This window comes from Ensifer oleiphilus (genome assembly GCF_013371465.1).
GTDB lineage: Bacteria > Pseudomonadota > Alphaproteobacteria > Rhizobiales > Rhizobiaceae > Ensifer > Ensifer oleiphilus.
Genome location: NZ_JABWDU010000002.1, coordinates 530,979 through 586,929, shown reverse-complemented (window position 1 = coordinate 586,929; position 55,951 = coordinate 530,979). Strand labels below are relative to the sequence as shown.

The window sequence follows — 55,951 nt, the reverse complement described above, 5'->3', positions numbered from 1 at the left end:
GCGACATCGGCGCAATCGGTCTCGACGCTCAGCCGTCCGGCAAAATGGGCAATGGCGATCTGGGGCGCTGCGGCTGGGGTTTCGGTGACGTAGCTCATCTGGCTCTCCTGTGGCTCTTGGCTTCAGCGGTTGACGAGGATGGTTGTAGCAACGTCGGAGAGGGGCTGGCAGATGGCGGGTTTGCCATATATGCTCAACATCATGCCAAAACCATCTGTCTCATCGCAAACACCCGCTAACCCGCTTGTGGTCGCTCTTGCCTATGATGGTCTCTGCACCTTCGAGTTCGGCGTGGCCGTCGAAATGTTCGGCCTGCCGCGGCCGGAGATGGGCGAGGGCTGGTATCGCTTCGCGGTCGCCGCGATCGAGCCGGGGGAACTGAGGGCGACCGGCGGCATCCGGATGATGGCCGATGGCGGGCTCGATCTCCTGGGGCAGGCGGGCACCATCATCGTGCCCGGCTGGCGCGGCGCCGATACGCCGGTGCCCGAAGCCCTGTGCCGGGCGCTGCGCGCCGCGCATGCCGGCGGCGCGCGGGTGCTTTCCATCTGCTCGGGCGTCTTCGTGCTGGCGGCCGCCGGCCTGCTCTCCGGCCTCAGGGCAACGACCCATTGGCGCTATACGGACAAGCTGAAGGCGGCCTATCCCGACGTCGAGGTGGTGCCCGATGTGCTCTATGTCGACAGCGGCACGGTGCTGACGTCGGCCGGCAGTGCTGCCGGCATCGATCTCTGCCTGCATCTCATTCGCCGCGATTTCGGCAGCGAGGCGGCAAACCGGGTGGCTCGCCGTCTCGTCGTGCCGCCGCACCGCGATGGCGGGCAGGCGCAATATATCGAAAGGGCGGTGCCGGAGGTGCACGAGAGCGCTCGCCTCGGGCCGTTGATCGACCGGATGCGCGCGCAGCTCGGCGAGGATTTTTCGATCGCCGCGCTCGCCAGTTCCGTCGGCATGAGCGAGCGCACCTTCCTTCGCCGCTTCGAGGCGGCAACCGGCACCACGCCGGCACGCTGGCTGCTCGGCGAACGGCTGGCGCGAGCCCGGCAACTGCTGGAGGAAAGCACGCTCGGCATGGAGCAGGTGGCCGAAGTCTCCGGTTTCGGCTCGACCCAGACGCTGCGCCACCATTTTCGCCAGCAGCTTTCGACGACGCCTGCCGCCTATCGCGCCATGTTCGGGCGGATGGGGACGCCTGCAAGCGCGCCTGCGGAAGCCAGCGCGGAGTGATCCGTCAGCTACCGCGTTTCTGGAGCGCTTCCCCTGCAAACGGAACCGTCGAAACCCTCTATCTGTCTGTTTCTACGTAATGCCTGACGAGGAATCGCTGCACGCTTCGGCCGGAATGGCGCGAGGAATACATAGCCTTGATGGTGGCTCGGACATCGAAGGTGTTGCCGCCTTGGGCGGGCGGGATGATTTTCTGCTCCTTCGCAGGCCCCGTAGGACCATCATATGTTGGACTCCGGGTTCAATCTCCCGGAGCCCCCAACAGCGCCGCGCGTCTCATCAGACGCGCAAAGGTCGCTGTAGCACTTTGAACTGCTGCATGTTTCCTTGAAGCGAATACGTTCAAGGAAACATGCAGCAGTTGGAGTTACGGCTGCAGATTGACGGTCAGCTTTGCGATTTCACCGTTGAAGGCGAAGGGGACCTGATAGTCCGTTTCTTCGACGCCTGTCCGCGTATCTACGCCTACGTCGAAGGTCTCGTCCCAAGGCATGAGTGCGGGGATCGTGTGCGGTATTTTCGCGTTCGCAACGTCCTTGCCGTCCACCTTCAGAACGCCAGTTCCGCCCTTGCCCATGCCGGGTCCGTCAGATTTGAAATCGAAGACCAGTGTGTGCTTGCCGGCAGAAAGGGTCTCCTGACCTTGCCAACGGAAGCGCTCCATATTGACGAAATTATACAGAAACACGGGTTTGCCCTTGAGCAGATAGAACCCGTACCCACCGAAACGCCCGCCTGTGGTGACGAGCATACCTTCGCCGCCGTTTTCAGGAACGGTTATCTCGGCGGTGATCGTATAGGACTTGTTGATGACGTTCGGCGCATTGCTCGTCGGGATACCTGACATCACGCCGCCGTAGCTGAACTCGTTCCGTCCGGCCGTAGCGCTGGGGCGTGGCGTCGTCAGTCGCTCCAGGATCGAGTTGTCCAATGGGAAGACGTCGTATTTTGCCGCTTCCATCAGAAACAATTCCTGCATCTGATGCAACTTTTCCGGCATTTTTGCTGCAAGGTCGTTGTTCTGCGAATAGTCCTCCGTGAGGTTGTACAGCTCCCATTTATAGCCATCGATGACGTCCGGCATCGCTGTCGTCCCCATCAACCACGGCGCTGCCGGAGGTGTCGTGCAGGCATACCAGCCATCGCTGTAGATGCCGCGATTGCCGAACATTTCAAAGTATTGCGTTTTGCGGGCGGATGGAGCCTGGGCGTTGTCCCAGCTATAGGCCATGCTGACGCCTTCGATCGGCTTTTGCGCAACGCCATCGACCATCACTGGCGCAGGAATGCCCGTCGCATCAAGGATGGTCGGAACGATATCGATCATGTGGTGGAACTGGGTCCGAACGCCACCGGCCTGCTTGATCCGTGCCGGCCATGACATCGCCATGCCCTGACGCGTGCCGCCGAAGTGCGAAGCAACCTGCTTTGTCCACTTGAACGGCGTGTCGAAGGCCCATGACCACGCAACGGACATGTGCGGATAGGTCTGGTTCGAGCCCCAGCTATCAAAGAACTTCATCTGAGCCGCAACCGGCATCTGCATGCCTTCGATCGTGATAAGCTCGTTTGGCGTTCCGAGCACGCTTCCTTCGGCGCTGGTGCCGTTGTCACCCTCGATGTAGATGACGAGGGTATTGTCGAGTTTTCCCAGGTCATCGACCGCCTGGATCACCCGCCCGATCTCGTGGTCCGAATAGGCCACGTAGGCAGCAAACACCTCAGCCTGGTGGGCAAACAGCTTCTTGCTTTCGGCGTCCAGGGCGTCCCATTTCGGCAGGCTGTCCGGCCATTCGGTCAGCTGGGTATTGGCGGGAATGACGCCGAGCTTTTTCTGGTTGGCGAAGATCTGCTCGCGCAACTCATTCCAGCCCATGTCAAACTTGCCCTTGAACTTGTCGATCCACTCCTTGGTTGGATGGTGGGGCGCATGCGTGGCACCGGGCACGTAGTAGACGAAGAACGGCTTGTCGGGTGCCGCCGCATTTAGCTGCTTTATGTGATCAATGGCGTTGTCGGCCGTGTCCGTTACGAGATTGTAGCCGGGCTTACCGGTCCACGGGAAAATCTGGGTCGTGTTCTGGAACAGGTACGGCTCCCACTGATTGGTATCGCCGCCCATGAAGCCATAGAAGTAATCGAAGCCCATACCCGTCGGCCATTGATCGAACGGACCAGCGGTGCTGTATTGAAAAGCGGGTGTGTTGTGGTTCTTTCCGAACCAGGACGTGGCGTAGCCGTTCTGCTTCAGGATCGTGCCGATCGTAGCGTTCTCTATGCCGATGATCGAGTCATATCCGGGATAACCGGTCGCCTGCTCGGAGATGACGCCGAAGCCCGCCGAGTGATGATTGCGGCCGGTGATAAGTGCTGCGCGCGATGGGGAACAGAGCGCAGTGGAATGGAACTGCGTAAAGCGCAAGCCGGCGTTTGCAACACGGTCCAACGCTGGCGTCGGTATGACGCCTCCGAAGGTGCCTGCAACACCGTAGCCGGCGTCGTCGGTCATGATCAGCAGGATGTTTGGAGCGCCTTTCGGGGGCACGATCTGTGCTGGCCAATAGGGTTTCGAGGTTTTCGCGTCGAGACCGATTTCTCCACCGAAGGCCGCTGGCGGGTTCGGCAAGTATCGGCCGTCGATCGTCGTTGTTGCGCTGGGCGAGCCAGGTTCGCCAGTGGTTTCCTGCGCATTGGCGTTGAAATTCGGAGTTGCCGTCAAACTCAAGGTAGCAAGAAACAGCGTTCCAAGTCTTAACATTATCGCTTCTCCTCCGCTGAAACGGAGAGAATTACAGAATGCTAAAATTAGGCAAGGATGTAACAGTTACGATGCGTCTGCACAGCTCCGCCGGTTCGTCGGATGAGATGAGGCTTCATGGCGGCGCGAACCGCGCCGCCGAGCCGTGAGCCAAGAGCCAAGTGTCAAGCTTCCGATGGTGCCAGCGTCACACGCTCCTTTCGGAAGCACCGTGTGAAGAACACCCTGTCGGGTGCCGATCCGATGGCTTTGGCGATCAGGGCCGTCGCGACGATCGCAAAGATCAGCCGGCCGAAGAACACGCTGGCAAAATCGGCGCCGAGTGCGACAACGAGCAAAGTGTCCTCTATCAGGCTGTGGGTAAACCCCATGAAGACGCAGGCGAGGAAGACCTGTCGCGGCGCGACGCTCGCCGTGCGTGCCTCGCGGATCAAAAGCGCGCCACCATAGGAAATGCCGAGGAGCACGCCGACGGCGGCGAAGGGCACCGTCTGCTGCTGGATGCCGGCCAGCCGAAACAGCGGCGCCATGCCCCGGTTGAGCCAGCCGAGGATGCCGACCATCTTGAGGATCTCGATCAGCCAGCTGAGCGCCAGCAGCACGACGAGCATGGTGCCGAGCGTCTTCAGCGTGCTCACGACGAAACCGATCCAGTCGGCATTCTGGTTTGCCGGTATCCATGTCGGCTGCAGCGGGGTGGAGAGCCAGCCGGTGGCGGCGAAGATCTGATTGAGCAATGCCGCGAAGATCAGTCCGCCGCCAACGCGAAGCGCTGCCGTCACCATGAAGCTCGGGCCGGCCTTCTGGATGATCCGCTGCTCGATCGGAATGGCATGCGCCACCAGCAGCAGCGCCGAAAGCACGGTCATATCGGCGGTCGTCAGCTCCGACACCGGCACGAGGGTGAACACGACCACCACGGCGCCCCAGATCCCGACCAAAAGCCCCGTCAGCCAGGCAAAGGCAAGCTCGGGCGGCAGGCCGACCAGGGTCATCAGCGGCTCGAAGGCCGGTGCGACGGCGCGGATCACGCCAAGCTCCTGCAGGATATGCGTGGCGACGGTGACGGGCACGATGATGCGCACGAGGTCCCAATAGACTTCAAGCGTATCCAGCGTCTTTCGATAAAGGATGATGTGAAAGGTCATGGCGGTGTCTCCCTGGTTGTCCTCCAAGGACTAACGCGAGGTCGTTCGCAGTTGTGGTCAAAATATGCGAATTTGTGCAATAAAATTGCATGCCACCACGAAGGGAAGTGAAATGGACCGGATTGACAAAAGGCTGCTCACGTTGCTGCAGCAGGACGCGTCGCGAACCAATGCCGATCTTGCGGCTGAAGTCGGGCTGTCACCATCGAGCTGCCTGCGTCGCATCAGGCGGTTGAACGCGGCGGGTGTCATCGAACGCGTCGTCGCGGTCCTCAATCCGGCCAAGGCCGGCAGGTCGGTGAAGGCGATCATCACCGTCGAGCTCGAGCGCCACGGCGAACAATATGTGCGCCGGTTCCTCGACATGGCCGCCAAGGAACCGGCCGTCACCCAGGCTTACAGCGTCAGCGGCGCGACCGACGCACTGCTGATGCTGCGGCTGAAGGACATGGAAGAGCTCGATGCCCTGACGGAACGGCTTTTTCGCGAGGAGAGCAACGTCGCCCGCTACTACACGACATTCGTCATTCGTACCGGCAAGGACACGACGGAGATACCGCTCTGATGAGTGACGGCCAGGCCGCCTTGCTGAGCGTGATCCCAACCCAAGGAAGGCGCGCACGGGGCGCCGGGGCGATCTGCCCCGACGCATAAGGACGACGCTACTTGACCGCGGCGTTCCCTCCATCGGCATAGAGCGCGGAGCCGGCGACGAAGCTTGCCATCGGGCTTGCCAGGAACAACGCCGCGCGGGCGATTTCTTCCGGCTGGGCGATGCGCTTCATGGCGTGCAGGCCTGCGGCCCATTCCTTTTGCTCCTTGCTGCCACCGGTCGGCGTGTCGACACCGCCGGGCAGCAGGGCGTTGGCGCGAATGCCGCTTGCGCCATAATCGGCGGTGATGCCCTTGACCAACCCCATCAGCCCCGCCTTGGAAGCGCCGTAGGCGGCCATGCCGGGGATGCCGGCGCTGGTGCCGACGAAGGTCGAGGTGAAGACTAGCGATCCGCCGCCGCGCTTCAGCATCGCCGGGATCTGGTGGCGGGCGCCGAGGAAAGCGGAGGTCAGATTGATTTCAAGCGTTTCGCGCCATTCGGACCCGGTGATCTCGGCGAGCGGCCGCATCGCGCCGACCGCGCCGGCATTGTTGATGGCGACGTCGAGACCGCCGAACCGGGTGACAGCGGCGTCGACCAGCCGGACATGGGTGGCTTCATCGGCAACGTCGCCGCTGACGGCGATCGCCTCGCCGCCGTCGGCATGGATCGCCTCGACCACGGCTGCGAGCGGCGCTTCGGTGCGGGCATTCAGGACCAGCTTCGCGCCTTCGGCGGCGAAAAGTTCAGCGACCGCGCGGCCGATACCCGACGACGCGCCGGTGACGATAACGATCTTGTTCTGCAACATGGACATGGACTTGCTCCTCTTGGTTGAGGGCCCCTGAGTATCGACGGCCAGAAGCAGCGCCCACCCGATTTCCGATGGGGTGCAGTTGAACGGGGCGGGGATCGAGGAATTGAACGCCAGGCGGCACAGAAAGCCGGAGCGAAACATAGCCTCTGCCCCGATCTCGTGCTTGCGGCGCACTCCGGAACGCTCGGCGTGGCCAAGAAGGCGGCTCAACCACCTGAGCGCCAGGGCCGATTATCCTTCACCGTCATCGGAAGAAGAGGAACCAGACGGCAAAGGCCAGTATCCAAATCAGGACATAATAGAACGTTTGTCCCTCGACCATGGCGACGATCCTCATTCCCCCGATCGCCGACATATTGGGATTGCCGCAAGCAAAGGATAAGCCGACACGCCGCGTCAGCGTCCCCCCAATAGGGCGCTGAAGGTTTTGAGATCGATATTTCCGCCGCTGAGCAGAATACCCACCCGCTTTCCGCCGCAGGCGATGGCGCCATGCAGGACGGCCGCCGCCGCCAGGCAACCGGTCGGCTCCACGATCATCTTCATGCGCTCGGCAAAGAACCGCATCGTCTCGACCAGTTGCGCATCGGTGACCGTTACGATGTCATCGACCGCGTTTTTCAGGATGGCGAAGTTGTGGTCGCCGACATGAGTGACGAGCGCGCCATCGGCGATGGACTTCGGCACCGGGATCTTGACCACTTCGCCCTTTCGCAAGGATTGCTGGCCGTCATTGCCTGTCTCGGGCTCGACACCGACAATGGTGCAAGTGGGCGAAAGCGCCCGGGCGCTGAGCGCGCTGCCGGCCAGAAGACCGCCGCCGCCCAGCGGAACGACGAGCAGATCGATCTCGCCGACGTCCTCGATCAGTTCCAGCGCTGCGGTACCCTGTCCCGCGATGACATCCGGATGGTCATAGGGAGGTATGAGCACGGCGCCCCGTTCGGCGGCAAGCCGCAGGCTGATTTCCGTCCGATCCTCCGTGTATCGATCATAAAAGACGATCTCCGCTCCATAGCCCCTGGTCGCCGCCACCTTTATCTCCGGCGCGTCGCGCGGCATGACCACTGTTGCCGAAACACCCTGGAGCCTGGCGGCATAGGCGAGTGCCTGGGCGTGATTGCCCGAGGAAAAGGCGACGACGCCATTTTGCCGGGAGTGTGCGTCCAGCGCCGCGATGGCGTTGTAAGCGCCCCGGAATTTGAAAGCGCCTGCACGCTGCAGGTTCTCCGCCTTGAAGAAAATGGTCGCTTCGGTTCCGGCGTCTGCCGTTCGCGATGTCAAGACAGGCGTGCGGTGCGCCGCGCCAGAAATGCGTGCCCGAGCGGTTCGAACATCGTCGAAGGTCGGGATGCGCGATGAAGCTGGTGCCGGTGCAGTATTGACCACGAGAAACCTCCATTGCGCGCGGTGGCCTCGGATCGTGAGAGGATTTTCCAAGGCGCGGCAATGTAGCATCGCGCCAGCGTTCGCACGAGCCTGGCCGAACAACCGTTGGCGCCATCCTGCTCATGACATCGCTGTCACGGACCAAGCCGTATAGTGCCGGCCTGGTGGCATTTGCTGCATAGTGCCGGCCTGGTGGCATTTGCTGCACAGTTCCGCGATATTCAAGCGCTGCGGCCGGTGGCATAGTTGCGTGGCTTGGCGGCGTCGCGTCAGACAGGACGCACACACGCTGCAGGACCTTAAACTCTGGTTCGTTTCGGGCGACGGGAGGGACGAAGTGCTGAAGACCTATACTGGCAGTTGCCACTGCGGCGCGGTTCGCATCGAGGCAGATATCGACATCAGCGCCGGCACGGGCAAGTGCAACTGCACGCTCTGCACCAAGATGCGGCTCTGGTCGGTGGAGGTGAGGCCGGAGGCCTTTCGCCTTGTTGCCGGCAAGGATGCGCTGACGGATTATCAAGGGCACAACTCGGTCGCCCACCACTTCTTTTGCCACCATTGCGGCGTGCGCCCGTTCGAGCGCATCGACACGCCGAACATGACGGGTCACATCTACTACAACATCAACGTGGCGTGCCTCGATGGCGTCGATATCGACGAACTGGTCGCGGCACCCGTCACCTATTTCGACGGGCTGAACGACGATTGGGGCTCGACGCCGTCAGAGGTGCGGCATTTGTAGGTTCGCGTCTGAAAATTCTAACACTTTGGTGTTTACATCGTTCTTGATGCAGCCGCCTTCAAGCCTCTGCGCGGATATTGTCTCGCAGAGCGCGTTGCGGCCGCATGCCCCCCCGGCGCAAGCGCCGCAACCTCATGGCTGCGATATCGACAGGTCGGCCAGCTCGATGTCGTCTGGCGTGCGCACGGTGCCCCCGCAGATCCACAGCGGGTTTCCCACGCACTCAACCTTTCCATTTGCCACGACAACACCGTCGCCATCGTTGCAGGCAACGATCGGAGTTGACGTGCCGGTGCTGTAGTGCAGCAGGTCGGGCAGATACGTGGCCTCGTCATTCAGATGAGGGAAGAACTCGAACGGCACGAGATCGAGCGCATCGCCGTGCATTATCTCTTCCGGTTTGCGGCCGATGAAGAGAGCGTCTGTTGCGATCGTCATGCCCATGAGAATGGCGCCGGCGCTGACGCCGATCAGGATGCTGCCGGACAGCGCCCAATCCCGCATCGGCTGGACCATGCCGCTTCGTCTCAGCCGTTCGAGAAAGCTGCCGGTATGTCCACCCGCAAGGTGAATGGCGTCGCAGGCGAAGAGTGCGGCGATGTCTTCGGCAGAATGTGGTTCGTCGAGATCGAAGAACAGCGCGAGATCGAGATCGTACCTGCCGTAGTAAGACTGCGCGTCCAGGAAGAAATTGCGATCCGGCTCCGGGCCGGACGCCACATAGGCAATGCGATTTCCGGTTCCTCGCGCCTTCAGCAATTCGACAAGCCTGCGGTCGATTGCCGAACAGTCGGGGAAGATCTGATCGCTGTAGAGAATGAGGTTGAGCATTTTTCCCTGCGGAGACGGGCGAAACGGTGCCAGGCCTTAATTCGCGATGATCGACACACGGCGGCCATAGCGCCAGACGCCGAGCCAGCTGAAGTAATTGATGGCAAGGGCAAGGGACAGCCAGAGAACATTGGTAATGAGATCGTTGCCGGACGAACCCGCGGCCATGGACAGGAACTTCGTGAAGCTGGTGTAGGACGCAAAGAGCGCCCAAACCACGGCAAGCCAGCTGAACGGCCGCCAGAGTGCGAGTGGAGGGACGTTCAGATTGAAGGCGTAGGCAACGAGGCCAATTGTCGTGCCGAGCGCCATGACCATGCTCGCGGAAATCACGATCCAGCCGAGGGACGTCAGGCCGACCAAAGCGTCGATCGCGACCAGATAGCCGACGAAGACCAGGCCGAAGGCGAAGGCCAGGCTATAGAGAACTGCAAAAATCTTCCACATCGCGAATCACACCCACAGGCTGCAAAATGCCATCGTCGGTGGTGCGGTGCGTCTTGTCCATTGGCTGGTGCGCGCAAGTGCCTCAATCGGCACTCAGCGCCACCGCCGGCTGCAGGCGCGAGGCGTTGCGGGCGGGCAGGAAGCCGAAGACGAGGCCCGTCAGGAAGGCGCAGGCGAAGGCAAGCGCCACGGGGCCGAGCGTGAAGGCGACGGGCATGCCGAACTGGCCGGCGAGTGCGCCGACACCAAGCCCGAGGACGACGCCGAGCGTGCCGCCGATCGCCGAGACGACCAGTGCCTCGATGATGAACTGCAGCAGGATATCGCGCTGGCGCGCGCCGGTTGCCATGCGCACGCCGATCTCGCGGGTGCGCTCGCTGACCGAGACGAGCATGATGTTCATCACGCCGATGCCGCCGACCAAGAGCGAGATGGCTGCGACCGAGCCGAGGAACAGCTTCATCGTGTTGGAGGTTTCGGTGAAGGCCTCGCGCACCGACGACATGTTGGTGATCTGGGTGTCCTGACGTTTGTGGCGCTGGTCGAGCAGGGCCTGGATGGTCTGCTGCGTGATGTCGATGGCGGCGGCGTCCTTCACCTGCACGGTGATGGTGCGCACGTTGCGCTGGCCGAAGAGGCGCATGCTGCCTGTCGTCAGCGGCACGAGCACCACGTCGTCCTGGTCGTTGCCGAAGGAGGTGGCGCCCATCTCGGCCATCACGCCGATGACCTGGAAGGGGATCTTGTTGACCAGCACATATTGGCCGAGCGGGCTGTCGCCATCGGGAAACAGCGTCTTGACCACCGTCTGGCCAAGCACTGCTACCGGTGCATAGGTGTCCATGTCGTCCTGGGTGAGAAACTCGCCCTGCTGCATCTTCCAGGATTTGGCGGTGGTGAACTGCGGCACGGTGCCGTTTGCGCTGGTCTGGTAGTCGACATTGCCGCGCCGGACCGTGACGTTGCTGGTCAACTCGGGCACGGCGAAGGCGACGTTCGGCACTTCGAGGATGGCGTCGGCGTCGGCCGGCACAAGGGTGACGTTGCTTCCCCCCGCGCTGCCGCGGAAGTTCGCCATGCTTGGCCGGACCACCAAAAGGTCGGAGCCCATGGAGGAAATGCGGTTGAGCACGGAATCCTGCGCGCCGGTGCCGATCGCCAGCATGGCGACGACAGAGCCGACGCCGATGACGATGCCGAGCAAAGTGAGGACGGTGCGGAAGAGATTGGCGCGCAGCGCCCGAAACGCCATCTTGACGGCTTCGGTGACGTCGGCGATTGCGGCGGAACCTTCGCTTACCGTCTGGCTGAGCGCCTGGGCGGCTTCCGGGTTGGCGCGGCTCTTCTTGGTGCGGTCGGCGACGATGCGGCCGTCATGGATCTCGATCAGCCGGTCGGCCTGTTCGGCGACCTCGCGCGAGTGGGTGATGACGATAATTGTGTGGCCCTTGTCGTTCATGTCGCGCAGAAGTGCCATGACGTCGGAGCCGCTCTGGCTGTCGAGCGCGCCGGTCGGCTCGTCGGCCAGCACCACGCGGCCGCCGTTCATCAACGCACGCGCAATCGACACGCGCTGCTGCTGGCCGCCGGACAGCTGGTTCGGGCGATGGTCGAGCCGCTCGCCTAGCTTCAGCTGATGCAGCAGCGCTTCCGCGCGGTCGTGGCGGTCCCGCGCCGACATGCCGGCATAGACGGCCGGCACCTCGACGTTTTCCTGCGCGCTTGCGGTTGGAATGAGATTGTAGCTCTGGAAGACGAAGCCGAAGGTGCGGCGCCGGAGCGCCGCCAGTTCGTCGGTGTCGAAGCCCGACACCCGTTCGCCGTCGATGAGGTAGTCGCCCTCCGTCGGCTGGTCGAGACAGCCCAAGATGTTCATCAGCGTCGACTTGCCCGAACCGGACTGGCCGATGATCGCGACAAATTCGCCGGCCTCGATGTCGAGCGAGACGCCGTGCAGCACCTCGACGGCGAGATCGCCGTTGAAATAGGTCTTGCTGACGTGCCGGAGCGATATGAGCGGGGTCATGGCGAACTCTTGAATTGGCCTTTAGAACATCGGTGGCATGCGCATGCCGCGCTGGCTGCCGCGGTTGCCTGCAGCCGGGGTGTCGGAGCCGGTGGCGACGACGACGGTGTCGCCTTCGTTCAAGCCGCTCTTGATTTCGGCCTTGACGCGGTTGCGGATGCCGACCTCGACGGCACGGGTTTCAAGCGCGCCGGAGGCGGTGACGACAGTCACCTCGGCCTTGCCGCCGGCAGCGCCTGCGTTGCCGCCGCGTTTTCCGCCTGCTTGGCCCGCACCCTTTTCGCCAGTCATGCGCAATGCCGCACTCGGCACCACCAGCACGTCCTTGGCCGCGGACTGGACGAAGAACACCTGGGCGCTCATCGACATCATCAGCTCGCCTTCAGGATTGGTTACGTCGAAGAGGGCGTAATAGAGCACGACGTTGTTTGCCGTGTCCGGCATCGGCTGGATCTGGCGCAGCTTGCCTTCGAAGCGCTTTCCAGGCTGGCCGAGCAGGGTGAAATAGGCGTCCATGCCGACCTCGAGCTTGCCGACATCGGCCTCCGACACCTGGGCCTTGACGGTCATCGTCGAGAGATCGGCGATGGTGACGATGGTCGGCGTCGTCTGGTTGGCGTTGAGCGTCTGGCCTTCCTTGGCCGGGTTGGCGACGATGGTGCCGCCCATGGGGGCAAAGATCTTGGTGTAGCCGAGATCGACCTTGTCGCCGGCAAGCGTCGCCTGCTGCTTGCGGATCTGCGCTTCGATGGCGTTGACGTCGGCTTCGGCCGCGGCAAGGTCGGCGACCGCCTGGTCGAGGGTCGACTGGGCAATGCTTTTAGCAACCACCAGGTTGCGTTGGCGGTCGATATTGGCCTGCTTCAAGACGAGCTGAGCCTTCTTCGAGATCAGCTGCGCCTGCAGATTGGCAAGCTCGGCCTGGTCGATCTCGATCCGGTTTTCGATGGTGGCGGGGTCGATTTCGGCAACCAACTGGTTCTGTTTTACCTTGTCGCCGATATCGACATGCAGGGCCTTCAGCTGGCCGGAGACCTGGGCGCCGGCATCGACCGACTTGATCGCATCGAGCGTACCGACGGCCGTCACGCTGTTTTCGATATCGCCACGCGCGACGACCTCTGTGACCATGGCGGCGGAGGTCGGGTTCGTCGCAGAACGCGTCCAGCCGTAATAGCCGGCACCGACGACCGCGACGATGACGGGGATCCACAGCCAGGTGCGCGAGCGGCGCTTGCGCCTGATAGGGGCTACGCCGGGAATGAAGGTGACGTTGGGCGTCACGTCCTCGCGTGGGGTCGTTTCCGTGCGTGCCGATTTGCCTGTCTTGTTCATTCCCGTACCCGGCTTTTGTCAGCGCCGTCATCACGGGCGCGATTCATCCTAGCAGCAAATAGGCACAAACAGCCGGGCCGGGAAGCATTGAGATCATTATATTATTGTAATGTTTTGGCGGCGGAGGGGCATCAATATGCCTCGCTACCGGATCGCCATGACCTGCCTGCAAGCCCTCAGCCCCGCGATGTCATCCACACGCCCACCAGCGTCACCGCGAGGCCCGCGAACATCGCGCCAGTCAGCGGTTCTGAAAACAGCATCCAGGCCCACAGCATTGTCACGGGCGGGCTGAGATAGATCGCGGCACTCACCTTGGCCACGGGGAACAGTCGCAGACTGGTGTAGTAGACGGCATAGGCGAGGAACGTTGCGATAAAGACGAGCCAGATCATCCCGACCGCGAAATCACGGGTTAGCGGCGGCGAAAGGCTGCCTTGCGTCAACGCGCAGAGGCCGAAAAGAACCGAACCCGTCAGTGTATGGATGCATAGACTCTGATGAACGGGCATGGCTTGCGTCTTGCGTCGCCTGTGCAGCACCGAGGCGACGGCGAAGATCAGCATCGAGCCGACGGTCAGCCCGTAGGCCCAGACCGGGGCCGTGCCGAAACTGAGGCTGTCGAAGGACACGATCAAAACGCCGACGACGGCGATCGCGGTGCCGAGCCATTGCCGCCGGGTCAGCCGTTCGCCGAGCACTGGCTGCGAAAGGGCGGCGATCGCCAATGGCAACAGGTCGGCGATGAGCGCGACCAGGCCCGTCGGCACCTTCTGTTCGATCGCCAGCGCGAAGCCACCGAGATAGAGGAACACCGCCATGATGCCGAACAGGGCCTGATCCTTTATCGTACGCATGGACGGGCGCGGCCCGATGGACAGGGCGAACGGCAGAAGGATCAAGCCCGAAAGCAGTGTGCGCCAGAAGAGGAGCAGCATGACACCAGCCTCCTGATTGGCATAGCGGATGCCGACAAAGCCCGAACTCCATCCGATAATCAGGAGCGTGGCGAGCAGCGGCCATAACAAAGGGTGGCGGTTGGCGGTGGCGGAAAGAAGTGAGATGTCGGTCATCAAGGTCTCTGCAGCGAGGAATACGCTCTACCGATAGGCGGATCGCCCCATCCGCGCACATGACAAATTTCGATGGAAGCATGACGTTGCGCAAATGAATGTCATGGGCGGCGTGGTCTGTGATACGGTCCCGCTCGAGAGAAGGAAACGGACATCGCCATGAACGAACTGAACAGTCGCCGCCTCGAGATCGATGCCTTACGGGCGCTTGCCGCAATCCGCCAACATGGCGGCGTGACTCGCGCGGCAGCCGCCCTGGGCCTCTCTCAGTCGGCTGTGAGCCACAAGATCAAAAGACTGGAAGTCAGCCTCGACTGCGAGCTGCTCGTCCGGAAATCGGGCGCGCCGATGTTTACGGCCGCCGGCGAGGACCTGCTGGACTATGCGGGGCGCATCATCGGGCTGCACGACGAGGCGCTGCTGAGCCTCTCCAAGACGCCGCTTGCTGGAAGACTTGCGCTCGGGCTCACCGAAGATACGGCCTGCACCGATCTTGCGCGCATCCTTGGCCGCTTCAAGCGGCTTCATCCGAATGTGGCCGTCCGCACAAAGGTGCGCATGAGCCTGGTGCTTCGCGCCATGCTGGAGCGCGGCGAGCTCGATGCCGCGATCGTGCAGGTATTTGGTCATGAGGTGCGTCCGACCGACGTGGTTCTCTTCAGGGAGGGGCTCCATTGGGTCAAGCATCCCGAGCTGATGGTCCCTGAGGGCGGGCCGATCCCGTTCCTGTCGTTTCATGACGAGTGCTTCTATCGGCAATGGGCACTCGACATCGGCCAGGACGATGCGGTTCTCGAAACCGTCTTCGAGTGTTCGAGCGCCGCCGGCATCGTGTCGGCCGTGAATGCGGGCATGGGCGTGGCCCTTTTGAGCGACCGTCATATCCGTGGCGAAATGCAGATCATGACCGACCGCCTGCCGCCGCCGCCATCGCTCGCCTATGTCGTCAGACGCTCCCGCAAGTCGAGAAATCCGGCGCTCGACAGCCTTGTTGGCGAGATCGAGAGGGACGTTGGGCGCCAGGGAGGACTGGCGCTTGCCGGCTGAAGGCGGTCATGCCTGCCTGCGGCGAACATCGCTGAAGAACTTGGCTACGCCTCATCGCCCCAGTAAGCCTTGAAAAGGGCATGAGACGCGAAGACAGATGCATATTCAGGGTGAGCCATGCCCAGAACCGTCACATTTATCTCCTGAACTGTTTCCTCGAAGTCCTCGATGTAGACGCCCGCACAGACGAGCATGCCATATTCATCCGAGCGTGCCGAAAGCTCGGCGTACTCTCCTGAAACGTTGTCGTCTCCGTCGATGACAAGCGCATGGATGCTGGGGACATACTCTGGAGCAGGCACGAAGTGTCCTCCAGCGACGCCCATCGGCGGATCGACTGGCTCGAGGTCAGAGTGCCCGATGACATGTCCTTCGCACAGAATATCGACTTTCATGGTTTGATCTCGAAAGGAGTGGGTTGCTCATGGCCTATGCTCGTGAAGGAGTATGACGATTGCTGGCATTTTACGATCGACATTCCATCGTCGTGTCGATTTGGAGCGCTTGCGCGATGATTTGCCGCCGGTCGGCTTCAGCGCGGCCCGCCTGCAATATTCGCCTTGAACATCCCGCCTCAGCCGAATTTTCGCCCATCCGTCAAAATCGCCTTGACGCTTTCGACGCGCTTCACTAGAAGAATGCGAACCGTACCGTACGGTACTGAATTGGGTGGGGCCAGGTGCAAAGCGTTGCTGCGACAAGAGAGGCGAATGCCGGGAACGGCCTGACCGAGCGTCAGGGCGTCGTTCTCGAAGAGGCGTTGCGTCTGCTGGTCGACGGCGGCGAGAAGGCGCTGACGACGGCCGGTGTCGCACGCGCGGCCAACTGTTCGAAGGAAAGCCTCTATAAGTGGTTCGGCGATCGCGACGGGTTGCTTTCGGCGATGATCGGCTTCCAGGCGAGCAAGGTTCGCACGCAGGATGTGGCGGCAAGCGCGCTCGATGCAGAAAGCCTGAGCCGGCACTTGGTGGTCTTTGCCAAGGATCTGCTCGAGGTTCTTTCCGGCGACGTGTCGCTGGCTCTCAACCGTCTGGCGATCGGCCAGGCAAGCCGTGAAGGCTCCAAGCTCGGCCACATGCTGCAGGAGCGCGGGCGCCGGCAGATCGGGCGGCGGGCTGCCGCTCTCTTGGAGGCCGGCCGCAAGGCAGGGCTTCTGGCCTTTGACGATGCCGACGAGGCCTATGGCGCGCTTTACGGGCTGGTCGTTTCCGACTGGCACCTGAAGATGCTGCTGGGTGAAGAGGCCGGCGAGATGAAAAAAGGTTTCGGCCGCAAGGCGGAGCAGGCGGTCAGCGCCTTCCTCACGCTTTATGGCAAGAAGGTTTAACGGCGGGGGAGATCTCTGCCAGCAGCGCCGGCTGTCGAAGAGACGCAAAGGCCGCTGCAGCACTGGAATTGCAGGACTGTGCGCCGGCAAGCGCTGCAGTTTCTGCGGAACACGGAATTGCTGTGTGATGTCTGGATCGATCGGTTCAGATGTTGCGTAGCGGAAACAACAGACAACTAACGGGAAGGACCACCAAAATGCGCGTCTATTACGATCGTGATGCTGACATAAACCTCATCAAGTCCAAGAAGGTCGCTATCGTCGGCTACGGCAGCCAGGGCCGCGCCCACGCGCTGAACCTGAAGGATTCCGGCGCCAAGGAAATCCGCGTCGCGCTGAAGCCGGGTTCGGCAACCGCTGCCAAGGTCGAGGCCGATGGCCTTTCCGTTCTCTCGGTCGCAGAAGCTGCCAAGTGGGCCGACCTGATCATGATGGCAACGCCTGACGAACTGCAGGCAGAAATCTACAAGGCCGACATCGCCGGCAACATCCGCGACGGCGCTGCCATCGCATTTGCCCACGGCCTCAACGTTCACTTCGGCCTGATCGAGCCGAAGGCGACGCTCGACGTCGTCATGATCGCGCCGAAGGGCCCGGGCCATACGGTTCGCGGCGAATACCAGAAGGGAGGCGGCGTTCCCTGCCTCGTTGCCGTTCACCAGGACGCTTCGGGCAACGCCCTTGACCTCGCGCTCTCGTACGCCTGCGGTGTTGGCGGCGGCCGTTCGGGCATCATCGAAACCAACTTCAAGGAAGAGTGCGAAACCGACCTCTTCGGCGAACAGGCGGTTCTGTGCGGCGGTCTCGTCGAGCTCATCCGCGCCGGTTTCGAAACCCTGGTCGAAGGCGGCTACGCGCCTGAAATGGCCTATTTCGAGTGCCTGCACGAAGTGAAGCTGATCGTCGACCTGATCTATGAAGGCGGCATCGCCAACATGAACTACTCGATCTCCAACACCGCAGAGTGGGGCGAATACGTCACCGGCCCGCGCATCATCACGGCTGAAACCAAGGCCGAAATGAAGCGCGTCCTCACCGACATCCAGACCGGCAAGTTCACCTCGGAATGGATGCAGGAATACAAGTCGGGTGCAGCCCGCTTCAAGGGCATCCGCCGCGTCAACGACAACCACCAGATCGAAGAAGTCGGCGCCAAGCTGCGCGGCATGATGCCGTGGATCGGCAAGAACAAGCTGGTCGACAAGGCGAAGAACTAAGCCTTATCTGACAGTTGAATGAAGGAAGCCGGGGCAAAAACCCCGGCTTTTCTTTTTGTCGATCGACCATCGCCCAACACTTGCGGTGGTCATGACGCAGCCGATTGTAGCTCTCAAGTTTAGCTCGTGCTAAATTGTAGGGTGCATCGATACCCCCACGAGGGGCGCGCAGTCTTTCCTACTCTCCATGACTTCCAATCAAGCATGACCGGACCACGGAGGAAGGCAGATGAGTGACGATATCAAACTGACGCGTCGTGGCGTTTTGCTCGGCAGCACCGCGATTGCCGCGACGGCCGGGCTCGGTGCCCGCCCGGCGGAGGCCGAACTGAAGGAGTATCCGCCAGGGCAGGCCTTTACCGGCGTCATCGGGCGGACATTCGATGTTTCGCAGCCGGCATGGCCAGCGCCGACAAGGGCGCGCGAGGGGGCCGCGAACGTGCTGTTCATCGTTCTCGACGATACGGGCTTCGGCCAGCTCGGCTGCTTCGGCAGCCCGATCCACACGCCCAACCTGGACGCCCTTGCCGCCGACGGTCTGCGCTACAGCAACATGCACACGACGGCGCTCTGCTCGCCCTCGCGCTCGTGCTTCCTGACCGGGCGCAACCACCACTCCAACGGCATGGCCTGCATCACCGAGGGTTCGGAAGGGTTCCCCGGGGCGAACGGCCAGATCCCTTTCGAAAACGGTTTCCTGTCGGAAATCCTGCAGGAGAACGGCTACAACTCCTATGCGCTCGGCAAATGGCACCTGACGCCGGCCGAGCAGACGTCGGCCGCCGGACCCTACAACCGCTGGCCGCTGGGGCGAGGGTTCGAGCGCTACTTCGGCTTCCTCGGCGGCGATACCCACCAGTACTACCCGGAGCTGGTGCGCGACAACAGCCAGACGGAGCCCGACAAGACGCCGGAGGAGGGCTATCACCTGACGCCGGATCTGGTCGCCAAGGCCAGGTCGATGATCGCCGACTCAAAGCAAGTCGCGCCCAACAAGCCGTTTTTCATGTATTTCGCACCCGGCGCGATGCACGCGCCGCATCACGTGCCGAAGGAATGGGCCGACAAATACAAGGGCCAGTTCGACGATGGCTGGGATGCCTATCGCGAGAAGGTATTCGCCAAGCAGAAGGAGATCGGCATCATCCCCGAGAATACCGTTTTGTCGCGGCATGATCCCGATGTGCAGGACTGGCAGAAACTGTCGGCGGACGAGCGGCGGCTGTTTGCCCGGATGATGGAGGTCTTTGCCGGATTTCTCGAGCACACCGACCATTACATCGGCGAGCTGATCGCCTTCCTGAAGGACATGGGCGAATATGAGAACACGCTGATCATGGTCGTCTCGGACAATGGGGCGAGTGCCGAAGGCGGGCCGAACGGTTCGGTCAACGAGGGCAAGTTCTTCAACAACGTGCCCGACGATCTCCAGCAGAACCTAGCCGCGATCGACGATCTCGGCGGGCCGAAATATTTCAACCACTATGCTTTCGGCTGGACCCATGCCGGCAACACGCCCTTCCGCCGCTGGAAGCGGGAGACCTATCGCGGCGGGGTGTCGGATCCGTTCATTATTGCCTGGCCCAAGGGCATCAAGGCGAGGGGCGAGATTCGCAGCCAGTACTGCCACGGGATCGACATGGTACCGACGGTGCTGGATGCGCTTGATCTCGAACCGCCGGCACAGATCCGCGGCGTCACGCAATCTCCGATCCAGGGTTTCAGCCTGAAATCCTCCTTCGACGACGCCGATGCGCCGTCGCTGCACATCACCCAGTATTTCGAGATGTTCGGCCATCGCTCGCTCTATCACGATGGCTGGCGCGCGGTGTGTCCGTGGCCGGGAACCTCCTTCACCGAGTCGGGCCTGACGTTCGGCGCGCCGATCTCCTACGACAAGCTGACCGAACTCGATGCTAAGGGCTGGGAACTCTACAACCTCAAGGAGGATTTTTCGGAAACGAAGAACCTGGCCGAGACCGAACGCGAGCGGCTGATCGCGATGATCGGCATGTGGTATGTGGAGGCGGGCAAATACAACGTGCTGCCGATCGACAGCCGCGGCACGGCGCGCTTTGCCGACGAGCGCCCGCAGATTGCCGCCAACCGCAAGAAGTACATCTATTATCCCGGCACGCAGGTCGTGCCGGGCAGTGCTGCGCCCTATCTCGTCAATGTCGCCCATTCGATTTCCGTCGAGGCAAACGTGCCGAACGGCGGTGCGGAGGGGGTGCTGCTCTCCATGGGCGGCGTCGATGGCGGGTTCTCGTTCTATGTGCAGGAGGGCAAGCTGGTGTACGGCTACAACTACGTCGCCGACCAGCGCTTCACGGTGCGGTCGGACGCAGCCATTCCCGAAGGCGATCACATCTTCAGCTTCGAGTTCACGCCGACGGGCAAGGCCGATATCGCCAAGGGCCGGGGCGTGCCGGCCAATATCAAGCTGTTCGTCGACGGCAAGCAGGTGGGTAGCGGCGACCTGCCGGTAACCATCCCGATCTCGCTCGGCCTGGCAGCGGGCGTCTGCGTCGGGGCGGATTCCGGATCGCCGACCATGGATACGGCCTACACGGCGCCCTATCCGTTCACCGGCACGGTGAAGAAGGCGCTGGTCGACGTCACGGGCGAGGCAGTCGAGGATATGGCGGCGAAGATGAAGGTGTATCTGTCGCGGCAGTGAGCGGTGTCCGTGGCGTGGCCATCGCAAAAACGAAGGAAGCCGGGGCGAAACCCCGGCTTTCCCTTTTGAGCCAATGGCCGTGACGACCAGATTTCAGTTCAGATTCTCGGCTTGAAGCAGCGGCATTTCCGCCTTGCTGCAAGAGAATCAAACGTCCAGTCCGCAATCGGGGTGGGCAGTGCGCCCGGTTTGGGCAGGATGCCCGGCACCGCCGCTATCGCATGGCAGTGAAGGTGGTAGGCGGTACTTGCAAGGCAGCGGCGATGCGCTGAAGCTTGACGGGATCGGTATCTGCGCCGAGTTCGACCTTGGAAATTTCGGTTTCCGTCAGGCCTGTGGTGACTGACATTTCATCGACAGTGTAGCCGTGGGATTCACGCGAACGCTTTACGGCGGCTCCGATGCTGACGCGGGATACGGTGGCGTCGGTAGCCTTATTCAGATTTTTCTTAAAGGACATGAAGTGTCTCCTTCGTTCGTCCACCGACAAGGAGTTTTGTCGGGTGAAGGGGGCCCGAAAATATCGTGCGACTCGAACAATGAGTGGCGTTCAGGCTTCGCTAATATAGCCAGGGCGACCGTCAAGGCAAGTTGGCGACCGCATTTTTGAGTGGATAGAACGGCCAGTGCCGCCAGTCGGCCCGTGTCCCCGGGTATGAAAAATCGTTTGGAAACCTTACGATACGGGGCCTCCGACCTGTAGGCCGAGCTCGAAAAAAAAGTCGTGCCAAGAGCTCGCTTTGGATGCGAAATGACGCTGTTTTAGATGCGAATACTGGTCGCCTACGGTTCTTCCATCAAAGATTTTCCGAGGTCACGGTCAGGAAGCGCACGGGCTCGGTGCTGACCTCGACATCCATGAGGCCGAGACTTTTCAAGGTGAGGTCGATCGAGCGCCGGGCCTGGATCTCCGGCGCCTGGTCTAGCACGATCGCCATCAGTCGCTGGCGCAGATAGCGCCGGGTCTGGTCTGTCAGTTCATGGCCGACCCAGAAGATCCTGTCCGTTGCCCGGCCGCTCAACACCTTGGCGACGCCCTTGTTGTCGCCGCCGGCGCTATAGACGCCGATGATCTCCTGATCGCGGGCAAGAGCGTTGCCCAGAAGCTCCATCGCATCGTGTTCGTCATCACGGTCGAACATCACTTCGGTGAAGCGGTGAGCGGAGTTGCCCCGTTCGGCGAGATAGGTGGAAAAGCCGCGAATGCGCTCCTTGTGGTTCTCGTAGGCACTGCTGTGGCAAAGCGCGACGAGGGCGCCGGCGCGTGCCGACAGCATCTGCGACATGTAATGGGCGGCGGTGCGGCCGGCTGCATAGTTGTCGATGCCGACATAGGGCAGTTCCGGGGCGGGACGGGTCATGATCTGGACGACGGGAATGCCGCGGCTTGCGGCCTTCCTCACACTCTCCACCACGTCGGGATGATCCGGCGCCACGACGATCAGCGCCGAGCGCCGCAGCTTGGGGTTGGCGACGATGCGGGCGAAGTCCGCTGGGTCGTTTTCGCGGGCAAAGGTGCGGTGGACTGTGATGCTGTGGTCGAGTGAGGCGGCGATGCGCTCGAAGGCCTCGTTCATGCGCGAATAGAAGCTGGTTTCCGGGCGAACGAGAATGACTTCGATGCGGATGACGCCGCGATGGGGTTCGGGCAGGGTGCGGCCATAGCCGAGTCTCCTGGCCGCGCGCAGGACCTTCTCGACCGTTTCCGGCCGCACGCCGCCGCGGCCGTTCAGCACGCGTTCGACGGTGGCCGTGCCGACGCCGGCTTCGCTGGCCACATCCTTCAACGTCCTCTTCGCCACCGTCACCTCCGGATCGACGATCTCATACCAACCTGCGCTGATAGTGACCTATTGCGCAGGTTGGCAGGAGATCAGCATTGGCGGCTCGTGCGGTCAATGATCAAATTTGATCATGGAAGCGTTGGAACCGTGCCGTGGGGCAGGGCTATCCTGTTGGCAATTCGGGAGGAGACACCGAAGTTCGAAACGATCCCGCGAAGGTCATCCCGCCGCGCTCATGGCCAGGGGATGATGGAGGGGCACCATGAAAATCGCACTCGACCCCCATATGCATCGCCACCTGCCGCTGGATCAGCTTTGCCGCAAGGCGGCGGAACTCGGCTACGACCATATCGAGCTGTCGCCGCGCGACGATTTCCTGCCCTGGTGGGTGCGGCCGCGGGCGCACAAGGAGCGCATCCGCGATTTCAAGAAGGCGCTGCAGGATCATGGCGTCAAGCTCGGCTCATTGCTGCCGATGTATCGCTGGGCAAGCCCGCACGAGGACGAGCGGCAGGCGGCGGTGCGCTACTGGAAGGAAGCAATCCGCATTGCCGTCGAGATGGATTGCGACACGATGAATTCTGAATTCGGCCGTGGACCATCGCCTGATCGCGGCCACCGCTCCAGCTGCTGCGGCGGCATGCACAGCCACGAGCACAGCGAGGCTGCGTGGTGGCGATCGATCGAGGAGCTTGTGCCGGTGTTCGAGAAGGAGGGCGTGACGCTCAACATGGAGCCGCATCCCGAAGACTGGTGCGAGACGCTGCACCCGGCCATCGACATGCTGAAGACCATCGGTTCCGACCATGTCAAATTCCTCTATTGCGCGCCGCATACCTTCTATTTCGGCGACGACATGGCAAAAATGATCCGCGACGCGGGGCCTTTGATCAACCACGTCCACGTTGCCGACACCTATAACCACAAGGCCTCCTCGGGCCTGCGCTACATCGTCAATCCGCCGGGCGCCAAGGTGACGATCCACCAGCACATGGACATGTACCAGGGCGAGATCGACTGGGACGTGTTCTTCTCCTCGCTCGCAGAAGTCGGCTTCGACGGCATCGTCACGGCCTGCGTTTTCGGCTGGGAAGAACGTGCCGACCAGTCCGGCCGCTTCATGCGCGCCGAGATCCAGAAATACGTCGACAAGTACTGGCCGCGCGGCTGAGCCGATGCCTGCCAACACCCCTTCGATTGAGGAATGAAGCCGTGAGCATCACGATCACGACCGCCCCCTGCTGCTGGGGCGTGGACGACGTCAACAATCCCGACCTGCCGGCCTGGCAACGCGTGTTCGACGAGGCGGCTGCAGCCGGCTATGGCGGGCTGGAGCTCGGACCCTACGGCTATGTGCCGCTCGACGACCGGCTGGTTGCCGCAGCCCTTGCCGAACGTAGCCTCTTCATCGTCGCCGGCACGATCTTCGACGATCTGGTTTCGCCCGACAATCGCGACAGTCTGCTGCGCCAGACGGACGAAATCTGCGCCGTCATCACCAGGTTGCCGCAGCCGCCGCAGGTCGCCGGCCAGCGGTTTGCGACGCCCTATCTGACCGTCATGGACTGGGGGCACGACGAGCGGGATTATGCGGCCGGGCATTTCGACCGCGCGCCGCGGCTTTCGGACGAGGCCTGGGCCGGCATGGTCGCCAATATCAAGGCGATCGCCGAGCGCGCCGACGCCCATGGCGTGCGGGCGGTGATTCATCCCCATGCCGGCGGCTATATCGAATTTTCCGACGAGATCGAGCGCATCGCCCGCGACGTGCCGCAGGAGAGCGCCGGCCTCTGCCTCGATACCGGCCACACCTTCTACGCCGGCATGGACCCGGTGGAGACGCTGAGGCGCTATGCGGACCGGCTCGACTACGTCCATTTCAAGGATATCGACCGGGCGGTGTTCGAGCGGGTGATGGGCGAAAGGATCCGTTTCTTCGAGGCCTGCGCTCAAGGCGTCATGTGCCCGATCGGCCGCGGGGTGATCGACTATCCTGCCATCAGGCAAGCGCTTGCCGACATCGGCTACCACGGCTTCATCACGGTCGAGCAGGAGCGCGACCCGAGAAGCGTGGCGGGCAGCCTGGCCGATGTCAGGGAAAGCCGCGACTACCTCAGCTCGGTCGGCTTCTGAGCCGCAATTAGTATGCGCTGCGCCGTTCAACCATTTGATTTCATGCATGTCGGTGCCACCAGGCACCCCATGCGTCATAGACAGGATGCGTAATCATGACCGAAGCGAAGAACAGGCCGATCCGCTGGGCGATGGTGGGTGGCGGGCGCGGCAGCCAGATCGGCTCGATCCACCGGTCGGCGGCGCTCCGGGACAACACCTTCGAACTGGTGGCTGGCGCCTTCGATATCGACGCGGCGCGGGGCCGCGCTTTCGGCGTCGATCTCGGGCTCGATCCGGCGCGTAGCTACGCGGACTACGCGACGATGTTTGCCGCCGAGGCCAAGCGGCCCGATGGCATCGAGGCAGTGTCGATCGCCACACCCAACAACACCCATTTTGCCATCTGCAAGGCGGCGCTGGAGCACGGCCTGCATGTGATTTGCGAAAAGCCGCTCTGCTTTACGGTGGCCGAGGCCGAGGAGCTTAAGGCATTGTCGGAGGCGGGCGGCCGCATCGTCGGCGTCACCTACGGCTATGCCGGCCACCAGATGATCGAGCAGGCCCGCGCCATGGTGAGAAACGGCGATCTCGGCGAGATCCGCATCGTCAACCTGCAGTTTGCCCATGGCTTCCACAGTGCGGCCGTCGAGGAGCAAAACCCGTCGACCCGCTGGCGCGTCGACCCGAAATTCGCGGGGCCGAGCTATGTGCTCGGCGATGTCGGAACGCACCCGCTCTACCTTTCCGAGGTGATCCTGCCGCATCTGAAGATCAAGCGGCTGATGTGCGTGCGCCAGAGCTTCGTCAAGAGCCGGGCGCCGCTCGAAGACAATGCGGTGACCCTGATGGAATACGACAATGGTGCCATCGCCAACATCTGGTCGAGCGCCGTCAATGCCGGCTCGATGCACGGACAGAAGGTGCGCATCGTCGGCTCGAAGGCCAGCATCGAATGGTGGGACGAATGGCCGAACCAGCTCTCCTTTGAGATCCAGGGCGAGCCGGTGCGCATCCTCGAGCGCGGCATGGACTATCTCTACCCGCAGGCCCGGATCGACGACCGCATCGGTGGCGGCCATCCGGAAGGCCTGTTCGAGGCCTGGGCCAATCTCTATCGCCGCTTCGGGCTGGCGATCGGCGGCACGCGAGGCGTTGCGCCCGAGGGCCTGGAAGACCTCGTCTTCCCCGGCGTCGACGCCGGGCTCGAGGGCGTGCGCTGGGTGGAAAACTGCGTGCGCTCGGCGGACGCCGGCGGCATCTGGGTGGAGTATAGTTGAGGCGAGGTTGTTCGCGCTACAGCGCCGTGCGTCAAATACGACGCGCAAAGGACGCTGTAACGCTTTATATTTGCTGCATAATTCCTTAAATCGATCCCGATTCAAGGAATTATGCAGTCGGCAGGCCTGCGGCTAGACCAAGGCGCAGGCCCGCCTGTGCCGATCAGCGAAGAGGCGTGCAGCCCTTGACGTGAGGCGCCTTGACGCGGCCGGCCTGAAGGTCGCTCCAGAGCGGCAGTGACGGATCGGGACCGCCCAAAGACGCTTCGAAGGTAGCCCGATCCAGTTTGACCAGGCGCCCGGCCGTGGTGATGCTGACCAGCTCTTTCTTGCTGACAACGGCTATGCTGACATTCATGCGGCAGAAAAACCGCTTGTCGCCGTTCGACGCCACCCAGCCTTGAGAGCCGGCCTTGTTCTTCGTGAGCTTGCTGACCTTGTAGCCCTGCTTTTCGAGCTGGGCCAAGGATTCGGCGTTGGCGAGGCCCGGCACTAGGAAAAAGCCGACGACCGCGGCGGCGAGCAATGTCTTGACTGAAATGGACATAAAGTTTCAACCCCTGATTACATTATGGCAATGTGCTCTACGTTCAGACGACGTCGCGTGCAACCTGGATTTGTCGCGTTGCTTAACGCAGAAACCGGGCTGGGGGATTGTTCTTCCCTCCGGCCTTGCCATTCCCGCGAATCCGGCTAAACCGAAATTCCGGCCACCTCAAAGGAAGATGTCATGCCGGATTTTTCCACACTCGCACTTTTTGCCGCCGCCTCGCTGGTTCTGACCGCGACGCCTGGTCCCGATATGCTGCTGATTGCGTCGCGCAGTGTCAGCCAGGGGCAGGGGGCGGGGTTTCTCACCTATGCCGGCATTGCGCTTGGCACCTATTGCCATGCGCTTGCCGCAGCGCTGGGGCTATCGCAGCTGATCGCGACCGTCCCCGTCGCCTATGAGATCGTGCGCTGGGCCGGCTGCGCCTATCTGCTTTATCTCGCCTGGAAAACGCTGCGATCGCAGGCGATCGATTTTTCCCCTTCCTCGTCGCTGAAGCGGCTGTCGCTGCGGCGGATCTTTGGCGAGGGGCTGCTCACCAACCTGCTCAACCCGAAGATGGCGCTGTTCGTGCTGGCGCTGTTTCCGCAGTTCATCCGGCCCGAAAACGGCGCGATGATCGTGCAGACGCTGGTGCTGGCAACGGTGCTCAACGGCATCGGTTTTCTCGTCAATGGCGCGGTGATCCTGCTCGGCGGCCAGCTCCGCACCCGGCTTTCGGCACCGGCGCGCTTCAAGAGGTTGCCGCAATATCTGCTCGCTACCGTTTTCGCGGGGCTCGCCTGCCGGCTGGCGCTTGGCGCCCGGAACTGATCGCCCTGCGCCGGTTGGGTTAGCGGCCCGCAATATCCGATCAGGTCGTCCCGATCCAATCTTCAATGTTGACTCAATCAACAAATCGTTGTTGATTGAGTCAACTTAGGCTGGATCACCGCGATGACACTCACAAACGACCACCCCGACGTGGCGGCGCTGCGCGCCTTCAATCGTCTCTATACCAACCGTCTCGGCCTCTTGAACGCCCATCTCGACCAGAGCCCGTTTACGCTGACCGAAGCGCGCATCCTCTACGAGCTTGCCCATCGCGACGAGCCGACCGCGGCCGATCTCATGCGGACGCTTCAAGTCGATCGTGCCCAGCTGAGCCGCACGCTGAAACGGTTTGCCGATCGTGGGCTGGTGGAGAAGTCGGAACGTCCGGAGGGCGGTCGCCGTCAGCCGATCTCGCTCACCCCGGTCGGACGCACCACCTTTGCCGCCTTGGAGCAGAACACCTGCACGGCAATCGGCGCGCTGCTCGATACCTTGGCTCCTACCGAGCGCAGGCGGCTGATCGCGGCCACCGGCATTGTCAGCGAAGTCCTGGGGGAAAAGGCAGGAGGGGCGCTGCGGCTGCGCGACCTGAGACCAGGCGATCTAGGCTGGATCATCCACCGCCAGACGGTGCTTTACGTGCAGGAGTATGGCTGGAACCAGGAGTATGAGGCGCTGGCTGCGGGCATCCTTGCGGATTTCGTCAAGTCCTATGACCCGGCCCGCGAGGCCGCCTGGATTGCCGAAATCGACGGCCGCATCGTCGGCTCGATCTTCCTCGTTGCAAGCGACAAGCCCGGTGTCGCCAAGCTCAGGCTGCTCTATGTGGAGCCGGATACGCGCGGCCGCGGCGTTGGCGCAGCGCTGGTTTCCGCCTGCATCGAACGCGCCCGCGCGGTCGGCTACGACACGTTGGTGCTGTGGACCAACAGCGTTCTCACTTCGGCCCGCCGCATCTACGAGCGCGCCGGCTTCACGCTTGTCGAGGAGGCGCCGCACCATTCCTTCGGCAAGGATCTGGTGGGCCAGACCTGGTCGCTCGATCTTGGGCCGCGCAGGCATTCGACAGTGGATGCCGGACTTAGCTCTGGCGAAAGCTGACTTCGCGGCGACGCAACGCCGGGACAAAGATGGCAGATGGGGACGGTCGCAATCCTGCGTTGGCTTGCCGTACTCGGCGGGATTGCTTCGATGGCGTATTGCACAAGTGCGGACTAATTTACGGTTACATTTACTGTAACGTACTTCCGTTCCCCAAAAGTGGTGGCTCATCTCTCAACAAAGTTTTTGGGAGAGGCCAATGTCCAGATGTAGTCGAACTGTAGCGCTCACCCTGTTGACGCTTCTTCTGGCGACTTCCGCCGAAGCCCAAACACAGCCCCGATACCTGGCGAAGGTGCCCGAGTACATTACGACGCCTAATGCGGTCGATACACGCATTGGCAAGCTGACATTCTTCGATGGTCTTCCCGATGTAGAAACGGTGCAGAGGGTTTACGACAATCTGGACTTTTCGCGAGGGGTCGAGGCGTTTCTTTCGGGTGTTCCCGCAGCATCCGTTTACGCGGTCTGTAAGGGATTGGACGAGGTCGGCGTAAAGCGGAACGGCGGAATTGCGATCACCGAAGACCTCATCGACGCCCGACAACTGTTTCTGACGGCAAACTCGACCACCGTCTACGTCATCACGTGCATGGATCTGAAGGATGGCCCCGTTGTCATCGATGTTCCGCCGGGCGTTCTTGGTCCGGTTGATGATGCCTATTTCCGCTGGGTGACGGATGTTGGCCTGACCGGGCCTGACAAGGGGGAGGGTGGAAAGTATCTTTTCGTGCCGCCTGGTTACACCGGTGAAATCCCAGACGGCTACTTCGTTGCCAAATCACCCACCTTTGGAAATCTGATGTTCTACCGCGCCTTCGTGAAGCAGGGGGACATCGCCGGTGCCGTAGCGGCTGTGAAGTCAAAGGCGCGAATATATCCGCTGTCATCGGCGAACGCGCCTCCAACTCAGGCCTTCGTCAACCTGTCGGGCACGCAGATGAACACCATTCATGCCAACACGTTCTACTTTTACGAGGAGATCAACGAGGTCATTCAGCATGAACCCGGCGACGCCTTCGATCCCGAGATCGTTGGTATGTTTGCGTCGATCGGGATCAAGAAAGGCAAGCCTTTTGCCCCCGACGAGAGAATGAAGGGCATCTTGACCGACGCCGTCGCCGTCGCCAATGCAACCGCTCGTGCTATTCTGTTTGCGCCGCGCGACGAGCGTGTCCGGATTTTTCCGGATCGCCAGTGGGGCACAGGCTTTGTTGGTGGAAGCTACGCCTTTCTGAACGACGGGGAGCGCATGCTGGATGCGCGCACGCTCTTCCATTACTACGCCACCGGCATCACGCCCGCGATGGCGAACGCCAAGCTCGGGACGGGATCTGCCTATGCGTTCTCGGCCAGGGATTCGAAGGGTGAATATCTGGATGGCGGCAAGACCTACAAGATAACCTTGCCCTCGCCGATCCCGGTCGGCCAGTTCTGGTCGCTCACGGTTTATGACGGGCAGACGCGCTCGATGCTGGAAACCGACCAAAGATCTGCCGGCCTCGACAGCAACGACAAGAACATCAAGAAGAACGAGGACGGTTCCGTGACCGTGTGGTTTGCACCAAAGGCGCCGGCCGGACAGGAAAGCAACTGGGTGCAGACGACTGCGGGCAAAGGCTGGAACAGCCTGCTGCGCCTTTACGCCCCGTTGGAGCCATGGTTCGACAAATCCTGGAAGCCAGGAGATTTCGAACGCGTCGATTGAGATTGACTTAGGTATTCGCCTTTCTGCGGGGAGGAAAGGACGCCGCGCTGCGAGCGCGCGGCGCGACGTCCGCCCGAGTGAGCCGGCATTTCGCTGCGTGCAGCGCAAGCCGGGCCGGGTCCATGCGTCGGAATACGCGAATGGATGGGTTGAGATGGGGACGAGCAAGGGCTATCTGGTGCCAACCACAAACGCCCGTCGGGCGGACACCATCAGAAAACCACAAGGCGCATCCCGGCATGACCCCAGATTTCCTCGTCACCCATTCTGGTGGCTTCCATGCCGATGAGCTCCTGTCGAGCGTCATCCTGACCCGGCTGTTCCCTGAAGCCAAGATTGTGCGCAGCCGGGCGCCGGAGTGGATCACGCCCGGCTCCAACAGGATCATCTACGATGTCGGCGGCGCCTATGATGCGCAAGCGCAGATCTTCGATCACCATCAGCGCGGCGCGCCGCTGCGCGAGGACGGCCAGCCTTTGAGCTCGTTCGGCCTGATCTGGAAGCATTACGGCCGCGATTACCTCGTCGCCTCCCGGGTCCCGGAAGCGCATGTCGAGGCGGTTCACGCCTCCTTCGACCGGAGCTTCGTGCTGCCGGTCGATCTGGTCGACAACGGCGCGCTCAGCCCCTCCATCGCCGGGCCGCTTGCCGGCCTGACGCTGCCGGCGCTGCTTGAAACGCTGAAGCCGGTCTTCGACGAGACCGACCCGGATGCCGACGAGCGAGCCTTCCATGCGGCGCTTGCGATCGCCCGCAGCTTCGTCGAGGCGAGCATCGGCCGGAGTGCCGCAAAACTGCGCGCCGAAGCCGTGGTGCACCAGGCGATTGTTGCGACCGGCGAGGGCCGCGTGCTGGAACTGCCGATGGGCATGCCCTTCCGCCCGGCCATCGTGAAAGCCGGCGCCGACCACCTGCTGTTCGTCGTCCACCCGCGCGACAAGGACTGGACCCTGACCGGCATCCGCCGCGCCGACGAAGGGTTTGAGCTGCGCGCCGACCTTCCGGCCGCCTGGGCCGGCCTCACCAACGACGCGCTCGAAGCCGCCTGCGGCGTTGCGGGCGCCACCTTCTGCCACAACGGCCGCTTCATCGCCGCCGCCAGGACGCGCGAGGCGGCACTGGCGATGGCGGAACTGGCGGTCGCGGAGGCTGTTGCCGTCGAGCCCGCTTGACGAAGACGACATTGCTTCCCCAGAAGAGGTGCTGAGGCGCAAAGGCGAGTTAGGCCAGCTCTTTCACGTCACACAGACCGTGTCAGGCCACCATCGACCTTGAGGTTCTGCCCGGTGATGTAGCCTGCGCCCTCGGAAGCAAGAAAGGCAACGGTCGCAGCGATTTCGGCGCTTGTGCCGTAGCGCTTCATCGGCACCGCCGCGCGCCGATCTTCCGTGGCCGGAAGACTGTCGATCCAGCCGGGCAGTACGTTGTTCATGCGGACGTTGTCGCCGGCATAGGTGTCGGCAAAGATCTTCGTATAGGCGGCGAGGCCTGCGCGGAACACGGCCGATGTCGGGAACATTGCCGAAGGCTCGAACGCCCAAGCGGTGGAGATGTTGATGATCGCGCCGGACTTCTGTGCCTGCATGATCGGCGTGACGAGCCGCACCGGGCGAATGACATTCATCAGGTAGACGTCCATGCCGGTGTGCCACTGCTCGTCGGTGATGTCGAGGATGGGAGCTCGCGGGCCGTGTCCAGCGCTGTTGACCAGCACATCGATCCGACCCCATTTCTCAACGGTCGCGTCGACCAGGCGCTTGAGATCGTCGTTGGATTGATTCGAGCCCGTGACGCCGAGGCCTCCGAGTTCAGCCGCCAACGCTTCGCCTTTGCCCGAAGAAGAAAGCACGGCCACTTTGTATCCATCGGCAGCCAGACGCCTGGCGCACTCGGCGCCCATGCCGCTGCCGCCAGCCGTAACGATAGCCACTTTTTCTACTGACATCTTTTGCTCCTATCACACGGAATGATCATACGAATTGCCTATTCCTGTGCATTGCCATACCATTTCTCCTGCGGGTTTACGAAACAGTTCAGCTTTTATCTGGCAGTAGAAAAACTATTGAATGCTCGACGCTCCCGGAAAGCTACCGTCACTGAACGCCCTCAAGGCATTTGAGGCTGCCGCGCGACATCTGAATTTCAGGCTTGCGGCCGAAGAGCTTGGCGTCACCCAGGGCGCGGTCGCGCAGCAGGTTCGGGGACTTGAAGGCGAACTCGGTGTGAAGCTGTTCGAGCGGCTGCCGCGGACATTGGCGCTGACGGGCGAAGGGCGTGCCTATATCGCGGATATCCGCCGGGCCTTCGAGATTATTGCAAGAGCGACGGGTGCGCTGACACCGCAGCCGGTCCGTCTGACGATCAGCACCACCCCGACATTCGCGTCCAAATGGTTGATCCCCCGTCTGCCCGACTTCACGGCCCGACATCCGGAACTCGACCTGCATATTCTCGCCACCGAACGCATGTCCAGCTTCCAGGCTGATGGTGTCGATCTTGCCGTGCGATACGGACGGCCGCCCTTCGGTCCGGGGTTGGCGACCGAGTTGCTGTTCGAGCAGGAGATTGTCGCCGTTGGCAGCCCGATGCTGCTGTCCGGACGGCCGCCGCCAAAGACCTCAGGGGAGTTTTCCGGCTACACGCTCCTGCACGATGCCCACAATTTCTGGCCGGAGTTCATCGAAAAGCATCTGGGAAAACTGGAGCGAACGTCGTTCAAGGGGATCAGCTTCAGCCAGACATCCCATGCGATCGAGGCAGCGATCGCGGGACAGGGCATCGTTCTGGCAAACCGTGATTTCGTCCAACGGGACGTGGAGGAAGGTCGCCTCATTCTCGCCCTGGAGGGATCGCTCTTCGGACCGTCGCATTTCTATTTGGTATGGCCGCGCTATCGCAATTCCAGCTCGATCGACATGGTGGTTGCGTGGATGATCGCGGAGGCGCACCGGAGGTGAACGACGACCGCTCCTGATGCACGCCCACTGTTCGGCTTGCCGCAGCGATCGCCACGTATTTGCGGAATTATGTAGCAAATACAACCAGTGACCACTTCTGACCCTAACCGGACCTTGGAGGTCAAACAACCGAGCGGCAGAATGCGCGCCAAGTCGGACACTGAGTGGAGCACGGTGGTATCCCAGAAGCGAACATCGGACGACGATGGCTGCTCCGATTAAACCACGGCCCGCAAGTCCCTTTCGCGCCAAATTAGGATACTCCTCTGAGTTGGCTTTCCGCCGCCCCTACGTTTCGGCTAGTATCTCTCCAACACGATCCCGCGCGAGGACGATCGCGTGGAGGGAGGGGCCTTGGATTCTTCACAATCCCTTCGCCGAGCCGGTTCACCCGCCAATGCCTTTCTTCGGCGGGATGACGTGTGTGCGCCAGAGGGTATAAGGGCCCAGCTCACCCGCATCCTCGACAGTCGCGACTTCGACGCGACCGCTCGAACACGCAACTTCCTGACCTATATTGTTGAAGAAACGATCGCAGGCCGTGCCGAGCGCATCAAGGCTTACACTATCGCGACGATCGTGTTCGGGCGGGACGCCACATTTGACGCTCACTCAGACCCCATAGTCCGGATCGAGGCCGGGCATCTTCGCCGTGCGCTGGAGCGCTACTACCTCACGGCCGGCGTATCGGATGCGATGATCATCTCCGTTCCGAAGGGCAGCTATGTCCCGAATTTCGAAACACGGGAACTGCCGAGATTGGCTGCTCCAGCCGACAAACACTCTTCTTGGCGGAGCATGATTCCAATCGCGCTTCTATCGCTAGCGACCGTCATCGTCTCCTCCTGGTTACTTGTCGAGTGGATGGGTGGCGACCGGCGCCCTAAGGCTCCTGCCATCCCGCATTTGCTGGTGAAACCTTTTGACGACCTGACCAATGCGGGAAATTCACGGGCGATAGCGCTCGGTCTAACCCGAGAAATCATTGGTCAAATTGCGAAGTTCAAGGACATCGTGGCCATCGAGGGCGACGCACCTGTCGGCACGACGGTGCCCACCGATGACCAGCGTTATATCCTGGCCGGTGATGTAGAGATGGCCGACAATCAGTTCCGGCTCCGCGCCCGCGTCATCAACGGCACCGACAACTCGGTGATCTGGGCGAAAAGCTACGACGGCGACCTGAAGGCCTCCAAACTGATTGCGGTCGAAGGCGAGATAGCGCGTCAGGTCGCCACAACCCTTGCCCAACCCTATGGCATAATTTTTCAAGCGGACACGTTTCAACAGCCGCGCAATGCGCCGGACGACTGGCAGGCTTATGCCTGCACACTGTCCTACTACGCCTATCGTGCCAGCCTCGACGCCAAGACCCATCCGATCGTCCGGAAATGTCTGGAAGATGCTGTCCAGCGCTTTCCGACCTATGCAAGCGCCTGGGCGCTCCTGTCTCAAACCTACGTCGACGAGATTCGCTTTCGTTATCCTGTCGATCCCTCGTCGTCCCCGGCTTCGATCGACAGAGCTCTAGCGGCTGCGCGCAAAGCTGTCGAACTCGATCCTGAGAACATTCGAGCGTTACAGTCCGAGATGTTCGCCTTGTACTTCAATGGCGATGTCGAGGCTGCCCTGAAGGTCGGGGAACTAGCCTTGAGTATCAATCCCAATGATACCGAGTTGGTGGGCGAATATGGCTACCGGCTTGCACTCTCCGGCAATTGGTCGCGAGGTTGTGGGATGGTCGAAGAGACCCGTCGCCGAAATCCCGGCCCGCTGGCGTACTATGAATCCGCCCTCGCGCTTTGCAGCTACTTCCGCGGTGATTTTCGCGAGGCCGCCATGTGGATCGCAAAAACACCTACGCAGGCAAACCCCAACTATCACCTGATTGCCGCGGCGATCTTCGCCGAGAGCGGCCAAACCCGTGACATGGTTCGCGAGCGAGAATGGCTGCTGACCAATGCACCAAAGCTGGTTGCGAACCTCCGCTCGGAAATAGCCGTGCGCGTCGTTCGGCCCGCCGATGTCGAGCGATTGCTTTCTTCGTTGCAGAAGGCAGGCGTGGCGCAACCGAGCGACGGCCACCCGTTGGCCAGCAGGCTGATGACCACCGAACCTTAGGCCTTCGGCAGGTCAGGGCATCTGCGCCCAAAAGAACGAACCCTTCCCCATATGACGAGGAGTTTCGGTTGATCTTGATTTCATGGTCGAGACCGCCAAATGCGCCACTCGACGTCCGCACCGAACAGCATCGAATTCAGGCGCTCCAAACCGAGCGCGCGTGCCAGATTTCTGAATGCGAAGAAGGGGATGAGGCTGAAGAAAAGAATTACGGAGACACATACGATTCCAGCAATTCCGCCGCCGCCTATATTGGGGATTCTCGCGGAAGCCGCCTCGCCCCAGGCGATGCTCACAACTTTCTCCTCGACAACGTGGAACAGGATGAACAAGGTCGAAAAAATGAGGGAATTGTACAGGATCGGGTAGATCAATGGTCGATTGTCCAGCCATCGCCCCAAGTTCATATCTTCAATGAGCAACATGACCTTGGCGAGTATAAAGGCATTGAACACCGCAAAGCCATGGGACACAAAGTCGATCTTGTGCTGGTGGAGGATGATCCGCTCGTTTAGAACAAAGAGGCCGAACAGGACCCAGAGATAAAGAAACAGCACCAGGAAGTGCTTCGCTTCTGCGACGGCTCGGTTGCGCAGTTGCCTCGCGCTATGCGCAGGCGAAACGTCTTGGTTCGTTGTGCTGCCTCCATCCGGCAGTTCAGGGTCGACCTTCGTCATCACTCGGTCCCGGTTTATTTAAACGGACGATCCGCTAGTTCCTCGGCAAGAATTGGAACCGCGAGGTTGCAGGCCTGCACGCCCTGCGCCACGCAAAGCTTCAGGACCTCCATGATTTCCTCGACCGTCGCCCCAAGCTGCAGTGCCGCCCGGATATGGCGGCGAGTGCCGGGCGCGTACATGTGCGTGAAGGATGCATCGAAGGCGATGCTGATGAGTTCCGTTTCCTTCGGCGTGAATATGCCGCTGCCGTAAATCCCGGCGCCCGCTGCCATGAACTGATCGGTCCACTTTGGATCGAGTTCGAAGAAGGGGTTCCAGGCTTCGTTCCACTGGCCGATCTCCTTCATCCTGTCGCAGGCGGGCGTGGCCGCCGAAGCACGTGACGCCGCGGTCGTCTCCGACGATTTGGCTTCCTCAAGCAGGATCGGTGCTCCAAGGCTGCAGGAATGAATCGACATGACCGACGCCATTTTGATGATCGTCAGGATCTCGTCGCGCGTCACCCCCTGATCAAGGGCCGCCCGAATATGACGGCGAGAGCCTTGCGGGTTGAGGTTGGTGCAGGCCACGTTGATTGCGACCGCAATCAGCTCGACCAGTCTCGGGGAAAGAATCCTGTTCGCCCAGGCATTCGTGCTCATCGCCTTGCATGCGTCGGCCCAGGCGGCATCCCACGTCTCGAGCCGGGCGACTGCGTCGGGTTCCCATGGACCCAGCGTACCGCCATCCTTAACTTGCTGTTCCATTGCCACATCCTTCAATCTGGTTCCGGGGAAGGAAAGGCGAGCGGATCGGGCTGCCAGACCGCGAACATGTTTCCCGACGGATCGGCGAGAACGGCCACCCATGCAGTTCGTGGAATTGCGGTCTTGGGCCTCACCACCTCTGCGCCCATTCGCTGGGCAAGGGCGAGCGAGCCGTCGATCGACTCGACATCCACGAATTGCAGCCAACCCTTTGGATCGGAGCGGGGTCGGTAGGTCAGGCCGCCGCCTACGCTGCTCGTGTCGGTCGGATCCAGGTGAATGCGCCAATAGTCCAAACCTTCCACCTGCTCAGTCCCCCAACCGAAGAGGGCGTTGTAGAACGCGGCGAGCTTGCTCGGTTCGTCGCCATAGATTTCAAAGTGCGTTATCCGGCCAGCCACGATTTCTCTCCCGTGTTCGTCCTGAAACTGGCAGCCCGCACCGGAGCGCAGGCCACCTATGATAAGGCGCATAGGCCGCTGTCAGCTTTACTTCCTCGCTGCCATCAGGGCGGCTTGCGCGGCGCGGACCGGCTCCGGTGCGATCATGCATGCTGCGATCGGATGCGAGTCGCCACCAAGGACAGCGGGCTTGATCTTCCCGTCCGTCGGCCAGGTGAGGAAGCCCGGATTGAACTCAGTGGGGTTGGGCGGCATGCCGTTGTTCTGCAACGTCTCTTCGATGCTGTTGTACCAGGTGCCGACCTTCATGATCTTGCGCGCCTCTTCGGCGGTCGCCACTTTGCGGCCAAACTCCTTGCAGAGACGCACTACTCCCTGAATTTGCTCCACGGTGGTCTTCCGCTTGCCGTCCGCGCCCCAGAGATTGTCCTCGTTGCCGACTCGTATGTGCTGGCCGAGCACGAGGGACATCGCCGAGATGGAAATCAGACCTCTCATGCTGGACCAGAATGTGTTGACCGATCCTTGCGGTATACGTTCAAGAAAATGCATCAGATCGAATGGATTTCGGCCGAGCGTTCCACCGCCATACGCGCAGAGCGCCATGTTTAGCGGCCCCATATAAATACCTGCGCGGATCAGCCGCTCGATAATCTCCCACTGGTGAACATGGGCGGGAACAAAGTAAGGCTGGATGTCATTCTTCCGAAGCCGCTTGAGATGTTCGACGTAGAAGGCAGGGGTCGAATCCACCACCATGCCGGACCACGCCGCAAGCACCTTGGGATCGTCCATGTGCGTTCCCTTGATATCCTCCTTGGAGAACATCGAAGCGATATCCCACAGCGTGGTGCCGGTCGTGACCGTCACATATTCCGGCTTGGGGTCTATTTCCGTGAGCATATGCCGGGTGTCGTAGTCGAGCCACTTTGCCTTGGCGTCATCCGTGTGTGGAGCGAACGAGATCGACCCGCCGACCTGGATGATCATATCCGGCACAGCTTCCTTGACCCGTTTCATCAGGTAATTGTAGTCGTCGAAGTTCGTTGAACCCATGCCGGTGGCCGGGTTGCGAACGTGGAAGTGCAGCATGGTGGCGCCGGCGTTGTAACAGTCGACCGCAGCCTGGACCTGCTCGTCCCAGGTGAGAGGAATGTCGCTAGCGTCGCCCGGCAGCCATGCCGGGCCGTAGGGCGCGGCCGTAACGATGAGCGGCGCCATTTTTTCAGGCAGTATCGAGTCGTCGGTATAGTACATCTGCATTCCTCCCTCTGGGTTACAGCAATGAAGCACTTGATCCGACCGATGACGTGTATGAGCCCTTGAGTTGCTCGATCATCCGCGCCTTTGTCACCTGCGGTTTTTCAGATCGCCTGCCCAGCCAATCCGGACAACGTTGGCTTCCCTCATTGCTCTTGCAATCTCGCCCACAAGCCGGTCGATCGAAGCCGTCCACTCAGCAATCCTGGCCTCGCGAACATCCGGCGGCAGCGCTTCGGCCGCCAGCAACGCCGACTCCGCCTCAGCAAGCTCCTCGCACATGTCACAAAAATCGCCGTCGCCGGCTAAGAGCTTCTCGATGGTCTGGCGCTCAGCAGGGAACCGCCGCAACGCGGCGCCTTCGCCAGTTCTTCTCCGCTCTTCCTCTGACATCGCGCCGCTTCCGTTATCAGGTCGGCAGTTTTCGAAGAGCAGTGTACTTGGGATAACGCCGATCCTGCGTAGTTTACGCAGGTAACACGGGGGTAGCGTCCATTGACGAACGCGCAAGCCTTCGATGGCGCTGCAAGATCCGTTGTGACTTTTCCGCCTGTCGATCAGCAAGCCAGCCACCACGGCAGTCGTTGAGGCCACGCCGCGAGAGGCTATTTCCGATCTAATGTAGATTTATGAGCGACGGCGGTCGGGTTTTCTGATCGAACATGACGACCGCTCTGGGCCAATTTCAGACCTTGCCATCGAGCGACCATGTGTCCGCTTGTCGTGTTGCATTTCCTTGCAGCGGGCGGCCGGCAGTCGGCCCCAAATCAGTCACCTTTCCGCACGGAGCACACGTCTCCCATTGGCGCAAAGCGGACGCCGAGCAGGACGACCGACTGGTCGCATTTGCTACACAATTCCGCGTATTTGAGTGGAAGAGGGACGCGATGGGCCGGGCAGACTCCGTGCCTCCCCAAATCTCACTCCACTAACCCCGCCTTGCGCAATCCCTCCACTCGCCGTTCGAAATCCTCCGGGTTGCGGAAGGGCAGGATGCGGCGGCGGCGGGGGATGGAGAAGTTGGGGTTGAGGTCCAGCGCGCGGGTCCAGGCCTGGCGGCTTTGTTCGTAATGGCCGAGGTGGCCGTGGCAGGAGGCAAGCAGGGCGTAGGCGGTTTCGGAATGTGGGTTTCGCATCAGTCGCGCCTCGATGGCGAGGATCGCCGTGTCAAAGGCGCCAAGCGAAAAGTGGGCGTCGGCGAGGAACTGCAAGAGCAGTTCGGGATAGAGCGGGTCGAGCCGCATGGAGATGTCGAGTTCGGCGAGTGCGGCCTTCGGGTCGCCGGAGAAGATCAGCGCGTGGGCGAGCGCCATGTGGAGCTGCACCGAATTGGGCGCCAGCGCCAGCCCCAGATGCGCCTCGTCCTGCGCGCGGTCCAGCTCTCTCATCCACATGCAGGCGATGCTGAGCGCGCAGTGGCCTTCGGGCTGGTCCGGTGCCATGGCGACGGCCCGTTCCGCAAGCGCGCGGCCGGTGCGCAGCGACTGCTCGGGCTCCGCGCTCCAGTCGTTGATGTAGTCCAGCACGTGGGTGAAGGCGATGAGCGCATGGGCGGCGGCATAGTCTGGTTCGATGGCAACGGCGGCCTCGGCGAGATTGCGCCCGGCGGCATTGGCCAGCCGCGTGTGCGCCGACGCCTGCTCGCGGCCGCGCAGGAGCAGCTCGTAGGCCTTGACGTCGACGGGGCGGCCGCCGGCGAGCGGGGCTTTGTCGCCGCCCGTCAGCTGAACTTTCAGCGCGGTCACGATCTCCCGCGTCAGTTCGTCCTGAACGGCAAAGATGTCGGTGAGATCTCGGTCGAAGCGATTGGCCCAGACATGGCCGCCGTCATTGGCATCGACCAGCTGCGCGGTGACGCGCACGCGGTTTCCGGCCTTGCGGACGCTGCCTTCGAGCACGTAGCGCACGCCGAGCGCCTTGGCGATCTCCGGCACGGAGACGGCCGCGTTCTTGTAGACGAAGGACGAGTTGCGGGCGATGACATGCAGCTCCGACAGCCGGGAGAGATCGGTGATGATGTCCTCGCTGATCCCATCGGAAAAGTACGCCTGTTCGGCATCGCCGCTCATATTGTCGAAGGCGAGCACGGCGATCGAAGGTTTTTCAGGCAGGCCGTATGGGCTCGGCGGCAGCGACCGCGTGCTTGCCTGCGACGGGGCTGGCGATGGGGCCGGCGCCGGGCCATCGGCCGCGTGGGCAGGGCCGATCTCCAGGGCATAGATGCGGATCGGCTCGACGATGTTCTTCAACTGGGTGGCGCCGAGGTCTGTCACGACCAGGTCCAGCCGCGCCTTCACCTGGCGGTAGGCATCTTCCGAAAGGCAGATGGCGCCGGGGCGGGCGATGCCCTCCAGCCGCGAGGCGATGTTGACGCCGTCGCCCATCAGGTCGCCATCGCTTTCCTCGACGACATCGCCGAGGTGAATGCCGATGCGGAACTCGATGCGCCGATCCTCCGGCACGCCGGCATTGCGCTCCAGCATCGCGCTCTGCACCTCGATGGCGCAGCGCACCGCATCGACGACGCTGCGAAACTCGATCAGGCTGCCGTCGCCGGTGCGCTTGACGATGCGGCCGTTGTAGACGGCGATGGTGGGATCGATTAGGTCGCTGCGAAGCGTGCGCAGCCGCGCCAGAATACGCTCTTCGTCGGCGCCGGCCAGCCGGCTGTAGCCGACAACGTCGGCGACGAGGATGGCCGCAATCTTCCTGATATCGCTCATGGACGCCCCGCTACGACCTGATGCCCACCTTCTCTGATATCGACCAATCGAGCCGGACCGCGTTTTGTATTCGGCAAGGAGAAAACCGCAGCCGGGCCATCGGGTGGGCCTTGTGTTGGCCGCCGGTCGCGCCGCAATCCTCGACCATGCCAAGACGTCGCTCCGAAGTCCGCTCCTCACAGGACGACCCGCACATCGTTCCACGCAATCCGCTAATATCAGCATGAACTGATATGACGCCAGATTACCACAGCGCAAGGGCGGCCGCTTGTCCTGTCTACCTCTTCTTTAGAAGTTGCCTATCGCATCAAAAGTGGCACACTCCGTGGCTTGTATGGCGCAAGTCAGCCTATTCAAATGATGGGGTCTATCGTGACACTTGCAATCAACGACATCGCACCGGATTTCCAGGCAGAGACCACGGAAGGCAAGATCCAGTTCCACGACTGGATCGGCGATTCCTGGGCCGTCCTGTTCTCGCATCCGAAGGATTTCACGCCGGTCTGCACCACGGAACTCGGCTACATGGCCAAGATCAAGCCCGAGTTCGACCGGCGTGGGGTCAAGATCATCGGGCTCTCCGTCGATCCGCTGGACCGCCATGCCGGCTGGGTCAGCGACATCGCGGAAACACAAGGGGCCGAGCCGAATTTTCCGATGATCGCCGACGTCGACTACAACGTTTCCAAGCTCTACGGCATGCTGCCGGCGCCGGTATCGGGCGACCCGACGCAACGCACCGCCGCCGATAACCAGACCGTGCGCAACGTCTTCGTGGTCGGGCCGGACAAGAAGGTCAAGCTCATCCTCATCTATCCCATGACGACCGGCCGCAACTTCGACGAGGTGCTGCGGGTGATCGATTCGCTGCAGCTGACGGCCAAGCACAAGGTGGCAACGCCGGTGAACTGGAAGAACGGCGAAGACGTCATCATCGCCGGCTCGGTCAGCGACGAGGAAGCCAAGCAGAAGTATCCGGAAGGCTGGCGCGCGCCAAAACCCTATATCCGGATCGTGCCGCAGCCGAAGTAAGCCTCGGCGCGGCTCGCCGCGACACTGTGTACCGCCGGACGCAGGTTGCACGGGAACGCATTCATGCGACCTGCTCCAGGCGCTTGATTTCGAGTGATGCCCGAAACCGCTCGCGCACTTTCGGGCGTGATGCCTTGGATCGGAGCCGGTTTCGGGTGGATTGTGCAGTCGTTCTTCAAGCGTTGCCGCGTCCTTTCGGGTGAAGACTGCCCGCGCGATGCTGCAGGTCCGGGCAAGGGAGAAGCCGATGATCTTTCGTCAACTCTTCGACAGCACCTCCGGCACCTATACCTACCTGATTGCCAGCCGACAGGGTGGCGAGGCGCTGATCATCGACCCGGTTCTGGAAAAGGTGGACCGCTACCTGCAGCTGGTGCGCGAGCTCGACCTGAAACTGGTCAAGGCGGTGGACACCCATCTGCATGCCGATCACATAACCGGGCTCGGGGCGCTGCGCGACCGCACCCACTGCATCACCGTCATGGGCGAGCAGACCGCTGCCGATGTGGTTTCCATGCGGGTGGCGGAGGGCGACCGGGTTTCTATCGAGGGCCTGAACCTCGACGTGCTCTACACACCCGGCCACACGGACGACAGCTATTCGTTCCTGACCGGCGGGCGCGTGTTTACCGGCGACACATTGCTGATCCGCGGCACCGGCCGCACGGATTTCCAGAACGGCGATCCGCGCCAGCAATATGATTCGATCTTCAACAAGCTGTTGAAGCTGCCCGACGACACGCTGGTCTATCCGGCGCACGACTACAAGGGCGACACGGTCTCGACAATCGGCGAGGAAAGGCGCTTCAATCCGCGCCTGAAGGTCGGATCGGTCGACGAATATGTCGACCTGATGAACAATCTCAACCTGCCGAACCCGAAGATGATGGATGTGGCGGTGCCGGCCAACATCCATGTCGGTCTGCACCAGGACGAGATCGCCGCCAAGGGCTGGGCGGTTTCGGCGGTCGAAGCCATGGCGCTGAGCGGGCGTGCGGATGTGGCGATCGTGGACCTGCGCGAAAAGGCGGAACGCGAAAAACATGGCGCCATTCCCGGTGCGCTGCACGCGCCCTATCCGGAGCTGCGGGAAAACATCGGCATCGGCGGCATGCTGCACGAGCTGGCGCTCGCGACCGGCAAGCGTATCGTTTTCTACTGCGCCTTCGGCGAACGCTCGGCGATGGCGGTCGAGGCGGCGCAAGCCGCCGGACTGATCAGCGCCTGCCACATCGAAGGCGGCATCGATGCCTGGAAAAAGGCAAACGGGCCGCTGGTGCGCCACGACACCGAGCGTCAAACGTGACGCGCAAACGCGTCAAACTTGCTGCGTAACCTTTTCCTTGAATGGGAAGCGATTTAAGACGTCGTGCAGGAGCCGGAAGGGGCGGGGCAACAGACGAACTTGGCGGCAAGACCGACGGATCGACCTGAGGGGGCGATGCGGCGGCTGCTTCTCGTTTTGGCGTGCCGTCCCTGACCGTAGGAGCGGGGTCGACGTGGCGTTGCTCCAGGTTTCGGCTTCGCGCCAAACAGGAGGACAATGGCACGATGCAAAAGGTTTTGACGATTATTTCCGTGGCGCTCGTCGCAGGTGGGCTCGCCGCCTGCTCCAAGACGGAGGCGCTCGAACAGCCGGCGCCGGAACCGGTGGCCGCGCAGGCCAGCACCGACGCGGCCGGGGCAGGTGACAAGACCGACGAGATGGCATGCCTGGCCATGGTCGGCCGGCAGGCGAAAAGCACGGTCACGATGCTGAGTTCGCAACCATCGGGGGCGAGCACTGTGGTGATGGTCGGCGTCGGTACGAAGAACGTGCCTTGGCGCTGCGTGGTGTCGAAAGGCATCGTGTCGGAGGCGGTTGCGACCGCGCGCTAGGTGCTGCCCGCGGCTCGCGACCGACGGAGCCCTTGCCAGACCGAAATGCTCTGGAGGCTCCGTCGAAGCGAGCGTTACGTCTCTCCCGTGAATTGGGAGAGGGCTGCAAAGTCGTCATGCAGATGGCCGGCTGCAATGGCCCGCCGGAAGATTGCGTCGTAACCATCGACGACGGTCCGGTCGATCGCCCGCGCCGACATCAGATCCTTGAGATGGTGGAAGGCGCCGTAGTGAGGCGAGATCGACGACAGCGTTTCGGCGTCGCTTTCAAACCGCCCGGCTTGGGTGCGCTTGATCAGGTCGGCGACCAGTCCTTCGATGACGGGGGCAGTCGCCGTCCATTGCCGGCCAAGCTCGCCAAGGTCGATGCCTTCGGCCCGGCACACGGCAATCGCGTGCAACCCGCCGAAGAGCGCGCCCCACATCAGCGCCAGCACGGCGCTGTCGAGCGCGTTGGCGAGCCCCGGCTCGGTGCCGATGTGCTGGACATTGCCGCCGAGTGCGCGAAAGACATCCGCGTTCTCGCTGAAGGGGTCGGGCGCGCCCGACAGCAGGATCGTGCCGGCGTCGGTACCGATGAAATCGGGCGTCGCAAGGATTGCGCCATCGATGTATCGAGCACCTTGAGCTTCCGCCCATCGGCTCGTCTCGCGCGCTCCCTCAGGCGTCCCGGACGTCAGCTCGACGATCAGCTTGCCGCGCAAACCGGGTGCGACGTCGCCCGAGCGCAGCAGGGCCGACGTCGCGCCATAATCGCTGACATTGATGATGATGATCTCGGCCGCGTCGATCGCTTGCCGCACGGATGGCGCGACGGTGGCGCCGAGTGCGGCGAGCGGCTCGGCTTTCGCCGTCGTCCTGTTCCAGACCGTGGTGCGATACCCGGCCTGCAGCAGGGCACGCGCAAGCGCCGATCCCATGCGACCCGTTCCCAAGACACTGATTGAAGGCTTCATTGCAAATCTCCATATCCGTTGGCGCGACGCACTTCGATGCGGTCGCGGGCCAGAGGTATGGTGGCGCCCGGAGCGCACAATACGCACCGGGCGGTAAGTGGTTACGCCTGGGTAAGTGTTTACTCAGGCGCTAAGTGTTTTGGGGAAAAGGAGAATATCGTGAACCCGACGATGGAAAATTGCGGCTTTGCCACAGCCCTCAAGGCGATCGAGGGCAAGTGGAAGGTCGATATTCTCTGCGAGCTCGGGCGAGCGGCGCGGCGGTTCGGCCGCCTTCGCCGGTCCATTCCGGCGGTCAGCGAAAAGATGCTGGCTCAGCAGCTGCGCGAACTGGAGGCGGATGGGCTGGTCGACCGCACTGTCCATGCCGGGCAGCCCGCCAAGGTCGTCTATTCGCTGACGGAGCGCGGCGCGGCGCTGAATGTGGCCGCCGCCGCCTTGTGCCGATGGGGGGAGGCGGCCGAGCGGACTGCCGACCGCTCGTCGGCCGTCGCCCCCGATGCCGTGGTGGCTTGAGGTTCGCCCTTTCGGCGCGCGGGAATAGGGAGCGCCACCCGCCGCCTGCGATGTCATTCGCGGGTTGTTACCTTGGGAACACCTGTCGCCTCGGACCTGGGCTAGTATCCATCACATGCAAGGCAATGACCTTTGCCAAGAGCAATGCGAACCATCTGATAGCCTCCCAGTCAGGTGGTTCACGTGATCCCAGCGAGCCTCCCCGTTGGTGATCCGCATCTGCCAAGACCCGCCGCGTGCTGACCGCGGCGGGTCTTTTCTCGTCCGGGCCAAACTATCCCAACACCCGCCGGCCGGCCTGCGCTCGCTTGACACCGATCCCGATCCTGTCACCATCCGGCCGCGTGGTCTCTGACCCTGCTCTGTCGATGTCCGTTCACAAGGAGAGTGTCATGAAAACATGTCTGCGCGTTGCTGTCGCAATGGCAGCACTGGCTCTGGCTGGCGAAGCCGTGGCCGGCATTCCGTTGGTCAATGCCACCTGCCCAGGCAAGATCGAGGTTCACGCCGATGAAGGCGGGCCGATCTACATCAACGGCAAGGAAGGCAAGTTGAAGAAGTTCAACGACAACTATTTCGAGGCCAAGGGCGGCGGCGTGACGATTTCGCTCAGCATCAACCCGGATGGCTCGCCTTCAGTTTCCTATACCGGCAAGGGCGGCGCCAACGGCATCTGCACCGTCAAGTAAGTCTATCTTCCGGCAAGCAGTGCCGGAAGCTCGCCAAGGAATGCATCGCGGGCGCGCACGCCAGGGGTGCCGGGCTCGGTCCTTTCGTCCTGGATCAGGCGGGCAAAGACCAAGGTCCGGTCTTCCTTCTGCGCCCAGCCGACGAACCAGCCCCAGCCGCGCGCCTGGTCGAAGCTGCCGTCGGCCCGGCGCGGGAAGGCGGCGCCGGTCTTGCCATGCACGGTCCAGCCGCCGGGGATCTGACGCTCTTCCACCACTTTCAGGGTCATGTCCGTGGCGTGGGCGCTGACGGGAAGCCGGCCGTTGACGAGCTTCTTCAGGAAGGCAACCTGCTCGCGCGGCGAGATCTTCAGCGACGAGGCGATCCAGGCGCGCTCAAGCCCGTTGTCCTTGCCGGGGTCACCGGAAAAGTCGGCGTTGCCGTAGCCGAATTTGGTGGCGTAGTCGTGCAACGTCTTCTCACCGAGCGACTTGGTCATCTGCTGGGAAAACCAGACGACGGAATACTTCATCCAGCGAGTTGCATCGGTCGGCTGTTTCCAGTTGTCGCCGCCCCAATCCACATAGCCCTTGCGGAAGGCAAGCGTCGGCTCGTGCTCGTCCTTGAGATAGCCGCTGTCATAGCCCATCAGGCTGAGCGCCACCTTGAATGTCGATGCGGGGGTGACGCGGCTGTCGCAATCGCCCTCTTGCAGCACGGTGCCTTCGCCGCCCGCATCGGTGATCAGCGTGCAGATCGTACCGGCCACGGCCGTTGCGGCCGTGGATCCCGAAAGCAGCATGCCGGCGGCAATGATGCGAAGGTTCATGGGTGTTTTCCTTTGCGTTGCAGTTTCGGCCGGCAGATAGCAGCGGATCCGCCGCAGCGGCAAAGGGCGATTTTTGGGGCGAGGCATGAGAAAAATTTGGCCTTGATAGCAACGGGGCCAGAGGGATCTGCTGCAACGCGCGACGTGCCGGCCATCGTTGCGCGGGCAGCCGACGCAGGCGCCGTCATCGCGAATGGGCCGGACGCGAATTATGCCTTCGAAATTCTCCACATGCGGCGAACGTATTTCCATAGTCGATATAGCTCCTTGCTAAGAACACAATGTGCCTGTAAAGGAACCGACATCGATCTTGCTTGCTGAGCTTTGTTTTCTCGCCGACCGGCGTTCAAGCTGACCTTTCCTATCAAAATCGATCTTACTGCCGTGTCCGGTGAAGATCCGGGCGGCGAACTTTTTGATTGAAAGGAAATTCTTATGAATACTGGAACCGTAAAGTTCTTCAACACCACCAAGGGTTTTGGCTTCATCGCTCCTGATGACGGCGCAACCGACGTTTTCGTACACGCTTCTGCTGTTGAACGCGCTGGCATGAGCTCGCTCGTCGAAGGCCAGAAGGTCCGTTTCGACATCGTCCGCGATGCACGTTCGGGCAAGAGCGCTGCCGACAACCTGTCTGCTGCGTAATCACCGATATTTCGTCTCTGGTCTTTGACCACGGATGTACTGGCATCGGCCATTGAGACGATATTGAGAAGGTCGGGATTTCCCGGCCTTTTTCTTTGCGCGCTTCCGGACTTCGAAGCGCTGCGCGCTTTTCCCGGAAAGACTCTATTCGAATGTCTCTTTCGAGCCGTCGTCGTAAATGACCGCGCGCACGCAGGTGTAGGCGGTGATGTCGTCGGCATTGACCTTCAGCAGCCGCTCGATCGTGAAGGGCCCCCAGACGCGTTTGCCGGTAAAGGTGCCGCCGGCGGGAATGGTGATGTCCCTGTCGATTTCCAGCGGGCCGATCGTGGCGCCCAGCGCGTCGGTAAAGCCCAGTTGCGCATCGAGCATGCGAATGCCTTTTCCGGCGCTGGAACGAACGGTAAAGGACAGCTCGTTCATATGGCTGTCGACCGGTTTTATCGACCACATCGAGATTGTCAGCAGATCGTCGTTGCAGGCGGCAAGGGCTGGTGCCGTGCCGGCCAGCACCAGGGCGAAGGCCCATAGAACGCGACGCATGGATCTTCTCCGTTTGCTGGATGGCTCGAAAATGCCGGCGCTGGACCGTGTAGCCCAAGGGGGAGGGCCGGCGTAACCTGGGTGGCGGGCTGGATTTCGAGAGGCGTCGATGCGAATGCCTGTTTCCTGAGGGCGTATCCGACTTCCGGCCAGGATCTTACAGCGGTTAAACGTCGCACAGCGACTTTCGCGCGTCTGAAAAGACGCGCGGCGCTGCAGGTCAGATTGCGGCCTGCTTCGGCCTGGTGGATTGCGGCTCAATGCGTGTTCAGGATCGTCAGAGCCTTTTCCGCGTTGCGGCGGTTGAGACCGGTCATGGTCCAGGAGCCGATATGCGCCGGCGTGCCCGTGAAGACGTGATAGATCGTCCAGGATCCGTCCGCTTCGATGCGTCGGCCGAACTGGTAGAGATCAACGCTTAGACGCGGTGGACCGCCTTGGGCCTGCCAGCCCAAAAGCGTGTGTTTTTGCTGTTCATGGCTCTTGCTCATGTCAAATCCTGTTGTTTCCGGTCATAAAAGACGATGTCGCTCCAGGGTCTCGCGGCCGCGCCGTAATTTGACGGCGCTTTCGTTGACACCTTTCTGCTCGCCGTCCGACAGGGATTTCGGCTTTCGGGCAGATGTCTTTCGCGTGACCGGTTTGGTGGTGACGGCCATGGCCGGTGCACCCCTCCATTGGAGCAACTGCTTCAGTTTTCCGTAGTAGGTCATGACGCTTCCTTTGCTACAGCGCACCGTGATCTCGAGGATCCGCTTGCTGCGCTTCAAGTTCTTGCTTTTACGCATGTCGTTGTCGCAAAACCGCTGCACACTTTTGCGCGACATGCCTTAGTGCCGGGGCATGCCCCATTCGATCGGTTCGAGGTTTTCCTCTTTGCTGACGCGGTCCTGGCCAAGCTCGTCGTTGCGGATGCGGTATTGGGGCTGGCTGTCGCGAACGGGCATGATGGCGGTGATGCGGTAGGTTTCCGCTGCATTGGGCGCGATATGGCTGCGATCCCTGAGGCGGACCGACAACCCGACGGTGAAGCGATGTGCGGGCATGGCTTCTTGTCCTTCAGGGCTTGGGTGGCGGGGCGAAGGCATGCTTGGCGCGGTCGACCGCGATGATGCGATCGAGCTCATCCGGCGCGATCGCGACCATGCGCATGCGCTGCTGATTGTCCGTCGTCGCCGGCACCTTGATAAAGGTCGCGACGCGGTGATAGGCGAGCCACGATATGCCTTCGATCAGTTCCTCGTCCTCATCCACCTCATAGTCTCCGGCCGCGAGCGTTCCTTCGATTTCGGGCAATTGGAAGGGTTCGCTGAAGTGGACGGTGCGGTGCTTGGTTCGGCTGAACATGACGTCTCCTTCCGACGCCGGAACGTGCTCGGCGTTGCGGCCATGGCGGTCGGATCCATTGTCGACCGCGTCATAGCCGTAGGTTGCGGGCGGCGATGCGCCCCTTTTCGTCTTTCCAGATTTCGAAGCGGAAAGTCTGGCCCGGAAAGATCGATTTGATGCCAGATTTATAAAGCGCCCGCGCGTCGACATAGACTGCGCGACCACCGTCTTCCGGCTGGACAAAGCCGTAACCGCGGTTGAAGTCGAAACGCATGATCGTGCCTATGATCATGTCAGCACACGGCGTTCGAGGAATGCCGAGCATGCGCGGCGCGCACACTTCAACGCTCGAAAATGGGGAAAATGGCGGGTCGAAAGCCTCTGACGCCGCGAAAAGCCAAGCTGGCCAATGTCGATGAAACACTGTGAGCTCTAATTGCGCCTTATGCAAGGTCGCCACGCATTTGACCAATTTAGTTGAAGTGTTGCATGTGTTCACTTCATACGTGTCTCGCGTCATGCATCGGGGAATCGCTCGTGTTCATTGCTCATCTGCCAGCTGGCTATCTGCTCAGCCGCTTCATCTCACGCGGCAGGCCGGGGCAATCCGGCGCAATCCTTGCTACCGGGATGATCTGCTCGGTCCTGCCGGATTTCGATCTGGCCTACTTTTATCTGGTCGATGGCCGGCGAACGCCGCATCATGACTATTGGACGCATACGCCCTTGTTCTGGCTTGTACTTGCGGCCTGTCTGGCGCTGGTCCTGACGCTGAGCGGCAGGCGCAGTCAGCTTATTCTCGTCGGCGTGGGCCTGGCGAATGTGATGCTGCATCTGCTGATGGATTCGATTGCCGCCGATATCCGCTGGCTCTATCCGTTTTCGGATCTGCGCTTTAACCTCGTGCACGTTCAGGCCCTCTACAAGCCCTGGTATCTCAATTTCATTTTCCATTGGACCTTTGTGGCTGAGCTTCTGATCGTGCTTTCGGCAGCCGTTGTCGCCACACGCGATTGGCGGCTTTGGCGCGGGCGCAGGTTGGCTGCGGCGGCGGCGAGATAGCCGGCGCGGCCAGACCTTGCCGCTTCTGGGGACAACTGCCGGCTGATCGAAAAAACTGCCATCCTTTCAACGTCCGGTGTAGCCGGGCGTTGACGGACGCCGATCCTGTAGGCATCCTGCCGGCCAAAGAAGACAGGGCGGCGGAAAACGCTGCCGGGGCCGGAAAGCGGCCCGTCCACGGGAACAGTTGCATTCCACGGGGTGCGGGCACCGCCCGCCACCCGCACAGCATTTCATGCGCATTCGCAAGTCATTCAAGTCGATCGGTCAAGCTGCTCGGAGGGGACTGTGAAGAGACGTAGAGAGTTCTGCATGTCGGCCTGCCTGGGGCTGCTGCTGGGGTCGGCTGCTCCCGTTGCGGCGGCGGATCTGGTGATCGCCATGCCCAACTGGCCGTCCGGCCAGGCGACGGCCAACATTCTCAAGGTCAGTATCGCCAAGAAGTTCGGCCTTGATGCCGAGGTGAAGGAGTTGGGCACGCTCAACGCCTTTGTCGGTTTCGAGACCGGCGACGTCGATATCCAGCCCGAAGTCTGGCAGCCGAATTTCGGCGACATCGTCAAGAAATATGTGACCGACAAGGGTGTCGCAACGCTGAGCGCGCGTAGCGTGCCGGCCTGGCAGGGGCTCTGCGCCACGCCCGAAGCGGGCGCGACGATCAAGACGATCGCCGATCTCAGCGACCCCGAGAAGACCAAGATCCTCGACACCGACGGCGACGGCAAGGGCGAGCTGTGGATCGGCGCGCCGACCTGGCTTTCGACCGGCATCGAGCGGACCCGGGCCAACAGCTATGGCTATGGCGCCAACCTGACGCTGTACGAGGCGGAGGAAGAGGTGGCGATGGCGGGTGTCGACGCGGCGATCGCGACGGCGCGGCCGATGGTGTTTTATTGCTATGCGCCGCACCACGTCTTCGAGCTGCACAAGATCGCCCGCATCGAGGAGCCGCCGCACGATCCGGCCAAGTGGAAGATCGTCGGCGCCGACGATCCCCTATGGATCAGCAAATCCACGGCTGCGACCTCCTGGGACGCGGCGCATTTCCAGATCGCCTACGCCACGGGCTTCGGCAAGAAACATCCTGAGATCGCCAAGTTCTTGGATCAGGTCGATTTCTCGCCGGAGGAAGTGACGAAGATGAGCTACGCGCTGGAGGTCGAGCGTCAGGCGCCGGCCGACTACGCAAAGAAATGGGTTGACGATAACGCGGCACGCATCGACGGGTGGGCGAAACCATGAAGACGACAGCGGATCGAAACGCCTCCTCCTTCATGACGCGGACGCGCAAGCTCGGGCTGGTTATGCTGGCCGCGGGCCTGTGCTTCGGGCCGCCGGCAGCGCTGGCGCAGACCCAGATCTACGACGCCAGAACCAAGAAATGGGTCAATTACGACAAGAAGAAAGCCCGGCAGTATTTTGCCCGCAACAACCAGCTGCCCGAGGCCTTTCGCCGGCAGGTGGTACCGTTCCGCACGGCGGAAAAGCCGGGCACGATCATCATCGACGGCAACCAGCACTTTCTCTACCTCGTCCAGCCTGGCGGGCAGGCGATCCGTTACGGCATCGGCGTGGGGCGCGAGGGCTTCGGCTGGGCCGGCATTGTGCGCGTCGGCCGCACGGCAGAGTGGCCGACCTGGACGCCGCCGGCCGAAATGGTGGCCCGCGATCCGAACGCTGCGAAATGGGCAGCCGGCATGCCCGGTGGTCCCGACAACCCGCTCGGCGCGCGCGCTCTCTACCTCTATGAGGGCGACCAGGACACGATCTACCGCATTCACGGCACCGTGGAGCCCTGGACGATCGGTCTCGACGTGTCGTCCGGCTGCATCCGCATGAACAATGACGACGTCACCGACCTGCATTCGCGGGTCGCGGTGGGCGCAAAGGTGATCGTGCTGATGCAGGGGGCTGCGCTCTACAAGGGGGTTTGAAGCCGCAAGCAGGCGGCAGCGGACCGGACGGCATGCCGGGCAGGTGCGTCTCGCAGCCTTCATGAAAACCGGACTGTTCAGGACATTGCGTTGCGACAGGTGTCTGGTCTCAGCCGGCCTTTGGGACAAGGGCAGGTTGGGCAGCAAGCCACAGAATCTGGAAGGGGAGGATTTTTGGTGATCGAGGGGATGATGGGTTCAAAAAGCTGGATTTTGGCGGCGGGCATCGGCCTTGCCTTTCTCGGTGGCTGCCAGTCGTCGTCGCCACCGAAGCCAGAGGAAATGGCGCGCACGAGCCTGCAGACGGCACCGGCCGACCTGCAACTGATCTGCGCCAATGCGGCCGCGGGCACCGCCCAGGTCGACAGCAGCAAGGTTCTGCCGACAAGCTCGCGCCAGCTGGATGCAGCCTCCTACAGCGTCGATCTCGATGCCGGCGGCCGCAAGTTCAACTGCATCGTCGACAGCAACGGAAGCGTGAAGTCGGTCCAGCCGGCCGCCTGACTGACACGGCACTGAGAAAGACCTTCGCCAACGGGAGCAGGCATTGCCGCGGGGCCGATGCCGCATTGCCTGCGAAGCGGGTATTCTGATCTCGGAATCGAGAGGCAATCGTGATGAAGGAACGCCTCACCATCCTGAACTTGTATGAGTTGAAAGCTCCGCCCGATCACTTTGTGAGAGCCATCAACGCACTGGCGAGGAGGGTGAAAGCCGAAGGCGATCCCGGCGTCCTTTCCTACAGGTTTTTCGTAAACGCGTCGGAGGGTACGGCACGTGGAGTCATCAACTACAGCAACCCCGCCGCCTGGATCGGTCATCACGATATCGCCATGGGTTGGCCCGAAATGTCCGCGTTGCACGAGGTCGCCGCCCTTTCGGAAGTCGTCTTCCTTGGTCCCATGACAGGCGAAATCCAGGCCTGGATTGACAGTTCCACCTTGAGCGCCCGAATACGGTGCGGCTACGCATTCGCGGACGGATTCCAGAGGCCGGGCGATCCGTGGCATGAATAGTCCGGCATCTGCAGGTTGAACGCGACGTTTTTGACGTTCGGCGAAGTATAGCCTTTTCCGATGCCTGATCTTCGGCACCAAAACATGCTCTCACAGGTTTGGCAGGCAGGGGGAGGCGCTGTCTTTGGATGCGGCCGAGCCTGGTCAGTCACCGAGATTGAACAGCGCCGAGGGATCGGCGGTCACCGGCGGTGCCTGGAAGGTCAGCCGTACGGCGTCAAGGATAAGGAGAGGCGGTGCCATTTCGCCGGCGAGTCTGGTAATCCAATCTTGGAGTTCGCGCACCTTGTCGGTATCCTTCGCGGCAAGATCGATCGCCTCGGATGGGTCGGCTGAAAGGTCGAAGAGTTCGAGTTTCGGCGGCAGAGACGCCTTCCAGACGAGTTTCCAATTGTCCTTGCGGACCGCGCCCGCCAGCGGATCGACGTTGTAGACGAGTTCCTTGCGCGGCGAGGGTTGGCCTTCGCTGAGCGCTGGCCACAGGTTCATGCCGTCGAGTGGCTTGTTCTTGCCAAGCGCGGCGCCGGCGATGGCGACAAGCGTCGGGAACATGTCGACGACATGGACCATGCCCGCGACCTTCCCCGGCTTGATCCTGCCCGGCCAATTGGCAAGGGCCGCGACGCGGGTGCCCCCTTCGTAGAGCGTGCCTTTGCCGTCACGGTAGGGACCGTTATCCGCCGGCAACCCGCCGCCGACCTTGCTATCGCCGGCAAAGAGCGAGCTTCTGACGCCGCCGTTGTCGCTGTGGAAGACGATCAGCGTGTTGTCGCGCATGCCGCGCTTTTCCAGCGCCGCGACGACCTTGCCGATACCGTCGTCGAGAACGGAGATCATTGCCGCATAGGCGCGGCGATTTTCGTCGGCAATGTGCTTGTAGCGGTCAAGATAGTCCTCGGGCGCCTGAAACGGCGTATGCGGGGCGGTGAAGGCGAGGTAGAGGAAAAGGGGTGAGGCGGGATCGTGCCGTTCGACGACACGCGCGGCCTCGTCGCCGAAAAGGCTGTTGTCAAAACCGGTTTCCTCTAACGGAGCATTATCCCGATACCAGTCCTTCACGCCGTGCGAGGAATGCTTGAAGTGGTCGATCTCACCGACCAGGGCGCCGTAAAAGCTGTCGAAACCTCGCTGCTTCGGCCAGTAATCCACCTTGGCATGGCCGAGGTGCCACTTGCCGACGAGTGCGGTCTTGTAGCCGGCATCCTTCATGACCTCTGGCAGAAGAACCTCGTCGAGCGCCAGCCCGTAGGAGCCTGGTGATGGTATCACGCCGGTCTGCAGGCCATAGCGCAAGGGGTAGCGGCCGGTGAGAAAGGCGGCGCGTGTCGGCGTGCACATGGGTTGGGTATAGAATTCTTCGAACCGTGCGCCCGTCTCGGCGAGCTTGTCGAGGTTGGGCGTCTGGATGTCTGAACCATGGAAACCGACATCGGCCCAGCCGAGGTCGTCGGCGATGATGTAAACGATGTTCGGCGGCGTCATGCCATTCGCGAGGGCCTGCCCGGGGGCGGAGAGGGTGGCAAGGCTTGCCGGCACGGTCGCGGCAATGGCGATCGCTGCGCCGCTCAACAGCGTCTCGCGTCGCGTCAGGCCTTTCCTGGTCTTGTGAGCGTCGGTTGTGCCGGGCGTGGCGGCGCCAAGGGCAGCCGGGGCATCTGCGTGCCGCCTATCGGATAGAGACATTGCCATCCCCCGTAATTCTGCCGGCAGGGCACGAGCTTTTATTAGGTCGGTCTAATTTCTACATCTTCCGGTAACGCCGTCAATCGACGCTGACGTGAATGCCGAAAGGAGGTCGCATGCCGACGCGAGCGACACGACAAAAGTCAATGGCGAGAGATCTTTCCTGGCGCTGCATCCGGAGCGCAATGGAATACCTATGAAAATCAATTGATTACGCGGCAATCGCCGAACCGATCCAACGGGTGGGCCGGCTTTGCCAAAAGCCGCTTTGTGCCGCCTGTCGACAAAACAATATTGTGCGCCGCCAAATAGAAATGCTGCGATGCAAGAACTGCGTCTTGTATTGCTGTCTGTATTGATCTTTCAATTCATGTTGTTTTGTGCTCTCATAGGTTTAGTGGGAAGGAGGACGTGCAATGCCAAACATTCTGGAGCACTTTGCACTTTTCGACGCCTTGATCATTGGTGCGATCTGCACGCTTTTGATCCTGAGTTACTTTAGTCGCGAGGCCTGAAACAGGTTCCGGCTTGTGGCGCGCGCCTTGATCGCGTCGGGTAGCCGACCTTAGCGGCTTGCCGGCCTGCGCCGACTGCGCTGTTGCAGTGCGGCGCTTTCGACCGGTGGTTGCGGCCGTTTCGGGAGATGTTGGTTTCCCGTCTTCGTTCAGCAGCAGGCAGACGCCTCTACACGCAGGTCGGCTGAGCGGAGAGGACGAGGAATGAGGGGCGCCTTTCAGGGAGAAGGCCGGCCAGTCGTGGCGGTCACATGCAGCCAGCGGGTCGGCTCGTTGTCGTAGCCGCTGCCGTTGGCCTCTTCGATGATGATATCGGACCAACCCGCCCAGTCGAAGCAGGTCTGCAGCCAGGCGGCCGAGGGATAGTTGAAGTAGCGGCCGAAGCGGTCGTGGCCTTCGCGTTCTCCGGCCTTGAAGCTTGCCTGGATCAGGCCGCCCGGGCGTAA

At 61.8% G+C, this 55,951-nt stretch carries 58 protein-coding genes (2 of these 58 only partly in view); 27 read left to right on the top strand and 31 right to left on the bottom strand.

Features of this window, described 5'->3' with window-relative positions:
• On the bottom strand, window positions 1–98 hold the start of the coding sequence (locus HT585_RS09595; protein ID WP_176352685.1) for a rhodanese-like domain-containing protein. It extends 334 nt beyond the left edge of the window; the window shows 98 of its 432 coding nt (coding positions 1–98); it begins with the start codon at window positions 96–98; its stop codon lies beyond the left edge, outside the window.
• A gap of 73 nt (window positions 99–171) precedes the next feature.
• Between HT585_RS09595 and ftrA the strand changes: the two genes are divergently transcribed.
• Window positions 172–1,227, top strand: a complete 1,056-nt coding sequence (ftrA, locus tag HT585_RS09590) for a transcriptional regulator FtrA (protein WP_176352684.1) — start codon at window positions 172–174, stop codon at window positions 1,225–1,227.
• Window positions 1,228–1,594: 367 nt separating this feature from the next.
• On the opposite strand, the gene HT585_RS09585 is transcribed toward ftrA, so the two are convergent.
• Window positions 1,595–3,985, bottom strand: coding sequence for an arylsulfatase (locus HT585_RS09585; RefSeq protein ID WP_176352683.1), 2,391 nt, complete (start codon window positions 3,983–3,985; stop codon window positions 1,595–1,597).
• A gap of 164 nt (window positions 3,986–4,149) precedes the next feature.
• Window positions 4,150–5,133 (bottom strand): nucleoside recognition domain-containing protein, encoded by a 984-nt coding sequence (locus HT585_RS09580; RefSeq protein WP_176352682.1) that lies wholly within the window; start codon window positions 5,131–5,133, stop codon window positions 4,150–4,152.
• Between the two features lie 112 nt (window positions 5,134–5,245).
• On the opposite strand from HT585_RS09580, the gene HT585_RS09575 reads away from it, so the two are divergent.
• Window positions 5,246–5,698, top strand: coding sequence for an Lrp/AsnC family transcriptional regulator (locus tag HT585_RS09575; RefSeq protein WP_176352681.1), 453 nt, complete (start codon window positions 5,246–5,248; stop codon window positions 5,696–5,698).
• Between the two features lie 97 nt (window positions 5,699–5,795).
• Here the strand turns inward: HT585_RS09575 and HT585_RS09570 are convergent, their stop codons facing one another.
• On the bottom strand, window positions 5,796–6,545 hold the full coding sequence (locus HT585_RS09570; RefSeq protein ID WP_176352680.1) for an SDR family oxidoreductase: 750 nt from the start codon (window positions 6,543–6,545) through the stop codon (window positions 5,796–5,798).
• A gap of 396 nt (window positions 6,546–6,941) precedes the next feature.
• The gene (locus HT585_RS09565; RefSeq protein ID WP_343213953.1) at window positions 6,942–7,934 is read right to left on the bottom strand and encodes a threo-3-hydroxy-L-aspartate ammonia-lyase; all 993 of its coding nucleotides are present in this window, start codon (window positions 7,932–7,934) and stop codon (window positions 6,942–6,944) included.
• Window positions 7,935–8,271: 337 nt separating this feature from the next.
• On the opposite strand from HT585_RS09565, the gene HT585_RS09560 reads away from it, so the two are divergent.
• Complete coding sequence (locus tag HT585_RS09560; protein WP_176352678.1) at window positions 8,272–8,679, top strand: GFA family protein; 408 nt, start codon at window positions 8,272–8,274, stop codon at window positions 8,677–8,679.
• Between the two features lie 132 nt (window positions 8,680–8,811).
• Here HT585_RS09560 and HT585_RS09555 read toward each other — a convergent pair whose 3' ends face one another.
• The 5 genes from HT585_RS09555 to HT585_RS09535 all read right to left on the bottom strand — a co-directional run bounded on the left by HT585_RS09555 (window position 8,812) and on the right by HT585_RS09535 (window position 14,391).
• Window positions 8,812–9,510, bottom strand: coding sequence for a Type 1 glutamine amidotransferase-like domain-containing protein (locus tag HT585_RS09555; protein WP_176352677.1), 699 nt, complete (start codon window positions 9,508–9,510; stop codon window positions 8,812–8,814).
• A 36-nt stretch (window positions 9,511–9,546) separates the two neighbouring features.
• Window positions 9,547–9,957, bottom strand: coding sequence for a hypothetical protein (locus tag HT585_RS09550; protein ID WP_176352676.1), 411 nt, complete (start codon window positions 9,955–9,957; stop codon window positions 9,547–9,549).
• A gap of 82 nt (window positions 9,958–10,039) precedes the next feature.
• The gene (locus HT585_RS09545) at window positions 10,040–11,983 is read right to left on the bottom strand and encodes a MacB family efflux pump subunit (RefSeq protein WP_176352675.1); all 1,944 of its coding nucleotides are present in this window, start codon (window positions 11,981–11,983) and stop codon (window positions 10,040–10,042) included.
• A gap of 21 nt (window positions 11,984–12,004) precedes the next feature.
• On the bottom strand, window positions 12,005–13,318 hold the full coding sequence (locus tag HT585_RS09540) for an efflux RND transporter periplasmic adaptor subunit (protein WP_176352674.1): 1,314 nt from the start codon (window positions 13,316–13,318) through the stop codon (window positions 12,005–12,007).
• Between the two features lie 176 nt (window positions 13,319–13,494).
• Complete coding sequence (locus HT585_RS09535) at window positions 13,495–14,391, bottom strand: DMT family transporter (RefSeq protein ID WP_176352673.1); 897 nt, start codon at window positions 14,389–14,391, stop codon at window positions 13,495–13,497.
• Window positions 14,392–14,550: 159 nt separating this feature from the next.
• Here HT585_RS09535 and HT585_RS09530 point away from each other — a divergent pair, with 159 nt between their 5' ends.
• Window positions 14,551–15,438, top strand: coding sequence for a LysR family transcriptional regulator (locus HT585_RS09530; protein WP_176352672.1), 888 nt, complete (start codon window positions 14,551–14,553; stop codon window positions 15,436–15,438).
• Between the two features lie 44 nt (window positions 15,439–15,482).
• Here the strand turns inward: HT585_RS09530 and HT585_RS09525 are convergent, their stop codons facing one another.
• Complete coding sequence (locus HT585_RS09525; protein WP_176352671.1) at window positions 15,483–15,833, bottom strand: hypothetical protein; 351 nt, start codon at window positions 15,831–15,833, stop codon at window positions 15,483–15,485.
• A gap of 284 nt (window positions 15,834–16,117) precedes the next feature.
• On the opposite strand from HT585_RS09525, the gene HT585_RS09520 reads away from it, so the two are divergent.
• The 3 genes from HT585_RS09520 (at window position 16,118) to HT585_RS09510 (ending at window position 20,662) form a co-directional block, all read left to right on the top strand.
• Window positions 16,118–16,765 (top strand): TetR/AcrR family transcriptional regulator C-terminal domain-containing protein, encoded by a 648-nt coding sequence (locus HT585_RS09520; protein WP_176352670.1) that lies wholly within the window; start codon window positions 16,118–16,120, stop codon window positions 16,763–16,765.
• Window positions 16,766–16,962: 197 nt separating this feature from the next.
• Window positions 16,963–17,982, top strand: coding sequence for a ketol-acid reductoisomerase (gene ilvC, locus HT585_RS09515; RefSeq protein WP_077505830.1), 1,020 nt, complete (start codon window positions 16,963–16,965; stop codon window positions 17,980–17,982).
• A gap of 229 nt (window positions 17,983–18,211) precedes the next feature.
• The gene (locus tag HT585_RS09510; protein WP_176352669.1) at window positions 18,212–20,662 is read left to right on the top strand and encodes an arylsulfatase; all 2,451 of its coding nucleotides are present in this window, start codon (window positions 18,212–18,214) and stop codon (window positions 20,660–20,662) included.
• A 214-nt stretch (window positions 20,663–20,876) separates the two neighbouring features.
• Here the strand turns inward: HT585_RS09510 and HT585_RS09505 are convergent, their stop codons facing one another.
• Complete coding sequence (locus HT585_RS09505; protein ID WP_077505834.1) at window positions 20,877–21,122, bottom strand: helix-turn-helix domain-containing protein; 246 nt, start codon at window positions 21,120–21,122, stop codon at window positions 20,877–20,879.
• 337 nt (window positions 21,123–21,459) lie between these two features.
• Entirely contained in the window at window positions 21,460–22,464 is a 1,005-nt protein-coding gene (locus tag HT585_RS09500; RefSeq protein WP_176352668.1) for a substrate-binding domain-containing protein, read from the bottom strand.
• Window positions 22,465–22,708: 244 nt separating this feature from the next.
• Here HT585_RS09500 and HT585_RS09495 point away from each other — a divergent pair, with 244 nt between their 5' ends.
• The 3 genes from HT585_RS09495 to HT585_RS09485 all read left to right on the top strand — a co-directional run bounded on the left by HT585_RS09495 (window position 22,709) and on the right by HT585_RS09485 (window position 25,838).
• On the top strand, window positions 22,709–23,617 hold the full coding sequence (locus tag HT585_RS09495; RefSeq protein ID WP_176352667.1) for a sugar phosphate isomerase/epimerase family protein: 909 nt from the start codon (window positions 22,709–22,711) through the stop codon (window positions 23,615–23,617).
• Window positions 23,618–23,658: 41 nt separating this feature from the next.
• Window positions 23,659–24,579: a TIM barrel protein gene (locus HT585_RS09490; protein ID WP_176352666.1), complete on the top strand. Its 921-nt coding sequence runs from the start codon at window positions 23,659–23,661 to the stop codon at window positions 24,577–24,579.
• Between the two features lie 95 nt (window positions 24,580–24,674).
• A complete protein-coding gene (locus tag HT585_RS09485; RefSeq protein ID WP_176352665.1) occupies window positions 24,675–25,838 on the top strand; it encodes a Gfo/Idh/MocA family protein in 1,164 nt (387 codons plus the stop codon).
• 163 nt (window positions 25,839–26,001) lie between these two features.
• Here HT585_RS09485 and HT585_RS09480 read toward each other — a convergent pair whose 3' ends face one another.
• Window positions 26,002–26,385 carry a hypothetical protein gene (locus HT585_RS09480; protein WP_176352664.1) on the bottom strand — a complete coding sequence of 128 codons (384 nt, stop codon included), beginning with the start codon at window positions 26,383–26,385 and terminating at the stop codon, window positions 26,002–26,004.
• A gap of 183 nt (window positions 26,386–26,568) precedes the next feature.
• Here HT585_RS09480 and HT585_RS09475 point away from each other — a divergent pair, with 183 nt between their 5' ends.
• The 4 genes from HT585_RS09475 to HT585_RS09460 all read left to right on the top strand — a co-directional run bounded on the left by HT585_RS09475 (window position 26,569) and on the right by HT585_RS09460 (window position 31,182).
• Entirely contained in the window at window positions 26,569–27,201 is a 633-nt protein-coding gene (locus HT585_RS09475) for a LysE family translocator (RefSeq protein ID WP_176352663.1), read from the top strand.
• A 123-nt stretch (window positions 27,202–27,324) separates the two neighbouring features.
• Window positions 27,325–28,302 (top strand): bifunctional helix-turn-helix transcriptional regulator/GNAT family N-acetyltransferase, encoded by a 978-nt coding sequence (locus HT585_RS09470; protein WP_176352662.1) that lies wholly within the window; start codon window positions 27,325–27,327, stop codon window positions 28,300–28,302.
• 235 nt (window positions 28,303–28,537) lie between these two features.
• A complete protein-coding gene (locus HT585_RS09465; protein ID WP_246707615.1) occupies window positions 28,538–30,010 on the top strand; it encodes a DUF1254 domain-containing protein in 1,473 nt (490 codons plus the stop codon).
• Between the two features lie 239 nt (window positions 30,011–30,249).
• Entirely contained in the window at window positions 30,250–31,182 is a 933-nt protein-coding gene (locus HT585_RS09460; RefSeq protein ID WP_176352660.1) for an MYG1 family protein, read from the top strand.
• Window positions 31,183–31,250: 68 nt separating this feature from the next.
• On the opposite strand, the gene HT585_RS09455 is transcribed toward HT585_RS09460, so the two are convergent.
• Entirely contained in the window at window positions 31,251–31,955 is a 705-nt protein-coding gene (locus tag HT585_RS09455) for an SDR family oxidoreductase (protein WP_176352659.1), read from the bottom strand.
• Between the two features lie 121 nt (window positions 31,956–32,076).
• Between HT585_RS09455 and gcvA the strand changes: the two genes are divergently transcribed.
• Window positions 32,077–32,967, top strand: a complete 891-nt coding sequence (gene gcvA, locus HT585_RS09450; protein WP_176352658.1) for a transcriptional regulator GcvA — start codon at window positions 32,077–32,079, stop codon at window positions 32,965–32,967.
• Between the two features lie 354 nt (window positions 32,968–33,321).
• On the top strand, window positions 33,322–35,088 hold the full coding sequence (locus tag HT585_RS09445) for a hypothetical protein (protein WP_210270366.1): 1,767 nt from the start codon (window positions 33,322–33,324) through the stop codon (window positions 35,086–35,088).
• Window positions 35,089–35,168: 80 nt separating this feature from the next.
• Here the strand turns inward: HT585_RS09445 and HT585_RS09440 are convergent, their stop codons facing one another.
• From HT585_RS09440 to HT585_RS09415, 6 genes are all read right to left on the bottom strand, one after another.
• Window positions 35,169–35,765 (bottom strand): hypothetical protein, encoded by a 597-nt coding sequence (locus HT585_RS09440; protein WP_176352657.1) that lies wholly within the window; start codon window positions 35,763–35,765, stop codon window positions 35,169–35,171.
• A gap of 14 nt (window positions 35,766–35,779) precedes the next feature.
• Window positions 35,780–36,520: a carboxymuconolactone decarboxylase family protein gene (locus HT585_RS09435; RefSeq protein WP_343213967.1), complete on the bottom strand. Its 741-nt coding sequence runs from the start codon at window positions 36,518–36,520 to the stop codon at window positions 35,780–35,782.
• Window positions 36,521–36,525: 5 nt separating this feature from the next.
• Window positions 36,526–36,915: a VOC family protein gene (locus tag HT585_RS09430; protein ID WP_176352655.1), complete on the bottom strand. Its 390-nt coding sequence runs from the start codon at window positions 36,913–36,915 to the stop codon at window positions 36,526–36,528.
• An 87-nt stretch (window positions 36,916–37,002) separates the two neighbouring features.
• Complete coding sequence (locus tag HT585_RS09425; protein WP_246707614.1) at window positions 37,003–38,172, bottom strand: beta-keto acid cleavage family enzyme; 1,170 nt, start codon at window positions 38,170–38,172, stop codon at window positions 37,003–37,005.
• Window positions 38,173–38,265: 93 nt separating this feature from the next.
• The gene (locus HT585_RS09420) at window positions 38,266–38,568 is read right to left on the bottom strand and encodes a hypothetical protein (RefSeq protein ID WP_176352654.1); all 303 of its coding nucleotides are present in this window, start codon (window positions 38,566–38,568) and stop codon (window positions 38,266–38,268) included.
• Window positions 38,569–39,095: 527 nt separating this feature from the next.
• Entirely contained in the window at window positions 39,096–40,898 is a 1,803-nt protein-coding gene (locus HT585_RS09415; RefSeq protein WP_176352653.1) for an adenylate/guanylate cyclase domain-containing protein, read from the bottom strand.
• Window positions 40,899–41,270: 372 nt separating this feature from the next.
• Here HT585_RS09415 and HT585_RS09410 point away from each other — a divergent pair, with 372 nt between their 5' ends.
• The 3 genes from HT585_RS09410 (at window position 41,271) to HT585_RS09400 (ending at window position 43,808) form a co-directional block, all read left to right on the top strand.
• On the top strand, window positions 41,271–41,930 hold the full coding sequence (locus tag HT585_RS09410) for a peroxiredoxin (RefSeq protein WP_173420465.1): 660 nt from the start codon (window positions 41,271–41,273) through the stop codon (window positions 41,928–41,930).
• Window positions 41,931–42,177: 247 nt separating this feature from the next.
• The gene (locus tag HT585_RS09405; RefSeq protein ID WP_176352652.1) at window positions 42,178–43,236 is read left to right on the top strand and encodes an MBL fold metallo-hydrolase; all 1,059 of its coding nucleotides are present in this window, start codon (window positions 42,178–42,180) and stop codon (window positions 43,234–43,236) included.
• Window positions 43,237–43,481: 245 nt separating this feature from the next.
• Window positions 43,482–43,808 carry a hypothetical protein gene (locus HT585_RS09400; protein ID WP_176352651.1) on the top strand — a complete coding sequence of 109 codons (327 nt, stop codon included), beginning with the start codon at window positions 43,482–43,484 and terminating at the stop codon, window positions 43,806–43,808.
• Between the two features lie 74 nt (window positions 43,809–43,882).
• Here the strand turns inward: HT585_RS09400 and HT585_RS09395 are convergent, their stop codons facing one another.
• Window positions 43,883–44,764, bottom strand: a complete 882-nt coding sequence (locus HT585_RS09395) for an NAD(P)-dependent oxidoreductase (RefSeq protein ID WP_176352650.1) — start codon at window positions 44,762–44,764, stop codon at window positions 43,883–43,885.
• A gap of 159 nt (window positions 44,765–44,923) precedes the next feature.
• Here HT585_RS09395 and HT585_RS09390 point away from each other — a divergent pair, with 159 nt between their 5' ends.
• Entirely contained in the window at window positions 44,924–45,280 is a 357-nt protein-coding gene (locus HT585_RS09390; protein WP_343213952.1) for a winged helix-turn-helix transcriptional regulator, read from the top strand.
• 392 nt (window positions 45,281–45,672) lie between these two features.
• On the top strand, window positions 45,673–45,969 hold the full coding sequence (locus tag HT585_RS09385) for a hypothetical protein (protein ID WP_210270364.1): 297 nt from the start codon (window positions 45,673–45,675) through the stop codon (window positions 45,967–45,969).
• A gap of 2 nt (window positions 45,970–45,971) precedes the next feature.
• Here HT585_RS09385 and blaOXA read toward each other — a convergent pair whose 3' ends face one another.
• Window positions 45,972–46,778, bottom strand: coding sequence for a class D beta-lactamase (blaOXA, locus tag HT585_RS09380; protein WP_176352649.1), 807 nt, complete (start codon window positions 46,776–46,778; stop codon window positions 45,972–45,974).
• A gap of 435 nt (window positions 46,779–47,213) precedes the next feature.
• Here blaOXA and HT585_RS09375 point away from each other — a divergent pair, with 435 nt between their 5' ends.
• Window positions 47,214–47,423, top strand: a complete 210-nt coding sequence (locus tag HT585_RS09375) for a cold-shock protein (protein ID WP_025427573.1) — start codon at window positions 47,214–47,216, stop codon at window positions 47,421–47,423.
• A 144-nt stretch (window positions 47,424–47,567) separates the two neighbouring features.
• Here the strand turns inward: HT585_RS09375 and HT585_RS09370 are convergent, their stop codons facing one another.
• The 6 genes from HT585_RS09370 to HT585_RS09345 all read right to left on the bottom strand — a co-directional run bounded on the left by HT585_RS09370 (window position 47,568) and on the right by HT585_RS09345 (window position 49,755).
• The gene (locus HT585_RS09370; protein ID WP_176352648.1) at window positions 47,568–47,966 is read right to left on the bottom strand and encodes a hypothetical protein; all 399 of its coding nucleotides are present in this window, start codon (window positions 47,964–47,966) and stop codon (window positions 47,568–47,570) included.
• Between the two features lie 257 nt (window positions 47,967–48,223).
• Entirely contained in the window at window positions 48,224–48,457 is a 234-nt protein-coding gene (locus HT585_RS09365; RefSeq protein ID WP_176352647.1) for a hypothetical protein, read from the bottom strand.
• 21 nt (window positions 48,458–48,478) lie between these two features.
• On the bottom strand, window positions 48,479–48,793 hold the full coding sequence (locus tag HT585_RS09360; protein ID WP_176352209.1) for a hypothetical protein: 315 nt from the start codon (window positions 48,791–48,793) through the stop codon (window positions 48,479–48,481).
• Between the two features lie 3 nt (window positions 48,794–48,796).
• Window positions 48,797–49,012 (bottom strand): hypothetical protein, encoded by a 216-nt coding sequence (locus HT585_RS09355; protein ID WP_176352646.1) that lies wholly within the window; start codon window positions 49,010–49,012, stop codon window positions 48,797–48,799.
• A gap of 13 nt (window positions 49,013–49,025) precedes the next feature.
• Window positions 49,026–49,313, bottom strand: a complete 288-nt coding sequence (locus HT585_RS09350) for a hypothetical protein (RefSeq protein WP_176352645.1) — start codon at window positions 49,311–49,313, stop codon at window positions 49,026–49,028.
• Window positions 49,314–49,383: 70 nt separating this feature from the next.
• Window positions 49,384–49,755: a cold shock domain-containing protein gene (locus tag HT585_RS09345; protein WP_176352644.1), complete on the bottom strand. Its 372-nt coding sequence runs from the start codon at window positions 49,753–49,755 to the stop codon at window positions 49,384–49,386.
• A gap of 77 nt (window positions 49,756–49,832) precedes the next feature.
• Here HT585_RS09345 and HT585_RS09340 point away from each other — a divergent pair, with 77 nt between their 5' ends.
• The 5 genes from HT585_RS09340 to HT585_RS09320 all read left to right on the top strand — a co-directional run bounded on the left by HT585_RS09340 (window position 49,833) and on the right by HT585_RS09320 (window position 53,307).
• On the top strand, window positions 49,833–50,357 hold the full coding sequence (locus HT585_RS09340) for a metal-dependent hydrolase (RefSeq protein WP_176352643.1): 525 nt from the start codon (window positions 49,833–49,835) through the stop codon (window positions 50,355–50,357).
• Window positions 50,358–50,645: 288 nt separating this feature from the next.
• Window positions 50,646–51,599, top strand: coding sequence for a glycine betaine ABC transporter substrate-binding protein (locus tag HT585_RS09335; protein WP_176352642.1), 954 nt, complete (start codon window positions 50,646–50,648; stop codon window positions 51,597–51,599).
• Window positions 51,600–51,631: 32 nt separating this feature from the next.
• Complete coding sequence (locus HT585_RS09330) at window positions 51,632–52,291, top strand: L,D-transpeptidase (protein WP_425513734.1); 660 nt, start codon at window positions 51,632–51,634, stop codon at window positions 52,289–52,291.
• Window positions 52,292–52,480: 189 nt separating this feature from the next.
• Window positions 52,481–52,795, top strand: coding sequence for a hypothetical protein (locus HT585_RS09325; RefSeq protein WP_343213951.1), 315 nt, complete (start codon window positions 52,481–52,483; stop codon window positions 52,793–52,795).
• Window positions 52,796–52,908: 113 nt separating this feature from the next.
• Window positions 52,909–53,307: a hypothetical protein gene (locus tag HT585_RS09320; RefSeq protein WP_176352640.1), complete on the top strand. Its 399-nt coding sequence runs from the start codon at window positions 52,909–52,911 to the stop codon at window positions 53,305–53,307.
• 144 nt (window positions 53,308–53,451) lie between these two features.
• Here HT585_RS09320 and HT585_RS09315 read toward each other — a convergent pair whose 3' ends face one another.
• Both HT585_RS09315 and HT585_RS09310 read right to left on the bottom strand, forming a co-directional pair.
• A complete protein-coding gene (locus HT585_RS09315; protein ID WP_176352639.1) occupies window positions 53,452–54,990 on the bottom strand; it encodes an arylsulfatase B in 1,539 nt (512 codons plus the stop codon).
• Between the two features lie 733 nt (window positions 54,991–55,723).
• Window positions 55,724–55,951, bottom strand: partial view of a class I SAM-dependent methyltransferase gene (locus HT585_RS09310; RefSeq protein WP_176353251.1) — the end only. The gene runs 357 nt beyond the window's last position; only the last 228 of its 585 coding nucleotides appear in the window; its start codon lies off the right edge, out of view — the gene reads right to left on this strand; it ends in the stop codon at window positions 55,724–55,726.

Excerpts from the sequence above, each read along its gene's own strand:
- ftrA (WP_176352684.1), top strand. The coding sequence starts at position 172 with ATGGCGGGTTTGCCATATATGCTCAACATCATGCCAAAACCATCTGTC.
- HT585_RS09585 (WP_176352683.1), bottom strand. The coding sequence starts at position 3,985 with ATGTTAAGACTTGGAACGCTGTTTCTTGCTACCTTGAGTTTGACGGCA.
- HT585_RS09580 (WP_176352682.1), bottom strand. The coding sequence starts at position 5,133 with ATGACCTTTCACATCATCCTTTATCGAAAGACGCTGGATACGCTTGAA.
- HT585_RS09575 (WP_176352681.1), top strand. The coding sequence starts at position 5,246 with ATGGACCGGATTGACAAAAGGCTGCTCACGTTGCTGCAGCAGGACGCG.
- HT585_RS09570 (WP_176352680.1), bottom strand. The coding sequence starts at position 6,545 with ATGTCCATGTTGCAGAACAAGATCGTTATCGTCACCGGCGCGTCGTCG.
- HT585_RS09555 (WP_176352677.1), bottom strand. The coding sequence starts at position 9,510 with ATGCTCAACCTCATTCTCTACAGCGATCAGATCTTCCCCGACTGTTCG.
- HT585_RS09550 (WP_176352676.1), bottom strand. The coding sequence starts at position 9,957 with ATGTGGAAGATTTTTGCAGTTCTCTATAGCCTGGCCTTCGCCTTCGGC.
- HT585_RS09545 (WP_176352675.1), bottom strand. The coding sequence starts at position 11,983 with ATGACCCCGCTCATATCGCTCCGGCACGTCAGCAAGACCTATTTCAAC.
- HT585_RS09540 (WP_176352674.1), bottom strand. The coding sequence starts at position 13,318 with ATGAACAAGACAGGCAAATCGGCACGCACGGAAACGACCCCACGCGAG.
- HT585_RS09535 (WP_176352673.1), bottom strand. The coding sequence starts at position 14,391 with ATGACCGACATCTCACTTCTTTCCGCCACCGCCAACCGCCACCCTTTG.
- HT585_RS09530 (WP_176352672.1), top strand. The coding sequence starts at position 14,551 with ATGAACGAACTGAACAGTCGCCGCCTCGAGATCGATGCCTTACGGGCG.
- HT585_RS09525 (WP_176352671.1), bottom strand. The coding sequence starts at position 15,833 with ATGAAAGTCGATATTCTGTGCGAAGGACATGTCATCGGGCACTCTGAC.
- ilvC (WP_077505830.1), top strand. The coding sequence starts at position 16,963 with ATGCGCGTCTATTACGATCGTGATGCTGACATAAACCTCATCAAGTCC.
- HT585_RS09510 (WP_176352669.1), top strand. The coding sequence starts at position 18,212 with ATGAGTGACGATATCAAACTGACGCGTCGTGGCGTTTTGCTCGGCAGC.
- HT585_RS09505 (WP_077505834.1), bottom strand. The coding sequence starts at position 21,122 with ATGTCCTTTAAGAAAAATCTGAATAAGGCTACCGACGCCACCGTATCC.
- HT585_RS09495 (WP_176352667.1), top strand. The coding sequence starts at position 22,709 with ATGAAAATCGCACTCGACCCCCATATGCATCGCCACCTGCCGCTGGAT.
- HT585_RS09485 (WP_176352665.1), top strand. The coding sequence starts at position 24,675 with ATGACCGAAGCGAAGAACAGGCCGATCCGCTGGGCGATGGTGGGTGGC.
- HT585_RS09480 (WP_176352664.1), bottom strand. The coding sequence starts at position 26,385 with ATGTCCATTTCAGTCAAGACATTGCTCGCCGCCGCGGTCGTCGGCTTT.
- HT585_RS09475 (WP_176352663.1), top strand. The coding sequence starts at position 26,569 with ATGCCGGATTTTTCCACACTCGCACTTTTTGCCGCCGCCTCGCTGGTT.
- HT585_RS09470 (WP_176352662.1), top strand. The coding sequence starts at position 27,325 with ATGACACTCACAAACGACCACCCCGACGTGGCGGCGCTGCGCGCCTTC.
- HT585_RS09460 (WP_176352660.1), top strand. The coding sequence starts at position 30,250 with ATGACCCCAGATTTCCTCGTCACCCATTCTGGTGGCTTCCATGCCGAT.
- HT585_RS09455 (WP_176352659.1), bottom strand. The coding sequence starts at position 31,955 with ATGTCAGTAGAAAAAGTGGCTATCGTTACGGCTGGCGGCAGCGGCATG.
- gcvA (WP_176352658.1), top strand. The coding sequence starts at position 32,077 with ATGCTCGACGCTCCCGGAAAGCTACCGTCACTGAACGCCCTCAAGGCA.
- HT585_RS09440 (WP_176352657.1), bottom strand. The coding sequence starts at position 35,765 with ATGACGAAGGTCGACCCTGAACTGCCGGATGGAGGCAGCACAACGAAC.
- HT585_RS09425 (WP_246707614.1), bottom strand. The coding sequence starts at position 38,172 with ATGTACTATACCGACGACTCGATACTGCCTGAAAAAATGGCGCCGCTC.
- HT585_RS09420 (WP_176352654.1), bottom strand. The coding sequence starts at position 38,568 with ATGTCAGAGGAAGAGCGGAGAAGAACTGGCGAAGGCGCCGCGTTGCGG.
- HT585_RS09415 (WP_176352653.1), bottom strand. The coding sequence starts at position 40,898 with ATGAGCGATATCAGGAAGATTGCGGCCATCCTCGTCGCCGACGTTGTC.
- HT585_RS09405 (WP_176352652.1), top strand. The coding sequence starts at position 42,178 with ATGATCTTTCGTCAACTCTTCGACAGCACCTCCGGCACCTATACCTAC.
- HT585_RS09400 (WP_176352651.1), top strand. The coding sequence starts at position 43,482 with ATGCAAAAGGTTTTGACGATTATTTCCGTGGCGCTCGTCGCAGGTGGG.
- HT585_RS09395 (WP_176352650.1), bottom strand. The coding sequence starts at position 44,764 with ATGAAGCCTTCAATCAGTGTCTTGGGAACGGGTCGCATGGGATCGGCG.
- HT585_RS09385 (WP_210270364.1), top strand. The coding sequence starts at position 45,673 with ATGAAAACATGTCTGCGCGTTGCTGTCGCAATGGCAGCACTGGCTCTG.
- blaOXA (WP_176352649.1), bottom strand. The coding sequence starts at position 46,778 with ATGAACCTTCGCATCATTGCCGCCGGCATGCTGCTTTCGGGATCCACG.
- HT585_RS09375 (WP_025427573.1), top strand. The coding sequence starts at position 47,214 with ATGAATACTGGAACCGTAAAGTTCTTCAACACCACCAAGGGTTTTGGC.
- HT585_RS09370 (WP_176352648.1), bottom strand. The coding sequence starts at position 47,966 with ATGCGTCGCGTTCTATGGGCCTTCGCCCTGGTGCTGGCCGGCACGGCA.
- HT585_RS09365 (WP_176352647.1), bottom strand. The coding sequence starts at position 48,457 with ATGAGCAAGAGCCATGAACAGCAAAAACACACGCTTTTGGGCTGGCAG.
- HT585_RS09360 (WP_176352209.1), bottom strand. The coding sequence starts at position 48,793 with ATGTCGCGCAAAAGTGTGCAGCGGTTTTGCGACAACGACATGCGTAAA.
- HT585_RS09355 (WP_176352646.1), bottom strand. The coding sequence starts at position 49,012 with ATGCCCGCACATCGCTTCACCGTCGGGTTGTCGGTCCGCCTCAGGGAT.
- HT585_RS09350 (WP_176352645.1), bottom strand. The coding sequence starts at position 49,313 with ATGTTCAGCCGAACCAAGCACCGCACCGTCCACTTCAGCGAACCCTTC.
- HT585_RS09330 (WP_425513734.1), top strand. The coding sequence starts at position 51,632 with ATGACGCGGACGCGCAAGCTCGGGCTGGTTATGCTGGCCGCGGGCCTG.
- HT585_RS09325 (WP_343213951.1), top strand. The coding sequence starts at position 52,481 with ATGATGGGTTCAAAAAGCTGGATTTTGGCGGCGGGCATCGGCCTTGCC.
- HT585_RS09320 (WP_176352640.1), top strand. The coding sequence starts at position 52,909 with ATGAAGGAACGCCTCACCATCCTGAACTTGTATGAGTTGAAAGCTCCG.
- HT585_RS09315 (WP_176352639.1), bottom strand. The coding sequence starts at position 54,990 with ATGTCTCTATCCGATAGGCGGCACGCAGATGCCCCGGCTGCCCTTGGC.